The 55,434-nt window shown below is 73.5% G+C and carries 51 protein-coding genes (1 of these 51 only partly in view); 34 read left to right on the forward strand and 17 right to left on the reverse strand.

The genetic code is table 11. The annotated features are described in order from the left end of the window. Window positions 1–291: 291 nt before the first annotated feature. The 3 genes from ACZ6S8_RS35590 (at window position 292) to ACZ6S8_RS35600 (ending at window position 2,894) form a co-directional block, all read left to right on the forward strand. A complete protein-coding gene (locus tag ACZ6S8_RS35590) occupies window positions 292–1,569 on the forward strand; it encodes a VWA domain-containing protein (RefSeq protein ID WP_469462061.1) in 1,278 nt (425 codons plus the stop codon). Continuing rightward, a complete protein-coding gene (locus tag ACZ6S8_RS35595; RefSeq protein ID WP_469462063.1) occupies window positions 1,569–2,366 on the forward strand; it encodes a hypothetical protein in 798 nt (265 codons plus the stop codon). Before ACZ6S8_RS35590 ends, ACZ6S8_RS35595 begins: the two co-directional genes overlap by 1 nt. A 156-nt stretch (window positions 2,367–2,522) precedes the next feature. Then, window positions 2,523–2,894: a low affinity iron permease family protein gene (locus ACZ6S8_RS35600; RefSeq protein ID WP_469462065.1), complete on the forward strand. Its 372-nt coding sequence runs from the start codon at window positions 2,523–2,525 to the stop codon at window positions 2,892–2,894. Window positions 2,895–3,007: 113 nt separating this feature from the next. On the opposite strand, the gene ACZ6S8_RS35605 is transcribed toward ACZ6S8_RS35600, so the two are convergent. Together ACZ6S8_RS35605 and ACZ6S8_RS35610 are read right to left on the reverse strand one after the other, a co-directional pair. Continuing rightward, window positions 3,008–4,126 (reverse strand): fatty acid desaturase family protein, encoded by a 1,119-nt coding sequence (locus tag ACZ6S8_RS35605; RefSeq protein ID WP_469462067.1) that lies wholly within the window; start codon window positions 4,124–4,126, stop codon window positions 3,008–3,010. A 7-nt stretch (window positions 4,127–4,133) separates the two neighbouring features. Beyond that, window positions 4,134–5,189 carry a ferredoxin reductase gene (locus ACZ6S8_RS35610; RefSeq protein WP_469462069.1) on the reverse strand — a complete coding sequence of 352 codons (1,056 nt, stop codon included), beginning with the start codon at window positions 5,187–5,189 and terminating at the stop codon, window positions 4,134–4,136. A gap of 87 nt (window positions 5,190–5,276) precedes the next feature. Between ACZ6S8_RS35610 and ACZ6S8_RS35615 the strand changes: the two genes are divergently transcribed. After that, window positions 5,277–6,416 (forward strand): PucR family transcriptional regulator, encoded by a 1,140-nt coding sequence (locus tag ACZ6S8_RS35615; RefSeq protein WP_469462070.1) that lies wholly within the window; start codon window positions 5,277–5,279, stop codon window positions 6,414–6,416. A 19-nt stretch (window positions 6,417–6,435) separates the two neighbouring features. Here ACZ6S8_RS35615 and ACZ6S8_RS35620 read toward each other — a convergent pair whose 3' ends face one another. Further along, entirely contained in the window at window positions 6,436–7,098 is a 663-nt protein-coding gene (locus ACZ6S8_RS35620; RefSeq protein WP_469462071.1) for a GOLPH3/VPS74 family protein, read from the reverse strand. A 261-nt stretch (window positions 7,099–7,359) separates the two neighbouring features. Here ACZ6S8_RS35620 and ACZ6S8_RS35625 point away from each other — a divergent pair, with 261 nt between their 5' ends. After that, window positions 7,360–7,620 carry a hypothetical protein gene (locus ACZ6S8_RS35625; protein WP_469462073.1) on the forward strand — a complete coding sequence of 87 codons (261 nt, stop codon included), beginning with the start codon at window positions 7,360–7,362 and terminating at the stop codon, window positions 7,618–7,620. Between the two features lie 208 nt (window positions 7,621–7,828). Here ACZ6S8_RS35625 and ACZ6S8_RS35630 read toward each other — a convergent pair whose 3' ends face one another. Continuing rightward, window positions 7,829–9,790 (reverse strand): acyl-CoA dehydrogenase family protein, encoded by a 1,962-nt coding sequence (locus tag ACZ6S8_RS35630; protein WP_469462074.1) that lies wholly within the window; start codon window positions 9,788–9,790, stop codon window positions 7,829–7,831. Between the two features lie 224 nt (window positions 9,791–10,014). Between ACZ6S8_RS35630 and ACZ6S8_RS35635 the strand changes: the two genes are divergently transcribed. Beyond that, window positions 10,015–10,626 carry a dihydrofolate reductase family protein gene (locus ACZ6S8_RS35635; protein WP_469462076.1) on the forward strand — a complete coding sequence of 204 codons (612 nt, stop codon included), beginning with the start codon at window positions 10,015–10,017 and terminating at the stop codon, window positions 10,624–10,626. A 135-nt stretch (window positions 10,627–10,761) separates the two neighbouring features. Here ACZ6S8_RS35635 and ACZ6S8_RS35640 read toward each other — a convergent pair whose 3' ends face one another. Continuing rightward, entirely contained in the window at window positions 10,762–13,233 is a 2,472-nt protein-coding gene (locus ACZ6S8_RS35640) for a D-alanyl-D-alanine carboxypeptidase (protein ID WP_469462078.1), read from the reverse strand. 263 nt (window positions 13,234–13,496) lie between these two features. Next, the gene (locus ACZ6S8_RS35645; protein WP_469462080.1) at window positions 13,497–16,370 is read right to left on the reverse strand and encodes a discoidin domain-containing protein; all 2,874 of its coding nucleotides are present in this window, start codon (window positions 16,368–16,370) and stop codon (window positions 13,497–13,499) included. 313 nt (window positions 16,371–16,683) lie between these two features. Here ACZ6S8_RS35645 and ACZ6S8_RS35650 point away from each other — a divergent pair, with 313 nt between their 5' ends. After that, window positions 16,684–16,989 carry a cupin domain-containing protein gene (locus ACZ6S8_RS35650; protein ID WP_469462081.1) on the forward strand — a complete coding sequence of 102 codons (306 nt, stop codon included), beginning with the start codon at window positions 16,684–16,686 and terminating at the stop codon, window positions 16,987–16,989. A gap of 165 nt (window positions 16,990–17,154) precedes the next feature. After that, the gene (locus ACZ6S8_RS35655) at window positions 17,155–17,871 is read left to right on the forward strand and encodes a lysophospholipid acyltransferase family protein (RefSeq protein ID WP_469462082.1); all 717 of its coding nucleotides are present in this window, start codon (window positions 17,155–17,157) and stop codon (window positions 17,869–17,871) included. Here the strand turns inward: ACZ6S8_RS35655 and ACZ6S8_RS35660 are convergent. Further along, window positions 17,808–19,373, reverse strand: coding sequence for an oleate hydratase (locus tag ACZ6S8_RS35660; protein WP_469462084.1), 1,566 nt, complete (start codon window positions 19,371–19,373; stop codon window positions 17,808–17,810). The genes ACZ6S8_RS35655 and ACZ6S8_RS35660 overlap by 64 nt on opposite strands. 102 nt (window positions 19,374–19,475) lie before the next feature. After that, entirely contained in the window at window positions 19,476–20,234 is a 759-nt protein-coding gene (locus tag ACZ6S8_RS35665) for a hypothetical protein (protein ID WP_469462085.1), read from the reverse strand. A gap of 225 nt (window positions 20,235–20,459) precedes the next feature. On the opposite strand from ACZ6S8_RS35665, the gene ACZ6S8_RS35670 reads away from it, so the two are divergent. After that, window positions 20,460–20,747: a hypothetical protein gene (locus tag ACZ6S8_RS35670; protein WP_469462087.1), complete on the forward strand. Its 288-nt coding sequence runs from the start codon at window positions 20,460–20,462 to the stop codon at window positions 20,745–20,747. A gap of 48 nt (window positions 20,748–20,795) precedes the next feature. On the opposite strand, the gene ACZ6S8_RS35675 is transcribed toward ACZ6S8_RS35670, so the two are convergent. After that, complete coding sequence (locus ACZ6S8_RS35675) at window positions 20,796–21,227, reverse strand: GNAT family N-acetyltransferase (RefSeq protein ID WP_469462088.1); 432 nt, start codon at window positions 21,225–21,227, stop codon at window positions 20,796–20,798. 198 nt (window positions 21,228–21,425) lie between these two features. Here ACZ6S8_RS35675 and ACZ6S8_RS35680 point away from each other — a divergent pair, with 198 nt between their 5' ends. Continuing rightward, window positions 21,426–21,626, forward strand: a complete 201-nt coding sequence (locus tag ACZ6S8_RS35680; RefSeq protein WP_469462090.1) for a hypothetical protein — start codon at window positions 21,426–21,428, stop codon at window positions 21,624–21,626. Window positions 21,627–21,720: 94 nt separating this feature from the next. On the opposite strand, the gene ACZ6S8_RS35685 is transcribed toward ACZ6S8_RS35680, so the two are convergent. Together ACZ6S8_RS35685 and ACZ6S8_RS35690 are read right to left on the reverse strand one after the other, a co-directional pair. After that, window positions 21,721–22,878 (reverse strand): sensor histidine kinase, encoded by a 1,158-nt coding sequence (locus ACZ6S8_RS35685; RefSeq protein ID WP_469462091.1) that lies wholly within the window; start codon window positions 22,876–22,878, stop codon window positions 21,721–21,723. 68 nt (window positions 22,879–22,946) lie between these two features. Next, the gene (locus tag ACZ6S8_RS35690) at window positions 22,947–23,609 is read right to left on the reverse strand and encodes a response regulator transcription factor (protein ID WP_469462092.1); all 663 of its coding nucleotides are present in this window, start codon (window positions 23,607–23,609) and stop codon (window positions 22,947–22,949) included. Between the two features lie 194 nt (window positions 23,610–23,803). Between ACZ6S8_RS35690 and ACZ6S8_RS35695 the strand changes: the two genes are divergently transcribed. The 7 genes from ACZ6S8_RS35695 (at window position 23,804) to ACZ6S8_RS35725 (ending at window position 30,052) form a co-directional block, all read left to right on the forward strand. Continuing rightward, complete coding sequence (locus ACZ6S8_RS35695; RefSeq protein WP_469462093.1) at window positions 23,804–25,246, forward strand: ABC transporter permease; 1,443 nt, start codon at window positions 23,804–23,806, stop codon at window positions 25,244–25,246. Window position 25,247: 1 nt separating this feature from the next. Beyond that, window positions 25,248–25,919 (forward strand): ABC transporter ATP-binding protein, encoded by a 672-nt coding sequence (locus ACZ6S8_RS35700; protein WP_469462094.1) that lies wholly within the window; start codon window positions 25,248–25,250, stop codon window positions 25,917–25,919. 128 nt (window positions 25,920–26,047) lie between these two features. Next, entirely contained in the window at window positions 26,048–26,464 is a 417-nt protein-coding gene (locus ACZ6S8_RS35705; protein ID WP_469462095.1) for a YciI family protein, read from the forward strand. Beyond that, a complete protein-coding gene (locus ACZ6S8_RS35710; RefSeq protein ID WP_469462096.1) occupies window positions 26,461–27,744 on the forward strand; it encodes an RNA polymerase sigma factor in 1,284 nt (427 codons plus the stop codon). Before ACZ6S8_RS35705 ends, ACZ6S8_RS35710 begins: the two co-directional genes overlap by 4 nt. A 64-nt stretch (window positions 27,745–27,808) precedes the next feature. Continuing rightward, complete coding sequence (locus ACZ6S8_RS35715) at window positions 27,809–27,988, forward strand: hypothetical protein (protein ID WP_469462097.1); 180 nt, start codon at window positions 27,809–27,811, stop codon at window positions 27,986–27,988. Window positions 27,989–28,173: 185 nt separating this feature from the next. After that, a complete protein-coding gene (locus ACZ6S8_RS35720) occupies window positions 28,174–29,334 on the forward strand; it encodes a serine hydrolase domain-containing protein (protein ID WP_469462098.1) in 1,161 nt (386 codons plus the stop codon). Between the two features lie 37 nt (window positions 29,335–29,371). Next, window positions 29,372–30,052 carry a DUF4230 domain-containing protein gene (locus tag ACZ6S8_RS35725; protein ID WP_469462099.1) on the forward strand — a complete coding sequence of 227 codons (681 nt, stop codon included), beginning with the start codon at window positions 29,372–29,374 and terminating at the stop codon, window positions 30,050–30,052. A 130-nt stretch (window positions 30,053–30,182) separates the two neighbouring features. Here ACZ6S8_RS35725 and ACZ6S8_RS35730 read toward each other — a convergent pair whose 3' ends face one another. Then, window positions 30,183–31,676 (reverse strand): class I adenylate-forming enzyme family protein, encoded by a 1,494-nt coding sequence (locus ACZ6S8_RS35730; RefSeq protein ID WP_469462100.1) that lies wholly within the window; start codon window positions 31,674–31,676, stop codon window positions 30,183–30,185. Between the two features lie 189 nt (window positions 31,677–31,865). Here ACZ6S8_RS35730 and ACZ6S8_RS35735 point away from each other — a divergent pair, with 189 nt between their 5' ends. Then, on the forward strand, window positions 31,866–32,276 hold the full coding sequence (locus ACZ6S8_RS35735; RefSeq protein ID WP_469462136.1) for a rodlin: 411 nt from the start codon (window positions 31,866–31,868) through the stop codon (window positions 32,274–32,276). Window positions 32,277–32,520: 244 nt separating this feature from the next. Here ACZ6S8_RS35735 and cynS read toward each other — a convergent pair whose 3' ends face one another. Together cynS and ACZ6S8_RS35745 are read right to left on the reverse strand one after the other, a co-directional pair. Continuing rightward, window positions 32,521–32,991 (reverse strand): cyanase, encoded by a 471-nt coding sequence (cynS, locus tag ACZ6S8_RS35740; protein WP_469462101.1) that lies wholly within the window; start codon window positions 32,989–32,991, stop codon window positions 32,521–32,523. A 50-nt stretch (window positions 32,992–33,041) separates the two neighbouring features. Beyond that, window positions 33,042–33,635: a carbonic anhydrase gene (locus ACZ6S8_RS35745; protein ID WP_469462103.1), complete on the reverse strand. Its 594-nt coding sequence runs from the start codon at window positions 33,633–33,635 to the stop codon at window positions 33,042–33,044. Window positions 33,636–33,759: 124 nt separating this feature from the next. Between ACZ6S8_RS35745 and cynR the strand changes: the two genes are divergently transcribed. The 4 genes from cynR to ACZ6S8_RS35765 all read left to right on the forward strand — a co-directional run bounded on the left by cynR (window position 33,760) and on the right by ACZ6S8_RS35765 (window position 36,734). Next, on the forward strand, window positions 33,760–34,695 hold the full coding sequence (gene cynR, locus ACZ6S8_RS35750) for a transcriptional regulator CynR (protein ID WP_469462105.1): 936 nt from the start codon (window positions 33,760–33,762) through the stop codon (window positions 34,693–34,695). 67 nt (window positions 34,696–34,762) lie between these two features. Next, window positions 34,763–35,608: a CPBP family intramembrane glutamic endopeptidase gene (locus tag ACZ6S8_RS35755; RefSeq protein WP_469462106.1), complete on the forward strand. Its 846-nt coding sequence runs from the start codon at window positions 34,763–34,765 to the stop codon at window positions 35,606–35,608. 129 nt (window positions 35,609–35,737) lie between these two features. Next, complete coding sequence (locus tag ACZ6S8_RS35760) at window positions 35,738–36,007, forward strand: hypothetical protein (RefSeq protein WP_469462108.1); 270 nt, start codon at window positions 35,738–35,740, stop codon at window positions 36,005–36,007. A 70-nt stretch (window positions 36,008–36,077) separates the two neighbouring features. Continuing rightward, on the forward strand, window positions 36,078–36,734 hold the full coding sequence (locus tag ACZ6S8_RS35765) for an HD domain-containing protein (RefSeq protein ID WP_469462110.1): 657 nt from the start codon (window positions 36,078–36,080) through the stop codon (window positions 36,732–36,734). 199 nt (window positions 36,735–36,933) lie between these two features. On the opposite strand, the gene ACZ6S8_RS35770 is transcribed toward ACZ6S8_RS35765, so the two are convergent. Next, window positions 36,934–38,226, reverse strand: a complete 1,293-nt coding sequence (locus tag ACZ6S8_RS35770; protein WP_469462111.1) for an FUSC family protein — start codon at window positions 38,224–38,226, stop codon at window positions 36,934–36,936. 56 nt (window positions 38,227–38,282) lie between these two features. Between ACZ6S8_RS35770 and ACZ6S8_RS35775 the strand changes: the two genes are divergently transcribed. Continuing rightward, window positions 38,283–38,732 (forward strand): MarR family winged helix-turn-helix transcriptional regulator, encoded by a 450-nt coding sequence (locus tag ACZ6S8_RS35775; protein WP_469462113.1) that lies wholly within the window; start codon window positions 38,283–38,285, stop codon window positions 38,730–38,732. Between the two features lie 105 nt (window positions 38,733–38,837). Continuing rightward, window positions 38,838–39,407 (forward strand): hydrolase, encoded by a 570-nt coding sequence (locus ACZ6S8_RS35780; RefSeq protein WP_469462115.1) that lies wholly within the window; start codon window positions 38,838–38,840, stop codon window positions 39,405–39,407. 65 nt (window positions 39,408–39,472) lie between these two features. Here the strand turns inward: ACZ6S8_RS35780 and ACZ6S8_RS35785 are convergent, their stop codons facing one another. Further along, window positions 39,473–42,952 (reverse strand): M28 family peptidase, encoded by a 3,480-nt coding sequence (locus ACZ6S8_RS35785; RefSeq protein ID WP_469462138.1) that lies wholly within the window; start codon window positions 42,950–42,952, stop codon window positions 39,473–39,475. Window positions 42,953–43,146: 194 nt separating this feature from the next. Here ACZ6S8_RS35785 and ACZ6S8_RS35790 point away from each other — a divergent pair, with 194 nt between their 5' ends. Beyond that, window positions 43,147–44,106 (forward strand): LysR family transcriptional regulator, encoded by a 960-nt coding sequence (locus ACZ6S8_RS35790; protein ID WP_469462118.1) that lies wholly within the window; start codon window positions 43,147–43,149, stop codon window positions 44,104–44,106. A gap of 27 nt (window positions 44,107–44,133) precedes the next feature. Here the strand turns inward: ACZ6S8_RS35790 and ACZ6S8_RS35795 are convergent, their stop codons facing one another. Further along, window positions 44,134–44,961, reverse strand: a complete 828-nt coding sequence (locus ACZ6S8_RS35795) for a class I SAM-dependent methyltransferase (RefSeq protein WP_469462119.1) — start codon at window positions 44,959–44,961, stop codon at window positions 44,134–44,136. Window positions 44,962–45,157: 196 nt separating this feature from the next. Between ACZ6S8_RS35795 and ACZ6S8_RS35800 the strand changes: the two genes are divergently transcribed. From ACZ6S8_RS35800 to ACZ6S8_RS35840, 9 genes are all read left to right on the forward strand, one after another. Further along, window positions 45,158–46,441 (forward strand): ATP-grasp domain-containing protein, encoded by a 1,284-nt coding sequence (locus ACZ6S8_RS35800; RefSeq protein WP_469462120.1) that lies wholly within the window; start codon window positions 45,158–45,160, stop codon window positions 46,439–46,441. Beyond that, window positions 46,438–47,280, forward strand: a complete 843-nt coding sequence (locus ACZ6S8_RS35805; RefSeq protein ID WP_469462123.1) for a Rossmann-like domain-containing protein — start codon at window positions 46,438–46,440, stop codon at window positions 47,278–47,280. Before ACZ6S8_RS35800 ends, ACZ6S8_RS35805 begins: the two co-directional genes overlap by 4 nt. Beyond that, complete coding sequence (locus ACZ6S8_RS35810) at window positions 47,277–48,368, forward strand: PLP-dependent cysteine synthase family protein (RefSeq protein ID WP_469462124.1); 1,092 nt, start codon at window positions 47,277–47,279, stop codon at window positions 48,366–48,368. The genes ACZ6S8_RS35805 and ACZ6S8_RS35810 overlap by 4 nt, the downstream gene beginning before the upstream one ends. Then, on the forward strand, window positions 48,365–49,603 hold the full coding sequence (locus ACZ6S8_RS35815) for a mandelate racemase/muconate lactonizing enzyme family protein (protein ID WP_469462125.1): 1,239 nt from the start codon (window positions 48,365–48,367) through the stop codon (window positions 49,601–49,603). Before ACZ6S8_RS35810 ends, ACZ6S8_RS35815 begins: the two co-directional genes overlap by 4 nt. Further along, on the forward strand, window positions 49,600–50,973 hold the full coding sequence (locus ACZ6S8_RS35820; RefSeq protein WP_469462126.1) for an MFS transporter: 1,374 nt from the start codon (window positions 49,600–49,602) through the stop codon (window positions 50,971–50,973). Before ACZ6S8_RS35815 ends, ACZ6S8_RS35820 begins: the two co-directional genes overlap by 4 nt. Window positions 50,974–51,050: 77 nt before the next feature. After that, window positions 51,051–52,631: an ABC transporter substrate-binding protein gene (locus ACZ6S8_RS35825; protein WP_469462127.1), complete on the forward strand. Its 1,581-nt coding sequence runs from the start codon at window positions 51,051–51,053 to the stop codon at window positions 52,629–52,631. Next, entirely contained in the window at window positions 52,619–53,575 is a 957-nt protein-coding gene (locus ACZ6S8_RS35830) for an ABC transporter permease (protein ID WP_469462139.1), read from the forward strand. The genes ACZ6S8_RS35825 and ACZ6S8_RS35830 overlap by 13 nt, the downstream gene beginning before the upstream one ends. Window positions 53,576–53,598: 23 nt before the next feature. Next, the gene (locus tag ACZ6S8_RS35835) at window positions 53,599–54,429 is read left to right on the forward strand and encodes an ABC transporter permease subunit (RefSeq protein WP_469462141.1); all 831 of its coding nucleotides are present in this window, start codon (window positions 53,599–53,601) and stop codon (window positions 54,427–54,429) included. Beyond that, window positions 54,426–55,434, forward strand: the 5' portion of a protein-coding gene (locus ACZ6S8_RS35840) for an ABC transporter ATP-binding protein (protein WP_469462128.1). 500 nt of this gene lie beyond the right edge of the window; 1,009 of the gene's 1,509 nt are visible here — the first part of the coding sequence; its start codon is at window positions 54,426–54,428; the stop codon falls past the right edge of the window. Before ACZ6S8_RS35835 ends, ACZ6S8_RS35840 begins: the two co-directional genes overlap by 4 nt.

Raw genomic sequence — 55,434 nt, forward strand, 5'->3', positions numbered from 1 at the left:
CGGTACACGGGCGACCCTCCGCCTTGCGAGCGCACGCACCGGACACCGCACGGCCCGCCCTCCGGGCGTACGAAACGACTTCGACGACACCCCCTAGGACGCCAACCCGCCCGCCGCACCGCCATTTCCCCCGCACCGGCCCGCACGCTGCCCCGCACCGGGCCGGACCGAGCCGGCGCCCGGGCCTGCCGGCATCCCGCCGCGGCGCCGGACCGGTGCCGCGGCGGGGCCCGAAAGCCCGGGCCGGGGACCCGTTTTGGATTGCCGGACGATCCTCAATACGATCCGGCGATGATCACATCGAAACGGCTTGCGGCCGGGGCGTGCGGCCTGCTCGCCGCCCTGGTCGTCGGGCTCTTCCCGGCGAGCGCCACAGCCGCCGACGGACCCGCGGCCAAGGAACCCCCCAAGGTCGATCTCGTCCTGGACGTCAGCGGCTCCATGCGGGCCGCCGACATCGACGGCCAGTCCCGGATGGCCGCGGCGAAGCAGGCCTTCAACGAGGTCATCGACGCGGTGCCCGACGAGGTCCGCCTCGGCATACGGACCCTGGGCGCCACCTACCCCGGCGACGACAAGGCGCTGGGCTGCAAGGACACCAAGCAGCTCTACCCCGTCGGGCCGCTGAACCGCACCGAGGCCAAGACCGCGGTGGCCACTCTGGCCCCCACCGGCTGGACCCCGATCGGCCCGGCCCTCCTCGCCGCCGCGCAGGACCTCGACGGCGGGGACGCCACCAAGCGGATCGTCCTCATCACCGACGGCGAGGACACCTGCGCCCCGCTCGACCCGTGCGAGGTCGCCCGCGACATCGCCGCCAAGGGCATCCACCTGGTCATCGACACCCTCGGGCTGGTCCCGGACGCCAAGACCCGTGCCCAGCTGACCTGCATCGCCGAGGCCACCGGCGGCACCTACACCTCGGTGCAGCACACCGCGGAACTCTCCGGCCGCGTCAAACAGCTCGTCGACCGCGCCGCCGACCCGGTCGTCAACCCGGTCGCCACCGAGGGCGCGAAGCAGTGCGAGGGCGCCCCGCAGCTGAAGCCCGGCCTCTACAGCGACCGCGAGACCTTCGGCGAGCACCGCTGGTACCGCGTGGACGTCCTGCCCGGCCAGGAACTGCGCGCCTCCGTCAGCATCGCCGCCGACCGCGCCGTCAACCGGGACTACGGGGTGCTGCTGCGCGCCACCACCGTCCACGGGCGCGAGATCGTCCGCGGCTCCGAGGCGGGCGACGGGCGGACCGACGTCCTGTCCACCGGCCTGCGCTACCCGAAGGCCGAGGCCGACGGCGCGGACGACGACGCGAAGCCGGCCGCGGAGACCGTCTGCGTCCAGGTCAGCAACTCCTTCTCCGCCCCCGCGTCCGTCAAGACCGCCCCGGGCATGCCCGTGGAACTGACCATCGAGGTGGTGGACGGACCCGACTCCGCTTCCGACGCCGCGTCCTTCGGCCTCGGGCGCGGCTGGTGGCTGCTGGCCGTGCTGGTCGTGTTCGGTCTGCTGGCCGGTCTGGTGTGGGGATGGATCTCCCGCTGGCGCGTCTCCGTCTGGAGGACCAACTGATGCGTACCGTACGCACCCTGACCGCCGCCCTGCTGGCCGCGACCGCCGCCCTCGCGGTGGCGGGAACGGCCTCGGCGGACACCCCGTCGGCGAACCCGAGCTCCAGTCCGAGCGCCACCGGAGAGGGCGGGCCCGCCCCGACCGAGGCCGGTACGAGCTTCCGCACCGCGGCGGCGTTCCGCCCGGGCCAGCAGGCCACGGCGGCCGCCTCGACCGGCGACTACCTCTACTGGGTGCTCCCCATCGACGCCCTGCAGCGCGTCACCGTCAAGGCGAAGGTGACGCTCCCCGAGGCCCAGGCCCGGCACGGCGCCTCCACCTGGCGGCTCGACGTCTACGACGGCCTGCGCCGCCGCCAGGCCTGCACGTACGGCACGCAGACCGTCGCGGCGGCCGCGAACGCTGCCTCGGCGGACCTGTCCTGCACCCTGCGCGCCGTCCGCGCCGGGGCCGAGCCGTGGGCCAACGACCCGCTGCCCGGCAGCTACTACGTACGACTGACGGTCATCGGCGCCCCCGAGGAGGACCTCGGCCTGCCGGTGCGCGCGGCCGTCGAGGCCGAGGTGAAGGAGGCCGGCGGCGCCCACGCGGTCGACGGCGCCCTCGCCGCCCCCCTGGTGCCCGCCACCGTGACCTCCGCGCTGCGCGAACCGGAGGACGGCTGGGCCGGCGGCTGGTGGTCCGACCGCTGGATCTGGACCGCCGCAGGCGGTGTGCTCGGGGCGGCCGCGGGCCTCTTCGGCTACTCCCTGACGCGCGGCTCCGGCCGCCCGCACCGGGTTCCGCCGGGCGCCTGACCGGCCGGGCGGTCGCGGCCCCGGGCTCCCCGTGACCGCGACCGCCCGGAGCCGGGCCGTCCGTACGCCCCCGTACGGGACCGTTTGCCCCAGCCGTGCAGGTGGCGGGGGGTCGCCCGGAGTGTGCCGGGGTGCCCCCCGGGGCAGTCGCGCACCATGAGCATCGAACATCCTTCGGAGAAGAACCCCACCGGCAAGATCGGCCGATTCGAGAAATTCGCCGAACTCGCCTCGAACTTCACCAGCTCCGCGGGCTTCGCCGTGCTCTGCGTGCTGCTCGTGGCGGCCTTCCTCGTCGCCCACGTGCTGCACCTGTCCATGAGCTGGCAGCACCTGACGGGTGATGCCATGGGCGCGGTGGCCCTGCTGCTGCTGGCCCTGCTGAAGAACTCCGAGAGACGCGCCGAGCACGCCATCCAGCGCAAGCTCGACGCCATCGCGGCCGCCCTGCTGGAGCAGCAGGAGGGCAAGTGGGGCCAGGCCCAGCACGACCTGAAGAAGGCCATCCGGCTGGAGGAGCAGGAGTAGGCCCCGCCGTACGCGACGGTCGCCGGCCCCGGGCGGTGTCACGTTCTGCCCGGTCCGGCACGGCCGGGGCCGGGCCGCCGGTTCGGCCGCAGGACCCGACCCCGTACCGGGAGTCAGGCCGCGACGAGCTCCGGCTCCCGCTCCGGCGTGGTGACCTTGGGCTTCTTGTTGGGCAGCGAGAGCCGGAAGACCTTGTGCCACGCGGAGAACACCTGCTTGGGCAGCGGCCCGGTGACGTACTCCAGCTCGTACTTCTCGAACAGCGCGCGCACCTTCACCGCGACCTCGGCGTACCGGTTGCTCGGCAGGTCCGGGAACAGGTGGTGCTCGATCTGGTGCGACAGGTTGCCGGTCATGAAGTGCATGGCCCTGCTGCCGCTGATGTTCGCCGAGCCCATCATCTGGCGCAGGTACCACTGGCCGCGCGTCTCGTTCTTGATCGACCGGCGCTCGAAGACCTGCACGCCCTCGGGGAAGTGCCCGCACATGATCACCGAGTGGGTCCAGAGGTTGCGGACCAGGTTGGCGGTGAACGTGGCGGCGAGCGTGGTGAGGAACGACGGGCCGGACAGCAGCGGGTGGATCACGTAGTCCTTGAGCACCTGCTTGCGGATCTTGCGGCCCACGGCCTTGGCCCGCGCACGGAACTCCGGGTTCTTGCGGCGCCGCTTGTTCAGGTTCTTGGCGAGCTCGAGGTCGTACGCCGCGATGCCGTACTCGAAGAAGCAGGCGTTGATGAAGTTCCACAGCGGCTGACCGAGGTGGAACGGGTGCCACCTCTGGTCCTCGTCCACGCGCATGATGCCGTAGCCGAGGTCGTTGTCCTTGCCGATCACGTTGGTGTACGTGTGGTGCAGCTCGTTGTGCGAGTGCTTCCACTGGTCGGACGGCGAGGCGTGATCCCACTCCCAGGTGGTCGAGTGGATCTTCGGGTCCCGCATCCAGTCCCACTGGCCGTGCAGGACGTTGTGGCCGATCTCCATGTTGTCCATGATCTTCGCCACGGACAGACCGGCGGTGCCGATCAGCCACGCGGGCGGGAAGAACGAGAACAGCAGCACGCCCCTGCTGACCAGCTCCAGCTTGCGCTGCGCCGAGATGACCTTGCGGATGTACGCGGCGTCCTTCTCGCCTCGGTCGGCGATCACCTCGTCGCGGATCGCGTCCAGCTCGCGGCCGAGTTCCTCGATCTGCTCCGCGGTCAGGTGGGCGGTGGGGTCGGTGGCGGTCAAGGTGCTCCTACCGTTCGATGTCGCAGGGGCCCGCCGCGGCGGACACGCAGGTCTGGATGAGGACGCCCGGTTCGGCCTCGGTGATCTCGCCGGTGCGCAGGTCGCGGACGGCGCCCGCCTTGAGGGGCGTGACGCAGCCGAAGCAGATGCCCATGCGGCACCCGGACGGCATGAGCACGCCGGCCTCCTCGCCGACGTCCAGCAACGGTGTGGCGCCGTCCGCGTCGACGGTCTTGCCGGTCGTGCTGAACGTGACCTCGCCGCCGTCGCCGACGACGGCGATGCCGGGGCGGAAGCGCTCGGTGTGCAGGCGCTCTCGTACGCCGTGCCGGCTCCAGTGCTCTTCGGCGGCGTCGAGCAGGCCCGCGGGCCCACAGGCCCAGGTCTCGCGCTCGGCCCAGTCGGGCACGAGTTCGTCGAGACGGGCGATGTCGAGCATGCCGTCCGTATCGGTGTGCAGCTCGGTGAGACGCAGCTTCTCGTCCGCGACCAGGTCGTGCAGTTCGTTGCGGAAGATCACGTCGTGCGGCTGAGGCGCGGAGTGGACCATGACGACGTCGTCGAACCCGGTGTCGCGGAGCATGCCCATCACGGGTGTGATGCCGCTGCCGGCCGTCAGGTAGAGCACCTTGGCGGGCTTGGCCTCCGGCAGCACGAAGTCACCGGTCGCCTGGTCGAGCTGGACCAGCGTGCCCGGTTTCGCCCTGCGGACCAGGTGGTTGCTGACCTTGCCGTCCGGGATCGCCTTCACGGTGATCGTGACGCGGCCGTCCTGGCGGTTCGTCGGCGAGGTGATGGAGTAGGCACGCCACAGGCGCACCCCGTCGACCTCGACCCCGATCCGCACGTACTGGCCGGCTGTGTGGCCCCGCCAGCCGCGCCCCGGCCTGATCACGAGGGTCGCGGCGTCACCCGTCTCGGGGTGTACGGCCTCGATGCGCCCGCGCAGGTCCGCGCCCGCACGCAGCGGGCTGACCAGATCGAGGTAGTCCGACGGCAGCAGCGGCGTCGTGACCATCTCCAGCATTTTCCACGCCCTGCTGCGGAGGGCTGTACTCGTCATGAGTCCAGCTTGCTGCGCCGCCAGGCGTAAAGTCCTGACCGCAGGACGTAAATCTGATCGGCCAAATTGTTCGCAGGGAACAAAATTATGAGCCATGCCATCCGGAGGGCCAGCGAGCTGGCCCTGGACGAGACGACGGTCGCCGTACTTCGGGCCGCGCTGAAGACCACCGCCGACGAGGTCGTCCAGGCGATCATCGACGAGGTCCCTCCCTATGCCAACGCGCTTTCGGGCCGCATGGGCGCCACCATCCGCCGGTCCGTCCGTACCGCCCTGGGGCACTACCTGGACCTCGCGGGCGGCAAGGCCACCGGCGGCGACGCCGGTGACGCGGCCTACGAGCTGGGCCGCGGCGAGGTGCGCGACGGCCGTTCGATGGACGCGCTGCTCGGCGCCTACCGCGTCGGCGCCCGCGTGGCCTGGCGATGCCTGGCAGCGGGTGCCGTACCCGTAGGCCTGCCGGCCGCCGAGGTCGCCAAGTTCGCCGAGCTGACCTTCGCCTACATCGACGAGCTCTCCGCCGCGAGCGCCGCGGGCCACGCCGACGAACTGGCCGCCCGGGGCCGGGCCCAGGAGCGCCACCTGGAACACCTGGCCCGCGACCTCCTCGCCGGCGCGAGCCCGGACGTGCTGCTGGCCTCCGTCCAACGGGCCGGGTGGCAGCCCCCGGTTTCGCTGACCGCGGTCCTGCTGCCCGCCGCCCAGGCCCGGCCTGCCTACCGCGCGCTCGACCCGAGCACCCTCGTCCTCGACGATCTGCCGGACGCCACCGGTGTGCTGCTCGTCCCCGATGCCGACCGATCCCACCTCTTGCGGCAGCTGACCGACCGCACCGCCGTGGTCGGCCCGGCCCGGCCGTGGATTCGTGCGGCCGCCTCGTATGCACGAGCCGTACGCGCGCGCTCCCTCTCCTCCGACATCCGCGACACCGAGGACCACCTGCCCGAGCTGGTGCTGAGCGCCGACGCGGACGCGTTCGCGGACCTGCGCGCCCGAGCCCTCGCCCCGCTGCGGACCGTGCCCGCCGCGACGGCACGGCGGCTGGAGGAGACGCTGCGGGCGTGGCTGCTGCACCAGGGCAGGCGGGACGATGCGGCGGCGGCGCTGTTCGTCCACCCTCAGACCGTCCGGTACCGGATGGCGCAGCTGCGCGAGCTGTTCCCGGATCTCGCATCGCCCGACCGGGTCCTTGAACTGACGCTCGCGGTCGGTCTTCGGGTCGGCTGACGCGTACGTCAGACGGGCTTCAGCTGCCGGCCGCGGTGAAGGTGACCACAGTGACTGCGACCATCGCTGCCTGCATGTCGCGGATGGCGGAGCGGACGCTCTCGGCTGCCCACTGCCCTGTGGCGACCTCCTCCATCCGCGCGGCAATCTCCTTGCGATGGCCGTCGGGAAAGGCCAGACGGTGCAGCTTGGCCGAGTGGATCAGCGCGATGAGGCCGGCTGTCCGTGTGTCCGGCTCGGCGCCCTCCAGCACCACGACCCGGAGCCGGTCCCGCAGTTCTCGTTCGACCGCGGCGTCGGCCTCGGGGTAGCGGCGCATCGGGAACACGCCGAGTGCCTTGTGCTTCTCCTCCACGACCACCCCGCGCTCGCACAGGCAGTCGAGAGTGGCGGCGACGGCCTTGGACTGGTCCTTCGTCAGCCACTCCGTCACCCGGCGCTTGCGGCGACCCCGCATCCAGGTCCCGATCAGCGCCGTCCGACTGTCGAGCAGCGAATCTCCGGTCGGAGTCGTGTCCACCAGTTCGAGGTGCTTGCCCTCGACGGCGACCTTCCCGGCCAGCACCAGTTCGAGCAGGATCCCACCTGCCACCGCCCAGCCGGCGGCCTGCCGCTGCTTCGCCGATCCGGACTCGTCGTCCAGGGACAGCAGCATGATCTCCTCGGCCAGCGTGATTCCCATGCTCGCTACCCCCTACACCCAGTGATCACTGTCCTGCTGAACAGACGCCCGGATCCCCGGCGCAGTTCCCCTGTGCGCTCCGGTACCCGGATGTTCGCCTGAAATTCCCTGCCCTGGCTTGATCCGATGACGTGTCCCAGCGGACTGTCCGCGACAGCGATGGATTCAAGTAAGCGCGTTTTCAACGGACTTCGGGGTACACGCGGTGAGAACCGGTCCACCTCCGGACCGCTCGGCGGGATCGTTCCGAAGGAGTGGAAGATGACGACGCAGTACGACAACCAGCCCACCGGACAGCGGCACCACGGCGCGTCGACGGGCAACGGCCTGAGCATCGCCGCGATCGTGCTGGGCGTGATCGCCCTGCTCTTCCTGCCGATCGTGTTCGGTGTGGTGGGCCTGGTGCTGGCCATCGTCGCCAAGACCGTCCGGCACGAGCGGCTCTCCACGATCGCCATCGTGGTGAGCGCGGTCGGCCTGATCGGTGGCATGGTCCTCGGCGCGGTCCTGGCCGGCGCGTGACCTGAGCAGACCCGTACCGGAACCGCCTCGGGCCGGTGGCGGGGACCCCCTCACGGAGGGGGCCCCCCCCCCGCCCGCGGCGGGTCCGCGCCCCGCGGGGGGGGCCCGCCCGCCCCCCCGGGGGGGCCGGGGGGCCCCCCCCCCCCCCCCCCCCCCCCCCCCCCCCCCCCCCCCCCCCCCCCCCCCCGCGCCCGGCGGCGGGGACCGGTCAGCCCACGAGGTCCTGCGCCCGCAGCACCGCGGACGGGATGCCCCACGCGTCGACCAGGTCGACAGCGAGGGGACGCACCTTGCGGCACAGGTCGTTCACCTCGCGGCTGATCGCCTTGGAACGCTGGCCGGTCAGCCGCCCGTGCTCCATGAACCAGGCCCGGTCCGCCTCGATCGCCGACAGGGCGAACAGATCGCAGAGGAGCGCGAGAGCCTCCTTCTCGCCCCCTTCGGGCAGCGCACGCACCTGGTCGACGAAGGCTTCCGTCACCAGCCGTTCGACGTGGGCGCGCGCGAGCGCGATGACATGGTCCTGCACCTGGGAGAAGACCGCGCCGGGAGCGCGCTTCTGGTCGATCCCGCGCTTGATCCGCCGGGCCAGTCCGGCGAGCATGTGCTCCTCGCGGAAACGGACCATGGCCAGGTGGTACTCGGAATCGAGCAGACCGGCCTCGCGGTCCCACTCGTCACCGCCGGGCAGCAGGTCGCGCACCCGTTCCAGCAGCTTGTGGGCCGACGTCCGCTCGATGACCGTCTCGACGGCGAGACCGGTGACGTAGCGGACCGTGCCGAGCTGGTCGAGGTCCTCGAACTCGCTCGCGTGATCGGTGAGCAGCCCCTTGGCCACGAGCTGCAGCAGGACGTGGTTGTCGCCCTCGAAGGTCGTGAAGACGTCGCTGTCGCCCTTGAGGGCGGCGAACCGGTTGACGGCGAGGTACCCGGCGCCGCCGCACGCCTCGCGGCACTCCTGGACGACCCGGGTGGCGTGCCAGGTGCCGAGCGCCTTGATGCCCGCGGCGCGCGATTCGAGCCTGCGCCGTGCCTGCGCGTCGTCCTCCAAGCCGGAGAAGACCTCGTGCAGCTGGGTGCGCACCACGTCCTGCGCGGCGTGCAGGGCGTACGTCCGGGCGATGAGCGGCAGCAGGCGGCGCTGGTGCAGGCCGTAGTCGAGGAGCACCTGCTCCCCGTCGTCCGCAGCCGCCTCGAACTGACGGCGCCGCACGGCGTACTTCGTGGCGACCGTCAGGGCGACCTTGGCCACGCTGATGCCGGCGCCGGAGACGCTGACCCGGCCCTGCACCAGGGTGCCGAGCATGGTGAAGAAGCGGCGGTCGGGGTTCTCGATCGGGCTCTCGTAGACGCCTTCGGGAGTGACGTCGGCGAACCGGTTCAGCAGGGCCTCGCGCGGCACCCGCACGCCGTCGAACCAGATGCGGCCGTTGTCCACGCCGTTGAGCCCCATCTTGCGGCCGTCGTCCTCGATCCGGACGCCGGGCGCCGGCCGGCCGCCGACCCGTACGGGCACGACGAAGGCGTGCACGCCCCGTGACCGCCCGTCCACCTCCAGCTGGGCGAAGACTACGGCCAGTTCGGCATGGCGCGCCGCGTTGCCGATGTAGTCCTTGCGCGCCTGGTCGTCGGGGGTGGTGATGACGAACTCTCCGCTCGCGGTGTCGTACCGCGCCACGGTGCCGAGCGCCTGCACGTTGGAGCCGTGCCCGGTCTCCGTCATCGCGAAGCAGCCCATGAGCTCACCGGTGATCAGGTCCGGGAGGTACGCGTCGTGGTGCCGCGCGGTGCCCAGGTGCAGGATCGCGCCACCGAACAGCCCGAACTGCACGCCGACCTTCACCAGGACCGACAGGTCGCCGAAGGCCAGCGTCTCGAACGCGGCGATGGACGCCCCGACGTCGCCGCCACCGCCGTACCCGGCGGGAAAGCCCATGCCCGTCTGGCCCGTCGCGGCCATCTTGACGACGACCTCGCGCACCCGCTCGCGGAACGCGTCGATGCCGAGCTCGTCGGCATCCTCCAGGACGGAGGCGTACGTCGTCAGGTTGGTGCGGACGAGGTCGCGGATCGCGGCGTACTCGCCGTCGAGCACCCCGGTCAGTGTCGGGACGTCGATCTCGGGCTGTACGTAACCGGTCGCGGGCGCGGAAGCGTTCTCGGGAGGCATGCCGCTCCGCTACCCCCCAGCGGGACGATCAACCGGGGACGGGCGGGTGACGGCCCCTACACCGGGCCCCGGAGCCGTCCCCGCGGGAGTGGCGACACGGGGGCGGAGACACGGGGGCGGCGACACGGCGGGACCCGGGAGGCGACGCCCGGACCGATGAGTTCCCGCGCGGCACGATGTCCAAGAGGGAGCGAGCATCCCCGCCGAAGAGAGAGTGGTACGCGATGAGACTGGTACTGCAGGAGTTCCTGTCGCTCGACGGTGTCTACCAGGGCCCGGGATCCCCGGACGAGGACACCAGCGACGGATTCAGCCGGGGCGGCTGGTTCGTACCCCACCTGGACGAGGAGTTCGAGCGGCAGGCCGGCGTCTGGCTCGGAGGGGCGGACGCGTTCCTGTTCGGCCGCCGGACCTACGAGAACTTCGCTCGGGACTGGCCGAAGATGACCGGGCACCCGTTCGCCGGCATCCTGAACGGCCTGCCGAAGTACGTCGCCTCCCGAAGCCTGACCGAGGCCGCGTGGCACCCGGCCACGATCCTGTCCGGCGACGTCCCCGCCCAGGTCGCCGAACTGAAGCGGCAGCCCGGCCGCGAGCTGCAGATCCACGGCAGCGGCCGACTGGCCCGGTCCCTGCTGGCCGCGGGCCTGGTCGACGAACTGCGCCTGGCGATCGCCCCGGTGGTCGTGGGCGGCGGCCGCCGCCTGTTCCCGGACAGCGGCACGCCGGCCGGCCTGCGGCTGGTGAGCCACGGGACGACACCGGGCGGACTGGTCCTGCACGTGTACGCCTCGACGGGCCGCCCGGAGTACGGCACCTACGGCGCCGGCGCATAGCCGCTGCTCCCCACCCGGCTCCCACCCGGTCACCGGAGCGGACGAGGCCGGTTCCCCGAGCGGGGGAACCGGCCTCGTCGCTGCGCGGAGTCCGGCCGGGGCAGCGGCCGCGCAGCGTGTGTCAGGGGTACGGAATCAGCGCAGGCGGGTGAGCCGGGTGCCGAACGAAGGCTCCGCCAGGGCGCCCTCCACGGCCACCGGCACGCTCTTGGCGCCCGCTCCGTCGCCCACGGTCAGCACGCCGACCTCGGTGCCGGCCTTCGCCGCGTGCGGCACCGCCGCGGGCCCGGCCGCGGCAGCGAGTGAGATCCGCACGGCCTGGCCCGGTACGCCGACCACGTTCACGTCCTTGGTGGCGACGAGCGGGGTCCGGCCGCCGAGCCCGTCGTCCACGTACCCGACCTTCTGCCCCTTGCGGATCACCGGGGCCGAGGCCAGCGCCGACCGCACGGCCTCGATGATCTTCTTGCTGTTGGCCTTCACCAGGATCAGGCTGTTCGAGGCGTCCGGGTCCGGTCCGCTCGCCACGCGCTGGTCCATCAGGGTGCCGAGGACCAGCGGCGTCTCGTCCCCGACCGACTTGTACGCCGCCCACATGAGCGTGCCGCCGGCGGGCGTGCTCGAACCGGTCTTGATGCCGCGGATGCTCAGACCGGGTGCGGTGAGGAGATCGTTGTTGTTGTAGATCGGCTCCGGCAGTCCCTTGATCTGTGCGTCGGGCAGGGCGACCACCGCGCGGAACGCCTCGTCCTTCATGACGGCCTCGGCCAGCTTCAGCTGGTCCGCGGCGGTGCTGACGGTGCTCGCATCCAGGCCGCTGGGGTCGGTGTAGGTGGTGTCGTCCATGCCCAGCTCCTTGGCCGCGGCGTTCATCTTCGCGACGAACGTGGCCTCGGAGTCGGTTCCGGTGTCCCAGCGCGCCAGCAGCCGGGCGACGTTGTTGCCCGACGGGATCATGAGCATCTTGAGCATGTCCTGCTGGGTGTACTTCGTACCGGCGACGAGGCCCGCGATCCGGGACTCGCTCTCGGAGGTGCCGTCGGCCACGGCCTTGGCGTCGACCGTGATCTCGGGGCCGGCCTCGCCCTTGCGCAGGGGGTGGCCCTTCAGGACGACGTACGCCGTCATCACCTTGGCGACACTGGCGGTGGGGACGGGCTTCTGCTCGCCGAAGGTGCCGACGTCACCGGAGCCGGACACGCGGACGGCGCCCTGGCCCTTGGCGGGCCAGGGGATCGTGAACTGCCCGTCGATGGTGTGGAGGGACTCCGTACCGACGATCTTCGTGTCGGGCAGGGGGCGCAGCAGCTGCGCGCCCGCCACGGCTCCGGCCAGTACGAGCAGGATCGGCGTCCAGATCTTGACGCGGCGCAGGGCGGTGCGGCGGGGGGTTTCGGGCGGGGGAGCGGTGTTGGTGAGTTCGGCCAGCAGGTCGAGCGGTGCCCCGGCGGGCGGCCGGGTGATCACGGGCCACGGCGCGGGGGCGGGGCCGGACGCGGGAGCAGGAGCCGGTGGCGGTGCGAGGGGGAGCGCGACCGTGGGCTGCGGGGCGGGCGGAGGGACGTCGAGCGGCTTGAGCGCGACGAACTGACTCGTCCGCTCGGCATCGGCGTCGGGCTCGGGCTTGCGCTCGGGCTTCGGCTTGGACGTGAGTTCGGGCTTGGACGTGGGCTCGGGCTCTGGTCCGGGCTCGGCCTCCGGCTCGACACCGGATTCGGCGTCGGGCTTCGCCCTTGCCCCGGGCTCGGCGCCCTGCGCCCATGACGGCCGCCTGCGCGCGGCCTCTGCTGCCTCCGGCTTCGTCCTGCCGGTCCCGGTGGCCTCTGCGTCCGCGTCCGGCGAAGCGGCGTGCTCCGGGTCGTCCTCGGATGCGGCTGCGCCGGTCCCGGCGTCGGCGTCGCTGTCGGAAAGGAACTCGGCCTCGGCCTCGGCGTTGACCTCGGTCGCGGGGGCCACATCGGTCTCGGACGTGGAGTCCGCATCGGCGGCCTCGGCTGCTGCTTCCGCGTCGGCCTCGGTGCTCGCCCCGGCCGGGGCGGTCGTGTCCGGCGCGGTGGGGTCGTCGTCCGCGGTCTCGGTGTCCGGGGTCGCGGTGTCCGGCCCGTTCTGGCCCTCCGGGTCGGTGGCCGCGGACGCGGGGTTCGGCTCGGCCTCCGTGTCGTCGCGCGCTTCGGCCGGGGCTCCGCCCGTCCCGGCGTCCGCCCCGGACCCTGCGTCGGCCTCGGCCCCGTCGCTTTCCTCGGCCTCGGCCTCGGTCCCGGCGCTGCCCTCGTCCCCGGCGCTGTCCTCGTCGTCCGGGTCCGCCGGTCGGTCCGGGGCCGCCTCGGGCTCTGCGTCCGCCTCGGCGGGCTCGCCGTCCCCGCTTCCCCCGTCCCCGCTTCCCCCGGCCGGGCCCTCCGCGCGCGCGGAATCCGGGGCTCCGTTCGCGTCCTCCGGCACGTCACGGCCCGTGGCCCCCGCGTCGGCGTCCGCCGCCGCGGCCGTGTCCCCGTCCGGCAGGTCCGCCGTGGACGGGGTGCCCGCCTCCTCCGGGGGCTGCGGCCCTTCCTCCGGTACTTCGACCTTCGGATTCTCCGAGGAGCCGCCCGCCACCGTTACCGCTTTCATTTAGCCCCGCCTTGCCGTTCGCACCCGGCAGCCCGCCGGTCTCCGCTGATGTCATCACGCCGGCGCCGCCCGCGCGCGGGCCCCGCCTCCCCCCTAGATGACGACCGCGCCCGACCCGTTCCCGTTGCGGCAACCTGTGACCGTTCGGTCATACTTCACCCCGCCGACCAGCGGAAAGCGCCCCCGCTCCCGGCACGACGGCGGCAGATGCACGGGGGCCGGTGCGGGATCCGCACCGGCCGCCGTTCACTGCTCGCTCCGCATTACGGGGCGTACACCTCCAGCTCGGACAACTGGCCCGCCGGCCAGCCGGTGTTCGCGGTGAGGACGAGACGTACGTACCGCACGCCCGTCGCCGACACCGGGACGGTGACCGTGTTGGTCCCCTCGGTGAACGTGTGCCCCGCGGACGCCTTCAGCGTCGACCAGGCGGAGTTGTCTTCCGAACCCAGGACGGACAGCGTCTGCGTACGGGTGCCCCAGGCCGCGGGGAGCTTCAGCACCAGGCGGCCCACCGTCCGCTGGGTGCCCAGATCGACCGTCAGCGACTGCGGGAACGCGTTGTTGGCGCTCTCCCAGTACGTGCCGGCGTTGCCGTCGGTGACGTGGGCCGGGACGTACCCCTGGCTCTGCCCGGTCGCCGTGGCGGCCCGCCCCTGCGCCAGGTTCGTTCCGGCCGGGGGAGTGGTCGGGGGCGGGGTGGTCGGCGGGGTGGTCGGCGTCGGGCCGGTCCCGGCGGCGTACACCTCGAACTCCGCCACCTGCCCGGCCGGCCAGCCGGTGTTCCCGGTGACCTGGAGCCGGACGTGGCGCACCGAGGCCGAATCGAAGGTCAGCGTCGCGGTGTTGCCGGAGGCGGGGTCGAAGGTGACGCCCGCGGACCCCTTCAGCGTGGTCCAGGAGGAAAGGTCGGTGGAGCCGAGCACCGAGAGGGTCTCGGTCCGTGTCGCCCAGTCGGCGGAGGGCGGCAGCCGGAGCGTCACCTTCCCCACCGGCCGGGCCTCGCCGAGGTCCACGGTCAGGGTCTGCGGGAACGCGCCGCCGGCGCTCTCCCAGTACGTGGCCGCGTTGGCGTCGACCGCCTTCGCCGCGTCGTACGACTGGACCGCGGAGGAGGCGGTGGCGGGCCGGCCCTGGGCCAGGTTCCCGTTCGGGGGAGTCGTGGGCGGCGGAGTGGTCGGAGGCGTGGTGGGCGGGGTCGTCGGCGGGGTCGTGGGCGGTGTGGTGCCCCCGCCGCCCGGTACGCCGCCGTTCGTCCACACCGGGGCCGGCCACACTCCGGAGCAGGTCTGGCCGGTGTTCCAACCGGAGTTCCCGCCGCCGTCGGTGATCTGCAGGCCGGTGCCGATGCAGTTGTGGATCGGGGTCGCGGCCTGTGCGATGTTCTTCGCGGTGACCCGGGTGAACTTCATCGCGATGTTGGCCTGGGCCTGGACGGCGTAGGTGCCCGCGCCGTCGATGGTGATGTCGGTGAAGTTGACCCCGCTGATGGCGCCCTCGATCGAGTGGATCGCGGCGTACGAGGAGTCGAGGATGTCGGTGTCGGAGATGTTGATGGTCGCGCCCTGGACCGGCTCGTTCAGCCCGGAGAACCAGATCGCCCCCACGCCGAAGTTCCAGTTGAAGTCGCTGTTCCCGGCCCGGATCAGGGTGTTGCGGGCAGCGGTGATGGTGCCGGCCACCGCCGTGCCCTTGCCGGAGTTGACCCCGGGGTAGCGGTTGGCGATGTGCAGGCCGCCGCCGTTGCTGATGGTGTCGGACATGACGTTGTCCGAGATGGTGAAGTCCTTGCCGCCGTAGGTGACGATGTTGTTCGCCAGGATCGGCAGCACCACCGTGTTGTGGTCGAAGCTGATGTTCACGTTCGGCTTGTCCTGCGGCCAGGAGGCCAGACCGTCGTCACCCGCGTTGCGCACGAACGTGTTGGTCACGCGAGAATTCGTGACACCCGTGTGGAAATTGACGCCATCGGCGGTCATGTCGAGGAAGCGGCTGTTCTTGATGGTGAAGCGGTCCATCGGGCCGTCCATCCAGGCGGCGACCTTGACGTGCTGGATCCACAGGTTGTCGACGGTGGAGTCCGACATGGCCCCGCCGATGGCGTTGACCTGGTCGTCGTCGATCCGCTCCCGGATGTCGCCGATGACCGCGAAGTCCTTCAGCGTCACGTTCCGGCTCGGCCCGTTCGCCTCGTGCGGCCGTACCGGGCCGGTGTAGCCGCCGCCGGCCACGTACTTGCCGTAGAACCCGGCGGCGCGGTTGCGGTTCACCGGGTCGCGGCCGCCGAAGACCGTGTACCAGGGGCCGGCGCCCTGCACGGTGACCCCGTCCACGACGACGTGGTCGTACAGGGTGTAGTTGCCCTGCGGCACGTAGACCGGCTTGCCCTGGGCCTGCCCGGCGTTGACGGCGGCCTGCATCCGCGCGGTGGAGTCCGTGGCGCCCGTCGGGTCGGCGCCGAAGTCCGCCACCGCGTCGAGGGCGCCGGCCGGCTTCGCCGCGGCCGCGCCGACCAGCTCGAAGTCGGCGAGGTCGACCGTGAACGTGGGCGACTGCGCGGTCGACGTCACCTGTACCCGGACCTTGGTGCCGGCCGGGTAGGTGGAGCCCAGCAGGGTGCGGGACTCGTCGTAGAAGTGGTGCGGGTTGGTATCGCCGGGGTTGTTGTTGAAGGGGTAACCCCCGTAGTACCAGCTGTACTTGGAGGTGACCGGCAGGGTCCGCACCGACTGGCCGGCGACCTGGACGTCCAGCGAGGCGTCGCGTCCCTTCCCGTCGGCGGTGTCCGGAAGGCTGTAGCGCAGGGTCATCGCGTTGGCGGGCTTGGTCAGCGTGAACTCGACGTACTGCCCCGGGGCGTTCAGCGTCACGGCCTGGCGCCCGGAGGCCTCCGAGGGAAGGTGTCCGTAGTACCGGTCGGGGCCGATGAGCGTGCCGTTCGTACCGGCGTACTCGGCCTCCAGCTCGGTGAACGGGACCTGCGCCCCCCGCCCGGGTATGCCGATGGGCGACGGGGCGGGCACTCCCGCGGCGTGGGCGGCGGGGGCGCTGCCGAAGGTCAGGGCCGTCAGCGCGGCGGTCGCGGTCAGTGACAGGGCCAGGAAGACGGCGGCGCCCCGCCGTCTCGTCCGGCGCACGTGTTCAGGGCTTGGAGCTGGGCTTTGCGGCACTTGAGGCACGGGCACGCACGTCCTTGCGGCTCGATCGGCGGGAAAGGCGGGAAGGGTGAGTCGGCTCAACGCAGGAGGCTACGACTCCGCCAGCAGGAAGTCCATGAAGAGTTGCAAGAATTCGACTCTGTTACGCAATAAACCCGTAGAGCCGACCGGCCGGACCCGCTGCTCCGTCGTGGCGGGCGGTCGGTCCCCGACCCCGGCGGTCCCGCCGGGCATGATGGGCCGCCGGACCAGCGCGCGGACGGAGTGCGCACCGGAGGCGAGGAGCGGACCCATGACGACCGAGACGACGGCCCGGGCGACGGTGCAGTACGAGGACGACCGGGCCCGGGTCACCCGCTGGGACTTCGAGCCGGGCGCGAGCACGGGGCATCACCTGCACGCCCACGACTACGTGGTGGTTCCGGTCGCCGACGGCCGCATCACCGTGATCGGCCCCGACGGTTCGGCGAGCGAGTCGGAGCTGCGCACGGGGGAGACGTACGCCCGCCGGGCCGGAGGCGCGCACGAGGTGGTCAACGCCGGCACCGGCCCGCTCGCCTTCGTCGAGATCGAGTTCAAGCAGCCTCCGACCCCCTGACTGCCCCGCCCCTGACGGCCCCGCCCCGGGGGGTGGTACCTCCCCGCCTGTGCCGATGGCCCCCATGCCGGTTGAGTACGCCTACTCATGTGGCCCCCGCGCCGCCCGCCCGATCATGGGGAGGACCAGCTCAGCGAGCCACAGCACCACCGAACGGGGCCGTCCATGCTCAGCCGAATCGCCGCCGCCGTCGTCCCCGCCTTCGGTCGGCTGACCGTCACCGCCGACCCCGCCGGGGTGCCCGCGGGCGGCGGCATCGTCGTCGCGAACCACACCTCGCTCGCCGACCCCGCCGTGGTCGTCGCCGCCCTGCGTCGGCACGGCATCGAGCCCGTGGTCCTGGCCACCGCAGGCCTGTGGAGGGTGCCCGTACTCGGGCCCGCGCTCCGGCGCGAGGGCCACATCGCGGTCCACCGGGGTACCGCCCGCGCCGCCGAGTCCCTGGAGGCGGCGGCCGCCGCCCTCGCCGCCGGCCGCAGCGTGCTGCTCTACGGGGAGGGCCGGCTGCCGGGCCGGCGGGACGCGGGGGAGTCCGCGCCGGGCCCCTTCCGCAGCGGCCTGGCCCGCCTGGCCGCCGCGACCGGAGCCCCCGTCGTCCCCGTGGGCCAGGCGGGCGTGCGCCGGCTGTGCTCCGGCGGGCGCGCGAAGCAGCTCGCCGGTACCGTCACCGCCCCGCTCCGGCGCCCCGGCCTGCACGTCCACATCGGCGCCCCGATCCGGCTCCCCGCCGAGGTTCCGGAGGCGACCGACCGCGCCCGCGCAGCCGTCACCGCGGCCTGGCGGACCGCGGTGCTCGCCCTCGGCGAGCCGATCCCGGATCAGCGCCGGTGCAGCGTCTGCAGCGCCTCGACCAGCACCCTGGGGTCGTGCTGCCCCTTGTAGACGGGCGGCGGCTGCCGGTCGAGCCCGAGCAGGGTGGCCACCGCCGTCCAGGCGGTGCGCACGGAGTACTCGACGGTGAAGACCACGTCGTCCGGTACCTCCGCGTACTGCCCGATGAAGGCCAGGTTCGTCGATCCCTCGGGCACCACCTGTGGCCGGTCGCCCCCGGAGCGCACCAGGAACTGGCTGGTGATGTACGGCATCAACGCCGGGATGACGACAGCCCCGTCGAGGATCTGCTGCCGCTGCTCGAACCGCAGGTGCCGGAGCACCTCGTCGAGGATCTCCCGGCCCGTGCACTCGGTCATGGGCTTCTTGACGAAGTCCCCCTCGCGGTCGGGGAACAGGGCGTACCCCCACCACACGAAGGTGTCCTCGGGCTGGTCGCGGAAGTGCGGCTGGTGGTTGAGGACGATGGTCAGCAGCCAGCCGGAGTCCTTGAAGGTGATCAGGCCGCCCTTGCCGGCCTCGCTGCCGCTGAACTCCTGCATCAGCTTGAAGAACGTCGGATCCTTCGTGGTGACCGTGAACGACTCCCACGTCGATTCCGCGACGGAGGAGTGGAAGACCTCGGGCCGTCCCAGCGCGGGCCGCCCGGCGGCGAGGGTCTCCCACAGCGCCCACGACCCGGCCGCCCCGGAGGTGTCCGGGACGGGCGCGGAGCCGGTGGTGCCCAGCGTGGAGTCGGCGGTCATCGACCCGTTGGTGACCATGACGAGGTCGTCCGGCCCGACCGCGGTCTCACCGCGGCGCCCGCCGCTCTCCCACACCAGCGCCTCGACGGTCAGCGCGTCGCCCGCGGCCAGCCGCAGGTCCGTGACCCGGGTGCCGAGCCGTACGGTCACCCCCTGGTCCGTCAGCCACTTCATCAGCGGGCGCACGATGGAGTCGTACTGGTTGAAGCGGGTGCGGTAGATCCCCGACATCGTGTCGAAGGTCTTGAACAGGTGGATGAACCGGTTGAGGTAGCGCCGGAACTCGATGGCGCTGTGCCACGGCTCGAAGGCGAAGGTCGTGCACCACATCCACCAGAAGTTCGTGGTGAAGAACTCCTCGCCGAAGCAGTCCGTGATGCGCTTCCCGTCGAGCTGGTGCTCGGGGGTGGCGACGCACCGGATCAGTTCGAGGCGGTCCCGCTCGGAGAAGGTCATCGAGTGTGCGTCGACCACCCTGCCCTCCCCGTCGACGAGACGGGCGTGGTCGTCCCAGGCGAAGTCCTCGTGGAAGGCGAAGGTGTCCTCGGTGACCGATTTGGACGGGTCGTCGAGGGACGGGATCGACCCCAGCAGGTCGTACGTGCAGTCGAAGTGGATCTCGAACATGCGGCCGCCCCGCATGGTGTAACCCGCTTCCGGAGAACCGGCCGCGTCCAGGCTGCCGCCCTCGCGGTCCTGTTCCTCCAGGATGGTGATGTCCCGGCCCGCGAAGCCTCCGTCGCGGATCAGGAACGCCGCCGCGGAGAGTGAGGCGATCCCGCTTCCCACCAGATGGGCCTTGGCCATCCCGGTACCTTTCTCGACCGCCAGGAGAGTCCTGGACGGCCTCGACAGTACCGATTCAGGCCGTTCCGTCCCGATGTGGCGCGCGCTGCGGACCGACCTCCCTCATCGGGTCGTGTGGCCGAGGTTCACGTGAGCGGCGGCCTCCCGGTCCCCGTCCGTGTCGATGAAGGAGACGGTCACGGGGGTGCTGCCGGCGGGACCCGCGGCGGTCGCCCGCAGCCGGTAGCGCTCGACCCGGACTTCCCCGAGGGCGAGCGCGGAGCCGCCCGTGAACAGGGACGGCGGCCTGCGGTCGTTGGCGATGCGCAGCGCGGCAGGGCGCCAGGCGCCGGAGGCCGCGTCGCGCCGTTCCAGGGCGAACCCCGCTCCGGAGCCCGCCCCGCCGCCGGACCCGTCGACGAGGGCCTCCATCTGGAACGAGACCAGGAGGTGCCGGTATCCGGCCGTGTTCCCGTTGCGCAGCGTGACCGTGAACTCCTGCGCGGGGCCGCCGCGTACGAGGGAGAGCCGGCCGCCCCGGGTCTCCACCGCGACCGTCAGCCGGGTCGGTGCCGCGGGCGGCGGCGTGGTCCGCGGGGCGGGCGCGGCGGAAGGCGCGCCGGTGGCGGGCCGGGGCGGGGCCGGCGCGGCGGACGCGGTCGACGGGGCGGTGCCCGACGGGGACGCCCCCGGCGTCGCGGCCGACGCGCTCCCGGCCGCCGGTGCGGAAGCCGGTGCGGCCGGGGCGGCGGGAACGGGCGGTGCGGAGGCCGACCCCTTCCCCGTACGGCCCTCCTCCCCGCACCCGGAGGCGCCCGCCACCAGGACGGCGGCGACGGCCGCGGCGGACAGGGCCCGGCAGGACGTGGAACGTACGGGCATGGCAGCGGGTCCCCCCGGATCGGCTGAGGCAGGAGCAGGAACCTAACAAGCCGCTCGCCCGCCGACGAGCCCGCGCGGGCATCGGACCGGCGACGGTTGGGTCACGGCGCCCGCCCCGCGACGGATCACGCGGTGGCGCACCGCCGCGGGGCGCACGGGCCGCGGTTTCGGCAGGATGGGGAGTGCCGCCGGGCCGGTCCGGTTCCGGCCGGTCGAGGAGGCGCCATGTACAGCCTGCAGATCGAGCACCCCGTCACGGACTTCGCCGTGTGGAAGGGGGCCTTCGAGCGTTTCGCCCCCGCCCGGCAGGAGGCCGGCGTGCGCGGCCACCGCGTGCTGCGGCCCGTGGACGACCCGGCGTACGTGGTCGTCGAGCTGGACTTCGACACCCCGGAGCAGGCGGAGGGCTTCCTGGAGTTCCTCACGGCCCGGGTCTGGTCCTCGCCCGAGGCCGCCCCGGCGCTGGCCGGCGCGCCGCGGACCCGCATCCTGGCGTACGAGGACCGGCTCTGACCCGGCCGCCCGGCACGCCCCGTCAGACGCGCAGGACCGCTTCCGGCGTCAGGCGAGCCGCTTCTCGAAGTTGAAGGCGGTCACGGCCAGCCGCTCCCGGAAGTAGAACCGGTGGGCGTCGGTCCGCTGGGTGCCGGAGTCGAGGGTGAGTGCCGTGCACGCAGCCTCCCGGGCGTGCTGCTCCAGGTGGGCGAGGAGCGCGCGGCCCACGCCCGTGGAGCGGGCGCTCTCCCGGGTGACGAGGTCGTCGACGTAGAGCTTGCGGATCTGGAAGGTGTTCGCGACGACCCGCCAGCCGGCCGCGCCCACGCAGCGGCCCTCCGCGTCGTACGCCCCGGAGAAGCGCAGGCCCTGGCCGTGGCCCTCCGCCAGGATCGAGCGGAACAGGTCCTCGGTCAGGTGGGTGCGCAGCTCCCGCAGTACCGGGAGCAGGTCCTCGGTCAGCCGGGGATCCCCCGGCTCGAAGTCGATGATCTTCATGGGGTCAGGGTAGTGCGCCCGGTGTCCGCGCCCTCTGCGGCAGTGCCGGGGACGGGCCGCCGGCCCTGCCGGGCAGACGTTCGCCCAATCGGCTTGCTGTTGGCCGGTCCCGGCCGTGCGGCGGGACAGCGGGACGGGTTCTCTCTAGGTTCTGGGGTGCGATTCATCCCCTTCTGTCTCCCTGTGAAAGGTGGAATCATGCGTTCTGCGCGTACCCTGTTCTCCGTCCTCGCCGCCGGTGCCCTCGTGTTCGGCGGTGCGTCCGCGGCTGCCGCCGACGTCACGGTCAACGTCGCCCCGCAGAACTCCCACACGATCGTCTTCGGCGACTGGCTCCAGTTCGCCGCGGACGACGTGTTCAACGCCGGCCACGACAACACGGTCGGCTCCGACAACTGATCCCACCGCTGCCACGCCTCGCGGCCGCCCGCGCGCTGCCACAGCCGCGGTGGCGGCCGGGAGGCCGGCCGGTGGCCTCCGCGTCCCCGCGGGCTCAGCGGGCGGGGAACGAGACCCGTACCGTCAGACCGCCCTCGGGGTTCGCCGTCGCGCCGGCGGAGCCCCGGTGCGCCACCGCTATCGAGCGGACGAGTGCCAGCCCCAGTCCGTGCCCCGCCCCCACCCGCGGCCGGGCCCGGTAGAACGGCTCGAACAGCCGGTCGGCGGAGTCCGCTTCCACGAGCGGGCCGGTGTTCTCCACCTCCAGGACCAGGCCGTCGTCGTGGTACACGGCGAGCTGCGCCTCTCCGCCCGCCACGTTGTGGCCGATCGCGTTGTCGAGCAGGTTCGTCACCAACTGCCGCAGCAGCGCGGCGTTCCCCGCCAGCAGGCAGCCGGCCTCCGCGTGCGTCCGTACGGTGACGGCGCGCCGCGCGGCCGCAGGCTCCCGGTCCCGCGCCACCTGGCGGACCAGGGCGGCCAGGTCCACCGGATCGGCGTCGAAGTCGGCGTGTTCGGCGCCCGCGAGGTCCAACAGCGCCTTGACCACCGCGATGTTGCGCTCGTTCGTCTCCCGCAGCATCGGCGCCAGCTCGGCCAGCTCCTCGCCGCTGCTGCCCGGTCCGGCGACCTGGAGGATCACCCGGGTGGTGGCCAGCGGGGTCAGCAGCTCGTGCGAGGCGTTCGCCGCGAACCGCCGGTGCGCGCCGAAGGACTCCTCCAGCCGCTCCAGCATGTCGTCGAAGGTGTCGGCGAGCCGCCGCAGTTCGTCGTCCGGCCCCACCGCGTTGATCCGGTAGGCGAGATCGCCGTCCCGGGCCTTGGCGGCCGCCTCGGACACCTCGTGCAGCGGCGCGAGCAGCCGCCGCGAGACGATCCAGCCGGCGCCCAGCCCCACCGCCATGATCACCAGGACCCCGCCCGTCGAGATGCCGAGCACCGCCGCCCACACGTCCTGCTTCGTGCGGACGAGCTTGGTGGTGGCGGCGCCCTCGTACGGACTCCCCTTCACCGGCGCCTGCACGGAGTGCGGCGCCCCGGGCAGCCCGAACGCCGGCGCCGTCGCCTCCGCGGGGCCCCTGACCACGGGGATGTCGTACGTCGGCAGGTACCGGATGCCGAAGTAGATGAGGGTCACCATCAGCGCGGCGCACACGGTGAGGGCCCCCGCGAACCCTGCGAACAGCCGCCCGCGGATGCCCAGTCGACGCACCCGCAGACCGTGCGGCGCGCGCGCCGCACGCAGGGTGCGCACATGCCGTCGCGCCGCGCGCACCGTCCTCACGCGTCGTCGAGGCGGTAGCCGGCGCCGACCGCCGTCCGGACGAGCTGCGGTTCGCCCAGTTTCTTGCGCAGGGTGTGCACCACCAGGCGGACGGCGTTGGTGAACGGGTCGGCGTGCGCGTCCCAGGCCTTCTCCAGCAGGTACTCGGCGCTCACCACCCCGCCGTCGGCCCGCATCAGCAGCTCCAGGACGGCCAGTTCCTTCGGCGTGAGCCGGATGTCGGTGCCCGCCCGGACGACCCGCCGCCGGTGCGTGTCGAGGGTGAGGTCGGCGAAGGCCAGTACGGGGGCGTACGCGACCGGTCCGCGCCGGTACAACGCCCGCAAGCGGGCCACCAGTTCGGGAAGGTCGAAGGGCTTGGCCAGATAGTCGTCGGCGCCCAGCGACAGCCCGGCGACCTTGTCCCCGAGACGCCCTGCCGCGGACAGCATGAGGATGCGGCAGCCCGGGTCGAGGGTCTGCAGGCGCCGGCAGACCTCGTCCCCGTGCACCTCCGGCAGGTCCCGGTCCAGGACCACCGCGTCGTAGTCGTGGACGGCCAGGTGATCGAGGGCGGCCCGCCCGTCGTGCACGACGTCGACGGTCATGGCCTCGCGGCGCAGGCCGATCTCCAGGACCCGCGCCATGTAGGCGTCGTCCTCCACCACCAGTACCCGCACGCTTCCCGTCCCTCTTCCCGTTCCCGCGCCTCCCGCGCCCGGACTCCTGGATATCAGAGCACGGATGTGCACGGTGTTTGATTCCGCGCGGGCGGCCGCCGAACTCGGAACACGGCTCAAATCCCCGGGAACCTAGCGTGGTTCTCCGTTCCCGTGAAACACATTCGAGCGATGGCCGGAAGGATGAGAAACCGATGAATTTCTTGAAACGGGCGGGATGGCGGCTCGCCGCACAGTGGGGAAAGACGGTCATGCTGACCGGTCTCTTCTTCGTCGTCTGCACCCTCGTGCTGTCCGGATTCCTCATCCAGGCCGCGGCGGCCCGGGCCGCCGAGAACGCGAAGCAGAGCGTCGGAGCCGTCGCCACCATGCAACTCGACCTGAATGCCCTGATCAATTCGGGCAAGGCGTCGAAGAACAACGGCGCGGCTCCCGGCCTCATCGGAGCGGGCGGTGACCTGCACCGCAACCTGGTCGACCGGATATGCACCTCGTCCGTGGTGACCCAGTGCAACTATTCCACCGATTCGGGCGCCAAACCGACCGACCGGATGAAGCTCTACAAGCCGGTTCCGCTCCCGGCCGGGCAGAAGGACGACGGCCTCGACTTCTTCAAGGCCGAAGGAATCCGCGATCTCGACGCCGTGTCCTCCTTCCGGAACGGCGACGACAAGCTGACCTCCGGCAAGGGCATCAAGCCGGACAGCGCCGCCGACGAGGTCGTCATCGAGGAACGGCTGGCCAAGGCCAACGGGCTGGCGGTCGGCGACAGGATCACCCTCCGGATCGGCGAGATGCCGGCCGCCGGACAGGAGCCCGACACCCGACAGTTCGAGTTCGTCGTCGGCGGCGTCTACAAGAGCGGCACCCCCGACTCCGGCAGCTACGTCCCCGCGATGATGGACCCCGCCAACCAGATCTACGTGACCCCGGAGGGCGGCAGCAAGCTGCTCGGCAAGGACACCGCCGCCGACGGCGGCGTCGTCAAATCGGCGACCTTCACCCTGCGCGGTCCGGACGACCTCACCCGGCTCCAGGCGGACGCCGAGGCCGCCGGCGCGGACCTGGCGATCTTCCCGCTGACCGTCAACGACAAGGCGTACCGGACACTGGTCGGCCCGATCGGGAAGACCGCCGCCTTCGCCACCGTCACCGTGTGGCTGGTGGCCGTCGCCGGCACCGCGATCCTCGCGCTCGTCGTCGCCTCGAACCTGCGCGAACGCCGCAAGGAACTGGGCATCCTCATGTCGCTCGGCGAGCGCAAACCCAGGCTCCTCGGCCAGCACCTCGTCGAGGTCGCCGCCTGCGCGCTGGTGGCCGTCGCCTTCGCCGCGGCCGGCAGCCAGTTCCTCTCCCAGGCCATCGGCGACCGGCTGCTGTCCGGCGAGGTCTCCTCCGCCCGGGCACAGGCCGCCTCCGAGGACCGGGCCCCGGACCCCGCCTCCCTCAACGGGATGAAGACCGGGGACGACGCCGAGAAGGTCGAGCCCATCGACCGCATCGACATCCGCACCGGCCCCGCCGACATCGCCAGGATCGGCGCGACCGGCCTGGGCATCGCCGCGCTCGCCACCCTCGTCCCCGGCATCCGCGTGCTGCGCCTCACCCCCCGCGACATCCTCTCGAAGGGAAACTGACGTGGCCGCGATCCTCGAACTGGCCGCCGTGAGCCACACCTACCGCTCCGGCTCCGGCAAGCGCACGGTCCTCAAGGGCATCGACTACGGCTTCGAAGCGGGCCGGATGTACGCGGTCGTCGGCCCCTCCGGCAGCGGCAAGACCACCCTGCTCTCCCTCGCCAGCGGCCTGGACTCGCCCACCGCCGGCACGGTCCGCTTCGACGGCCGCGACGTGCGCGAGCTCGGCCTCGCCGCCTACCGCAACCGGCACGCCGCGACCGTCTTCCAGTCCCTGAACCTGCTCACCTACATGACGGCCGTGCAGAACGTCACCTCCGCCATGGAGATCACCGGGGTGAAGGGCCGCCGCCACCGGCAGCGAGCCGTGGAACTCCTCGACCTGCTCGGCATCGACCGGGGCGACCAGAACCGCCGTACCCTCCAGCTGTCCGGAGGCCAGCAGCAGCGGGTCGCCATCGCCCGCGCCCTCGCCTGCGAGGTCGACCTCCTCTTCGCCGACGAACCCACGGGCGCCCTCGACCACGAGACCGCCGCGGACATCATCGAGGTGTTCCGGGGGCTCGCCCACGACGAGGGCAAGTGCGTCGTCGTCGTCACGCACTCCCAGCAGGTCGCCTCGGCCTCCGACGAGGTCCTGCGGCTCAAGCGGGGCAAGCTGTCCCCCCGATAGGCGGCATTCCGCGACACCGTCGCGCGCGGCCGCGGCCGACGTGTCGAAATGGGAGGAACGGCTCCGACGTCCCGTGCGAAAGGCCCCCGCCCGCGTCGGGGCCCGCGAACAGCAAGGAGTGGCACCCCATGAAGTACATGCTGATGGTCCTCGGGAAGCAGTCCGACTACGAGGCCATGGCCGGCCGGGCGAGCGAGGGCAGCCCCGCCTGGTCCGAAGCCGACCTGAAGGCGATGTTCGACCACATGGGCGCCCTGAACGACGACCTCGCCGAAGCGGGCGAGTGGGTCGACGGCCAGGGACTCGCCGAACCCCGGCAGGCCCGCCTGGTCACCGCCGGGGCCGACGGCGCCCCGGTGGTGAGCGACGGACCGTACGGGGAGACCAAGGAGGTCCTGGCCGGCTACTGGATCGTCGACGTCCCGGACTTCGCCCGGGCCGCCGAGATCGCGGCCCGGGCCCACGCCTGCCCCGTGCCCGAGGGCGCACCGAATCCCCCCGTCGTCGTCCACCCCGTCGGCGGTGCCTCGGGGACCGAGATGTGACCGATGCCCCCGGCCCCGGACGCGGTACCCCCGCGTCCGGGGCGGCCGCCCCGGACGAGGACCTGCTGCGCCGCCTGGTGCCGCAGGTCCTCGGCGCGCTCGTCCGCCGCTACGGGCACTTCGACGCCGCCGAGGACGCCGTGCAGGAGGCCCTGCTCGCCGCCGCGCGGCAGTGGCCCGCCGAAGGCCGCCCCCGCAACCCGCGCGGCTGGCTGATCCGGGTCGCCTCGCGCCGGCTCGTCGACCGGCTGCGCGCCGACGACGCCCGCCGGCGCCGCGAGGAGACCGCCGCGGCGCTGACCCCGCGCGACGCGTTCACCGCCCCGCCGCCGGGCGAGGACCGGGCCCCCGCCGAGGAGGACACGCTGGCCCTGCTCTTCCTGTGCTGCGGCGCCGAGCTGTCCGCCGAGGCCCGCACCGCGCTCACCCTGCGCGCCGTGGGAGGTCTCACCACCGCCGAGATCGCCCGGGCCCACCTCGTCCCGGAGGCCACGACGGCCCAGCGGATCAGCCGCGCCAAGCGGCGGATCAAGGCCTCGGGGGCGCCGTTCGGCCTCCCGGACGCCCCGGAGCACGCCGACCGGCTCGCGGACGTCCTGCACGTCCTCTACCTGATCTTCAACGAGGGCTACACCGCCACCTCCGGCCGCGACCTCCTGCGCCCCGACCTCGCCGCGGAGGCGATCCGCCTCACCCGGCGCGTCCACCGCCTGCTGCCCGCGGACGCCGAGGTCGCCGGCCTGCTCGCGCTCATGCTGCTCACCGACGCCCGCCGCGCGGCCCGTACCACCGCGGACGGCAGCCTCGTTCCGCTCGCCGAACAGGACCGCACCCGCTGGGACCGCGCGGCCGTCGCCGAGGGGGTCGCGCTGCTCACCGACGCGCTCACCCGCGGCCGGCCCGGTCCCTACCAGCTGCGCGCCGCGATCGCCGCCGTCCACGACGAGGCCGCCCGCGACGAGGACACCGACTGGCCGCAGATCCTCGCCCTGTACGAGGTCCTGGTCCGGATCGTGCCCGGCCCCGCGGAACAGCTCGGCCACGCCGTCGCCGTGGCCATGGTGCACGGGCCGCACCGGGCCCTCGCCCTGCTGTCCGACCTGGACCGCGACGGCCGGCTGGCCGGGCACCACCGCCTGGAGGCCGTACGGGCCCACCTGCTGGAGCGGGCCGGTGACCTGCCGGAGGCCCGCGCGGCCTATGCCAGGGCGGCCGGGCTCACGCTGAGCATCCCGGAGCGCCGCTACCTCCAGGCCCGGGCGGCCCGTATCGGTGAGTGACCGGCGGCGTCCGCATGACGGACACGGCACACGACTGTCAGACCCGCCGCCTACTCTTGATCACGTGAGCCCGACCCCTGACACCACCGCCCCCGAGCGTCCCCTCGCCGAGATCAACGCCGACATCCGCTGCCTCTTCGCCCGCGCCGAGGGCCGCCTCTCCGAGGCCGAGCGCGTGCGTCACGCGACGCTGCTCCAGGAATGGGCCGCGGCGATAAGGGCCTCGGTCGTACCTGCGGCCTGACGGCTCTTGGAGCCCCGCGCACCCACCCCGCGCGTTCGTCCTCCGCGGGCCCGGCCCTTCACGGGCCCGCGCGAGTAACCCGTACCCGCCGCCCTCGCGCCGGACCGATGAATCCACGGCCCGGCGGCAGTCTTCTCCTACGAGTCCTACGCGTCCCACGAGCACCCGTACGCGAGAGAAGCGAGATGGTGGACATGACCGACCTGCACGGCCTCCTCCAGGCACACGTCGAGGACGGATCCCTCCCCGGCGCGGTGGCCCTGGTGGCCCGCGGCGACGACGTCGAAGCGGCGGCCGCTGGCTCCGTCGACACCGCCGGCTCGGCGCCCATGACCCGCGACTCCCTCTTCAGGATCGCCTCGATCACCAAGCCCGTCACCGCCGCGGCCACGATGATGCTGGTCGAGGACGGCCTGCTCGCCCTCGACGCGCCCGTCACGCGCTGGCTCCCGGAGCTCGCCGCGCCCATGGTGGTCCGCACGCCGTCCTCGCCCGTCGACGACGTGGTCCCCGCCGAGCGCCCGATCACCGTCGAGGACCTCCTCACCTTCCGCGCCGGATACGGATTCCCCTCCGACTTCTCGCTGCCCGCCGTCCAACTGCTCTTCAGCGAGCTGAAGCAGGGCCCGCCGCAGCCCCAGCACGTCGCCGACCCCGACGCGTGGACGGCGGCCCTCGCCCGCATCCCGCTCCTCCACCAGCCCGGCCGGGCCTGGCTGTACAACACCTGTTCCGACATCCTCGGGGTCCTCCTCGCCCGCGCCGGCGGACAGCCGCTCCCGGACCTCCTGGCGGAGCGCGTCTTCGAGCCCCTCGGCATGGCCGACACCGGTTTCGCCGTACCGCCGGCCCAGCTCCACCGACTCGCCCCGTACTACCGGACCGTCCCCGGCGGCGCCCTCGAACTCGTCGACGCCCCCGACGGCCAGTGGGCCCGTCAGCCCGCCTTCCCCTCCGGGGCGGGCGGCCTCGTCTCCACCGCCGACGACTGGCTCGCCTTCGGCCGGATGCTCCTCGCCGAAGGCGCGCACGCGGGCGGCCGGCTGCTCGCCCCGGAGTCCGTGCGCCGGATGACCACCGACCACCTCACGGCCGGGCAGCGCGCGGCGGGCGCCCTCTTCCTGGAGGGCCAGGGCTGGGGATACGGCGGCTCGGTCGACGTGGAGCGCACCGACCCGTGGAACGTCCCGGGCCGCTACGGCTGGATCGGCGGGACCGGCACCGCCGCCCACGTGGTCCCCGCCACCGGAACGGTCACCGTCCTCCTCACCCAACGGGAACTGAGCGGCCCGTCCTCGCCCGACCTGATGCGCGACTTCTGGCGGTACGCCGCGGCAGGCCGCTGAGGGGGGTAGCGCCGCGCGGACGGGGCATCCGGAGGGCATGGAGACTTCCACTCAACTCCGCGAAGAACCGGGGAAGTCGGCGAGATCCGGCTCCCGGTGGCTGGTGCGGACGGCCGCCGTGCTCGTCGCCCTCGCCGCGCTGCTCGTCATCGCGGGCCGTTTCAGCCTGGTCCCCGGCTTCGGCTCGCTCTTCGGTGACGAGACCCGTGACCGGACCGGCCCCGCCGTGCTCAAGTCCATCCAGGACATGAGCCGGTACGAGGGGGCGGCCGGCAACTACCAGGTCGTGGTGGACCTGGAGAAGGACGCCAAGCTGCTCCCCGACGCCATCCGCGGCACCCGCACCCTGTACGTGGGCGCCGGCACGGTCAGCGCGTACGTCGACCTCGGCCGGCTCGGGCAGCAGAGCGTCACCGTCAAGGAGGACCGCACCGAAGCCGTCCTGAAGCTTCCGCACGCCGCGCTCGGCGACCCCGCCCTCGATCCCGCCCGGTCCTACGCGGTGTCGAAGGAGCGCGGGCTCCTGGACCGGCTCGGCGACTTCTTCTCCGGCAACCCGTCCGGCGAGCAGGCCGTGCAGAAGCTCGCCGTCCGGCACATCGCCGACGCCGCCCGCGACAGCGGCCTCACCCAGCGGGCGGAGAAGAACACCGCCGCGATGCTGGAGGGACTGCTCCGCTCGCTCGGCTTCAGCCGGGTCACCGTCACCTACGTCTGACCGGGTGCCGGTCACCGGCCTCTGACCGCGTGACCGTCACCCACCTCTGACCAGGGCGCCGTCACCCACCCCTGGCCGGTCACCGTCACCCACGCCCGAGGGGTACCGCGGCCGGCCCCCGGGAGTCCGGCTACGGCAGCGCGCCGCCGGCCAGGCGCTCCCGGAGCAGCCGCTTGTCCGGCTTGCCGCGTGCCGTCAGCGGGATCTCCCGTTCCCAGAACACCGCCGTGGGCCGGTGCGCCGGAGCCAGCGCCTCCTCCACCAGGTCACAGGCTTCCTCGGCCGTCTCGGCGCTCCCGGTCCGGCCTGCGGACGGCACGAGGAACGCGCACACCTCCTCGCCCGTCACGTCGCTGTGCCGGCCCACCACCACTGCCCGCGCCACCCCCGGATGCCGGGTCAGCGCCGCCTCGACCGGGACGCAGTACACGTTGTCCCCGTCGACCATCACCACGTCCTTGACCCGGTCGTCGAGGTACAGGTACCCGTCCGGCCCGAGGTGCCCGAGGTCGCCCGTCCGCAGCCACCCCCCGCTCAGCGCCTCCTCCGTCAGGTCGGGCCGGCCCCAGTACCCGGCCATCATCGCCGCCGAGCGCATCCACACCTCGCCCGTACGCCCGTCGGGCACCTCGGCGCCCCGCTCGTCGCGGACCCGGACCTCGACGCCCGCGACGGGCCGCCCCACCGAGCCCGCCAGCTCCGGCCGCCCGGCCACCGCCGCCTCGTGGTCGGCGGGGGTGAGCCGGCAGATCACCGCCGCCTCGTTCATGCCGTAACCCTGCTGCCACCGCCCGCCCCAGCGGGACACCGCCTCCCGCAGCCGCTCGGGGTGGACGGGCGAGTCGCCGTACGAGACCGCCTCCAGGCCGGGCACTCCGGCGGCGGTCTCCGGGTCGTCCAGCAGGCGGTAGACCATCGAGGTGGTCAGGTACGTCGAGACCCGCCCCAGACGCCGGCAGGCCGCGGCGAACTCCCGCGGTTCGAACGGGTCGAGGACCTCCACCCTGCCCCCGGCCCGCAGCTGCTCCATGCACCGCCCGCCGGACCGCTGCGCCAGGGAGGTGACCGACAGGTACACCGGGTCCGCCCACCCCGCGCCGCGCACCGAGTTCCGCGCGGCCATCGCGCCGAACGTGGAGGCCACCCCCTTGGGCAGCCCGGTGGTGCCGCCGGTGTAGGTCACCCGCGCCACGTCGTCCTCGCGGGCCCGTACGGGAACCACCGCGGCCTTCCGCCCGGCGGCCCGCCCGAGCAGCTCGTCCAGGCCGAGCCGGAGCGCCCCGGTGGCCGGCACCGGCACGTCGTGCACCACCAGGTCGGGCCGGCAGTCCCGCAGGATGAAGTCCAGCCCGGACAGGGCCGGTCCGGCGAGGACCTGCGTCAGCCGGGCGCCCAGTACGTGCGCGGCGAGGCGCACCTCCAGCACCTCGGGGCGGTTGCGGCCCGTCACGCAGGCGAGCCCCGAGCCGCGCCCGACCCCCGCCTCCGCGAGCGCCCCCGCCAGCCGGTACGCCGAGTCCAGCACCTCCGCGTACGAGGCGACCCGGGGCCCGACGCCGATCGCCGGCCGCTCCGCGTACCGCTCGAACGAGCCCACCAGTTCCGTGACATACCGTGCGGCCACCACCTGCCCCACCCGCCCTTCCGTGCGTTCCGGCCGACCGTACAGGCCGCGCCCGGCGCTCCGCCCCCGCGGCCGGGGGGCGCCGCCGCACGGCTGATCGGGTGAAGCTGCGGAACCTGTCGGAGGTCCGTGCGTTGATCAAGGCGCTCACCACCGTGCACTCGTGCAACAGAAAGACCTTGAACCATGATGATCAAGAAGATGATGGCCACCGCCGCCGCCACCGCGTCGATCCTGGGAGCCGGCGCCGCCGTCGCCGCCCCGGCCATGGCCATCGGCAACGACAACGGCGTCAACACCGTCAACGGCAACGGTGCCCAGCAGATCTACGGCAACCAGAAGACCGCCGGTGACCTGAGCCCGCAGCTCGGCCTGGTCCAGGGCACGCTGAACAAGCCCTGCATCGGCCTGCCGGCCAAGCTGAACGCCCAGTCGCTGGTGGCGCTGGTCAACGTCGGTGTCCAGGACATCAACGTCCTGTCCAACCCGCAGAACCAGCAGTGCACCGAGAACTCCACCCAGGCCAAGGGCGACGAGCCGCTCTCGCACATCCTGGACAACATCCCGGTCCTCTCGGGCAACCTCTCCGCCGGCAGCTGACGCAGTCCCCTCTGCGAGCCGGGGCCTCCGACGCCTGCGCGAGTGCCCACGGGGCCCCGGCTTGTCCCACCCGGATCCACGCGTCCGAATCTCCGCAGGCGTGCGCCGGCCGCAAGGCCGTCCAGGCGGGCACCGCACCGCACACCCCAGAGCCTCCCGTCCCTCGTCAGGGGCAGGAGGCTCTTCGGTGTGCGGTGTGCGGTGTGCGGTGTGCGGTGTGCGGTGCGCTCGGCGCGTAGGCGGGTCAGAAGGGCTTCGTCGGAAGGTACTTGCCGTCGAGGGTGATGACGGCGCGCTCGCCGCCCTCGGGGTCGGCCACCTTGCGGACGTCCAGCGTGAAGTTGATCGCGCTGATGATGCCGTCGCCGAACTGCTCGTGGACCAGGGCCTTCAGGGTGGTTCCGTAGACCTGGAGCATCTCGTGGAACCGGTAGATCGTCGGGTCGGTCGGGATGCCGCCGGGGATCGAGCCCCGCGTCGGGACCGTCTGCAGGAGCCGTACGGCGTCCTCGTCCAGGTCCAGCAGGGCGGCGACCGCCCGCGCCGAGGACTCGGGCAGGGCGTGCTGGCCCAGCAGCGCGGCGGTCACGTAGGCCACGGACAGTCCGGCGGCGTCGGCGAGCCGCTGCCAGGAGAGGTCCCGGCGGGTCTTGGCGTCGACGACGGTGACGGCGAGGGCCTGGCGGGCGGTGGGGTCGAACTGGGCGTGCAGCACGAGGGGTGTCCTTCCGTGGACGGGTGGGGGTGGGGGAGGGGTGGTGCGGATCAGGCGGGCAGAGCGGCCGCGGGCGTCGCGACGTCCGCGACGCCGCCGGTGGGAATGTCGTAGACCCAGCCGTGCAGGGTGAGGTGTCCGGCCGCAAGGGCGCGGGCGACGGAGGGGTGGGTGGCGAGGTTCGCCAGCTGGGCGCGCACGTTCTCGCGGACGAGCGCCTCGACCCGGCCCGGACCGGCGTCCGCGGTGCGGGCCACCGAGGCGTCCGCGTGCCGCAGCCAGCCCGCCACCGACGCGGCGCCGCTCAGGTCAGTGCCCTCGGCCAGGGCGGTCATCGCCCCGCAGGCGGAGTGCCCGCAGACCACGATGCCGGTGACGCCGAGCACGGCGACGGCGTACTCGATGCTGGCCACCACCCCGTCCGGGCCCGGTGCGTAGGCGGGGACGAGGTTGCCGGCGGTCCGGACGACGAACAGCTCGCCGGGCTCGCTCTGGGTGATCAGTTCCGGCACCACGCGGGCGTCGGAACAGCCGATGAACAGGGTGGCCGGCCGGTGCGTCGCGGCGAGGCGGGCGAAGAGGTCCGCCTTGGCCGGGAAGACCTCCTGCTGGAAGCGTGCGACGCCGTCCGAGAGATCGTGCATGGTCACTCCCTCTGGTGGGGTGCGCCCCGTCGGGGCCTGACGGGTTCCACCATGCATGAGCTGCATCTATTGTGTCTAAGACGCACTATCCATGTCTGCCATCGATGCCATCTATAGTTGCGGCATGGCTCTGGAACTGCGTCACCTCCGCTACCTGATCGCCGTCGCCGAGCACGGCAGCTTCACCCGTGCCGCCGAGGAGTTGCGGATCTCCCAGCCCACCCTCTCCCAGCAGGTCAAGCAGCTCGAACGAACCGTCGGCGCCCAGCTGTTGGACCGCAGCGGCCGCGCCGTCCGCCTCACCGACGCCGGCGCGACGTACGTCCACTACGCGCGCGGCGCCCTGCGCGACCTCGCCGCCGCCGAACGGGCCGTCCTCGACCTCGCCGACCTGTCGCGCGGCCGCCTGCGCCTCGCCCTGACCCCCACCTTCTCCGCGTACCTCCTGGGACCCCTCGTCGCCGCGTTGTACGACGCCCACCCCGGCATCACCCTCGACGTCCGAGAGATGCCCCAGGACCGCATCGAGGCCGGACTCCTCGCCGACGACCACGACCTCGGCATCGCCTTCCACGGTCCCCACGCGGCCGGGATCGCCGCCGCGCCGTTGTTCACGGAGACCCTCGGGCTCGTCACGGCGGCCGGTGCCGGGGCCCCGGAGCCGAGCGGACCGCTGCCCGTGCGTGAGCTGGCGGGCCATCGACTGGCCCTGCTCAGTGGCGACTTCGCCACCCGCGGACACGTCGACGCCTACCTCGCCGCCCACGGCGTGCGGCCGCACACCGCCGTCGAGGCCAACTCGGTGCAGGCGCTCACCGAGATCGTCCGGCGGACCTCGCTGGTCACCGTGCTCCCGGACGCCGTCACCGACGACCACCCGCACCTGCGCCCCGTGCCCCTGGAGCCCGCGCTCCCGCCGCGCACGGTGGTGCTGCTGCGCCGGGAGGGCGCGTACCGGAGCGCGGCGGCCCGCGCCTTCACGGACCTCACCCGCGAACTCGTCCGGGCCCGCGGCTACCCGCCCGCCGTCCCGCCGGCCGCCGGGGTCCCCGGGGCGTGAACGGCCGGGGGGTTCTGGTGGCCTATTGTTCGATAGTTCGAAAAGGGTAGGAATCGTGAGGAGTGTCATGGTGCAGCGAGTCGACGGCGGGCCGGTCGTCGTCCCCGGGCGAGGCTTCTTCGAGAGGCCGACCCTGGGGAAGGCCGTCCTGGTGATCGCCGGGTATCTGGCGTACTACCTGCTGGTCGGACTCGCCGTCGGCGCCGTCTTCGGCGACGAGGTGGACAAGGACAACGTGCTGGCGACCGGCGCCGGCATCTTCTTCGGCCTCGTGCTGCCGATCGGGATCGGCGCCGTGACCCTGGTCGGCTTCACCGCCTTCATCGGCCGGCTGCGCTCCGTCTTCGGCAGGCAGCCGGCCGCGGGCCGTCCCTGGATGTGGATCGGTCCCGGACTCGTGCTCATCGCCGTGGTCAGCCACGCCGCGGCGACCGACTGGAGCACCTGGCGGCCCGAGCAGATCCTTCTCCTGGCCCTCCTCGGCGTCTGCGTCGGCCTCGCCGAGGAGCTCGCGACCCGGGGCCTCGCGGTCCAGATGCTGCGCGGTGCCGGCCACTCCGAGCGGTTCGTGATGGTGGTGTCCTCGCTCCTGTTCGCCCTCATGCACGTGATCAACCTGCTGTCCGGGATGAAGGCGAGCACGGTGCTCCTGACGGTCGTGTACACCTTCGGATTCGGCGTGTGCATGTACCTCGTCATGCGTCTCACCGGCACCATCTGGTCCGCGATCGTCCTCCACGCCCTCACCGACCCGACGACCTTCCTCGCCAGCGGTGGCGTCGACGAAGCCGTCACGGATCACACCGGTGGCTGGTCCCTCCTCGCCTCGGCGGCGACGATCCTCATGATCGCGTTCTCGCTGGTGGCCGTCTTCCTGGTCCGTGAGGACCGCCGCGCCCCCGCCCCCGTGTGACCGCCGGGCGGGTGTCGCGGGCCGGGTCCTGCCGCGCGCGGGAGTGCGTGTGCTCCCGTACGGCGTGCGACGCGGCCGAGGGCGCGGCGGTCCTTGCCTGCCCGCCCGGAGCATGTCTAGCTTCGGGGCATGACCACTGATCCGCAGCGCTTCGAGATCCTGCTGGTACCCGGACACATCGAGAACCTGCGAGGCGCCGAACCGGCGGCCAAGGCCTTGCGGTCCGCCGTGGTCGAGGCCACGGGCGAGACGGGCGCCTCGGGGTACCCCCGCTACCGCGGCCAGGGCATGGAGGCCGACATCGATCCGGGCACGCGCACGGTGGAGGCCCTGCTCGTCGACGGCTCGGAGCTGGACTACGGCCTGACCGCGCTCGTCGCCCCCGAACGCCGCACCTGAGGGCCACCGACCGGAGGCTCCGGCGGAGCCGGCGCCGCACGGGCCGCGGCGTGCGTGCCACCATCGGGGGATGGACGAAGAACGCCGGAGCCCGCTCGCCGAGAAGACGCCGTTCCCCGACGGCCTCGACGCGAGGCTGCGATCCCAGCTCACCTTCCTGGTGGAGGTCGATCAGCTCAAGACGGTCCTGCGACAGTCCCCGCTCGTCGCGGCGGACCGTCGCGAGAACGACGCGGAGCATTCGTGGCACCTGGCGATGATGGTCGTGGTCCTCGCCGAGCACTCGGACGAGCCGATCGACGTCGGGCACACGATCCAGCTCGTCCTGCTGCACGATCTCGTGGAGATCTACGCGGGTGACACCCCTCTGTACGACACCGCCGCGGGCATCGACCAGCAGGAGCGGGAGGTTACCGCGGCCGGTGAGCTCTTCGCCCTGCTCCCGGCCGACCAGGCCCGGCGGCTGCGGGCCCTGTGGGACGAGTTCGAGGAACGCCGCACACCGGAAGCGCGGTTCGCCAAGGCCATGGACCGGCTGCAGCCCCTGCTCCTCAACTGGATGGCGCGCGGCGGCACATGGCGCACCCCCGGCGTCACCGCCGACGACGTCCGCGCGCGGAAGGCGGTGATCGGGGACGCCTCCTCCGTGCTGTGGGAGGCCGGACGGCGCCTGATCGACGAGGGCGAGGCCCGCGGGTGGTCGAGGAGCGCCCCGCCCCGCGCGTGAGCGGCGAGTGCAGTGGCGGCCGGACCCGCGCGGGCGTCATCTCCCCGGAGCGCGGTCGGCCGGTCAGCCGCTGACCCCGTTCCCCCTGCGGCCGTGCGTGCCGGCCCCGGCGCCGTCGCGGCGGGTGATGCGGACGGCGGTGCCCGCCGTCGCCAGTGCCGCGCCGACCAGCGCGTACGTGGCCCGCGTCAGCGGGGGCTCAGGGCGGCCCCGCGACCCGCGAGCCGGCGGGCCGGGCGGCTGCCCCGCACAGGGCGTCGAGGCCGTCGAGCAGTTCGGGGGCCGCCCCGCGCCGGGTGGCGAGCCGGGCACGGGCGTCCCGCAGGGAGGCCTCCGCCTCCTCGGCCCGGTTGACGCGGTACTCCCGTTCCAGCGGCGGGCCGAACTCCACGATGGTGGCCACCCGTTCCGCGAACCGGGCATGGGTGTCGAGCAGGGTGGACACCCGCTGCGGGATCCGCCCCTCCTCCCGGGCCGGCCACAGGAACAGGGTGGCCGCGGTGGCGAGCAGGGCGCCCAGCATGTTGTTGGCCATCCGCTCGGCGAGGTCCACCCAGCCCAGGGAGCGGTCGAAGTCCGTGATCAGGAGCAGCAGCGGGGTCCCGAAGACGGGCCAGAAGCCGTAGTTGACGTCGCGCAGGGGCCGCGCGACCGCGGCGAGGGCCGTCACGACGAGCCCCTGCGCGAAGGGCGAGGCCGGGGTGAGGGCGAGCAGCAGGGCGGTCAGGGCGCAGCCCGCCGCGGTACCGGTGAGGCGTTTGACGACCCGGCTGCGCGTCGCGCCCCAGGTCGGGCGCAGGGTGGTGAGGATGCCGATCAGCGCCCAGCTGGAGTGCGGTACCGCCAGCAGGCCGAGCACGACGTACGCGGTGGTGAAGCACAGGCACAGCCGGACGGCGTACCGGACCTGGGGGTCGCCGGCCACGACGGCCGCCCGCAGCGAGCGGCGCCGGCCGGGCGTGCGCACCGGGGCCGGGCCGTAGCGGCCGCCCACGAACGGCGTCAGCAGGATCAGCGCCGCCCAGAGGCTGCCGGCGGCGAACACCAGCAGGTGGGCCACCGGACCGAGGCCGGGCTCCGGCGTGGCTCCCGTGACCAGCACGATCATCGGCGTGATCGCCACCCCGGGCAGCGGTACGAGCAGCGCGGCCACGGCGGACACCGCGGCGGTGGCCCAGAGGTTTCCCGCCGTCAGCATGCCGACCGCGTGCGCGGCGGTGAGCATCGCCACCCGCAGGGCGAACTGCCGGACGCGCCCGGCGGGGTCCGGCGCGGGGGCGGCCAGTGAGGTCAGGAAGGCGGCGAGGGTGAAGACGACGGCGGCGCCCGTCCTCCCGGTGGCCGCGCCCGTCATGACGGGAACGCCGACCATGACGGCGGTGCCCAGCGCGAGGTGCACGTCGAAACGGGCGGAGGCCTCGCGGGAGAGGTAGACCTCCCAGAGCCCCCGTAGGGAGTGCCCGGTCCGTCGTGCCACCCCTGATGCGTCCACGCGGGAATGCTAAGGCAAGCTTGGTAGTCAGGCTGTATGTCCCTTATCGTCGTGTCATGGCAGGGGAACAGCAGTCCGGCGAACAGCGGCTCCGGGACACGGCCGAGGAGCTCCAACTGGCCGTGGGTGTGCTCGTACGGCACCTGCGGGCGGCCGCCGCGGACACCGGGACGACCCTGTCGCAGACCTCCCTGCTCAAGCGCCTGGACCGGGACGGCCCCGGCACGCTGACCGACCTGGCCCGGGCGGAGCGGATCCGGCCCCAGTCGCTCAACGCCACGGTTGCCGGCCTGCAGGCCGCCGGGCTCGTCGAGCGTGCCCCGCACCCCACCGACGGCCGCCGACGCGTGATCACGCTGACCGACCGGGGCCGCCGTCTCCTGCACGAGCGCCGGGAGGCCGGCCACGGCCGCCTCGCCGTGCTGATGGCCGACCGGCTCACCCCGGCGGAACGGCGGACCCTCGCGTCCGCCGTGCCGCTGCTCCGGCGGCTGGCCGAGACCTGACCGGTGACCCGCGCCGGACCCGATGCCGCCCCTTGGCTCCGCCCCGGGCCGGAATCCGACCGCAGGACCCGCCCCGGGCGGGCCCCGAACCGAAGGAAGCGCCCCATGACCGACCTGAGCCTCGACGCGCAGACCGCCCTGGTCCTCATCGACCTGCAGAGGGGCATCCTGGCCCTCCCGACGGCCAAGCCCGCCGACGAGGTCCTGAAGCAGGGCATCCGGCTCGCGGAGGCCTTCCGGGCACGGAAGCTGCCCGTCGTCCTGGTGAAGGTCGCCTGGTCCGCGGACGGGGGCGACCTGCCCACCACCGACGTCGACCGCCCCGGCCCGGCCGCCGCGCCTCCGGCCGCGTTCTCCGAGATCCCTCCGGAGCTCGCGGCCCTCGGCGACGTGGTCGTCACCAAGCGGCACTGGGGCGCCTTCACCGGCACCGAGCTCGACCTCCAGCTGCGCCGCCGCGGCATCCACCGCATCGTGCTGGCGGGCATCTCCACCAGCGTCGGCGTGGAGTCGACGGCCCGTACCGCCTGGGAGAACAGTTACGAGCTGGTCTTCGCGGAGGACGCCACCGCCGACACCGACGCGGAGTCCCACGCGCACAGCTTCGGCAAGATCTTCCCGCGCATCGGCCGGGTGGCCAGCACCGCCGAGGTCATCGCCGCTCTCGACGCCTGAACGCACGCGCCGGCCCGGCCCCCTCGGCGAGGGGACCGGGCCGGCGTCCTGTGGTCGGGCGGGCCTCAGCTCACCTGGAGCGCGACGTCGTCCACGACGTAGGAGGTCTGGAGGGACTGGTCCTCCGCACCTGTGAACTTGAGCACGACGCTCTGGCCGGCGAACCGGGAGAGGTCGTACGTCTTCTGCGTGTAGCCGGTGTTCGCGTCCAGGTTGGACAGGGTGTCCAGGGTCTGGCCGCCGACCGAGACCGTGAACCGGTCGTAGACCACGTTCTCCGTCTCGTCCGTGTCGATGTGCAGGAAGAACGACAGCTGGTACGCGGAGCAGCCGGACGGGATGGTCAGCGTCTGCGAGGCGCTGTCCGTACGGGCCGAACCCCAGCCGTTCAGCCAGGCCTTGTAACTGCCGCCGTGCGGAGCCTGGCCGGCCTGGTTGGTGATGACGCCCGAGGTCGCGGTCCACGGGGTGGAGCCGCTCTCGAAGCCGCCGTTGACCACCAGCTGGCGCGGGGTGCAGGTGCCGCCCCCGCCGCTGACGGTCAGCGTGTAGGTGGTGGTGTGGCTGACGGTGCCGGAGCCGGTGACCGTCAGGGTGTAGGTGCCCGGCGCGGTGCTCGCGCCGACCTGAACGGACAGGGTGGAGGAGTTGCCGGACTGTACGGAGGCCGGGCTGAGCGTGGCGTTCACGCCCGCCGGAGCACCCGATACCGACAGGGCGACCGTCTGCGCGGCGCCGCTGACGGTCGCGGTGTTGACCGTGGCGGAGGTCGAGCCTCCGGGCGCGGCCGTGCCCGCGGACGGGCTGGTGCTCAGCGAGAAGTCCTGCGCGGGGGTCTCGCCGCCGACGGCCTGCTTCCAGACGGTGTACGCGACGCCGTCGGCGCTGCGGTCCAGCACCGTGGCGTTGATGTTGTTCGTGGTGTCGCAGGAGCTGTGGTAGCAGGGGTCGTAGGCGGCGTTCGCGGTGCCGCCCCACTTGGTGGCCTGCGCCGAGGTCTTGCGGGCGCTGGCCCCGGCCGCGTAGCCGGAGGTGGGAATGCCGGCCTGCTGGAAGGAGTAGTCGTCACTGCGGCCCTGGCCCTCGGTGTTCTCCTCGGGCGCGAGGTTCAGCGAGGTCCAGTACGCCTTCAGCGGGGCGGCGGTGGCGGAGTTGACGTTGTTGATGAAGTAGCCGCCGTTGGTGGAGCCCACCATGTCGAAGTTGTAGTACCCCTTGATGGCGCTGCGCTGGGCGCTGCTGAGCTGGTTGACGTAGAACTTCGAGCCGTTGAGGCCCTGCTCCTCGTCCGTCCACCAGGCGAAGCGCACGTGCTTCGTCATCGTGGGGTTCTTCTGGGCCAGGACGAGGGCGTTCTCCAGCAGCGTCGCGGAGCCCGAAGCGTTGTCGTTGATGCCGGGGCCGGCCGAGACGCCGTCGAGGTGGGAGCCGAACATGATCGTCTGGTCGGCGGGTCCGCCCGGCCAGTCGGCGATCAGGTTGTTGGAGGGGTAGGTGCAGGAGCTGCAGTTCTGCTCGGTGACGGTGAACCCGGCCGCCTGCAGCTTGCCCTTCACGTACGCCAGGGACTGGGTGTAACCGGCGCTGCCCGCACGGCGGTTGCCGCCGTTCTGCGAGGCGATGGTACCGAACTGCGCGAGGTGGGCCTGTACGTTGGCCACGCTGATGTTCGGGGGGTCGTTGGGAGGCTGGGTCCCGCCGACGTTCAGCGCGAAGTCGACCGTGTGGGAGAGCGTGCTGCCCTGCCCCTTGACGACGACGGTGGACGAACCGGGAGCCGCGTTGGCGGTGGCGGTCAGCGTCAGTACGGAGGACTGGCCGGACTGCACGGTGGCGGGGTTGAAGGAGGCGCTCACCCCGGCGGGCAGCCCGCTCGCGGTGAGGGTCACGGACTGGGCGGTGCCGGTCGTGGTGTTGGTGGCGACGGTCGTGGTGACCGAGGCGCCCTGCTGGACGGTGCCCGAGGAGGGGTTCAGCGCCAGCGAGAAGTCGTTGTTCTGGCCGCTCGGCGTACAGGTCGGGTCGCCGGCCTGGGCGGGCACGCTGATGGCGTCCCAGGCGGCCTTGGTCTTGACGAACAGGTCACAGGTGGCGGGGTCCAGGGACTTCGCCGAACTCAGGGTGGCCGTCCGGTACTTCTTGTAGGACATGCTGCTGGTCTTGAGCAGCATGCCGCCGTAGAAGACCTTGCCGGCGTTCTGGATGCCCACGCCGGTCAGCGTGGTCTGGTTGCAGGTGGAGCTGCTGGGCTTGCCGCCGCCCGGGTTGGTGCCCTCGGCCAGCAGGTAGAACCAGTGGTTCAGCGGGCCGGCCGCCGCGTGGACCTCGGTGCCGGGTATCGCGGAGCTGTAACACGCCGGGTCGTTGTTGACGGCGGGCGGGTTGTACATGTTCCGGATCGGCCCGCGGCCCTGCAGGTTGATCACCTCGCCGACGGTGTAGTCGGGGGTGTCGTACGGGGAGGGCTGGTTGATGTACGCCTCGGTCAGCGCGCCGAAGATGTCCCCGGTGGCCTCGCCGAGCCCGGACTCCTGCCCGCTGGTGCCGCCGGGGGTGTTGGTGTCGATGGCGTGCCCGTACTCGTGGGCCACCACGTCCACGCCGGCGATCCACTCGTTGGCGCTGTTGCGCCCGATGGTGACCTGGCTGCCGTCCCAGTAGGCGTTCAGCTCGTTCAGGCCGACCTTGGCGGGGAAGCTGCGGCCGTTGCCGTTGACCCCGTTGCGGCCGAGCCACTGGCCGAGCATGTCCCACTGCTTCTGCGCGGCGAACATCAGGTCGACGCAGCCGGTTTCCTTGGACGTGGGGTTGCCGGTGCCCCAGGAGTCCGAGGACTTGGAGAAGACCGTGCCCGTGCTGTAGTCCGCACAGCTCAGACCGGTCCGGTTCGGGTCGCGCAGCGAGTAGGTGGAGCCCGAGGCCGTGGTGTCGATGGTCAGCGGGTTCGGACCGTTCCACTTGCTGTTGCCGCTGCCCGCCACGACGTCGTCGTAGCTGTCGACGAAGCCGCCGCCGCGGGCGTCCGTGAAGACGTGCAGCTTGCTGGGCGCCGTCTTCGTGCGGCCGGAGAGGACGGTCTCCCAGGCCAGCACCGGCTTGTCGTCCTTGAGGCGGACGACGAGGCGGCTCGACTCGACCTTGTCCACGGAGGCCAGCTTCGTCCGGGCGGTGGACTCGGCGGACTTGGCGGAGACGGAGGGCCGGGTCGCCACGTCGATCCGCACGGAGGAGGCGGACTGCAGGGCGCGCACCTTGCCGGCGCCGTCGGCCAGGACGACCGCGTCGCCGCCGACGACCGGCAGGCCGCGGTAGCTGCGCTCGTAGGCGACCGAGAAGAGGTCCTGCACCCAGGGGGTGACGAGGCGTCGTTCGTACTGCTCCTGCGAGGAGTTGACGAGTGAGTCGAGGCCGCTGTTGACGGCCTGGTCGGCGGCGGCGACCGCGCGGGCGGCCGGGGAGTCCTTCTGTGACGGTGCGGGCTGCGCCTGTTGCGCTGCCGACGCCGTCCCGGCCAGGGCGCCGGCGAGGCTCGCGGTCAGCGCCATGGCTGCCACGGCTGCCGTCCATCTGGTGGGCTGCAACGTCCACTCCGATCGTGGGGGGTGGGGGCGGGGATGGGGATGGGGAACGTGCACGTTCGCCGCCGAGTATGGGCGTGGACATGGCGGGATCGGGACATCCCGGCAGGCATAAGGTCCGGGTTATGGTGCGGCGGCGGCCCGCTGCGTACGCTGCCCGGATGCAGCTGGAGTTGAGGCACCTGCAAGCGGTCTGCCGCATAGCGGAAGCGGGCAGCCTGGGGGGTGCGGCACGACGTCTCGGGGTGTCCCAGCCCGCGCTCTCGGCCCAGCTGCGCCGCATCGAGAAGGTCACCGGCGGCGAGCTGTTCGTCCGCGGCCGCAACGGCGTGGAGCCGACGGCGCTGGGCCAGTTCGTGCTGGCCAAGGCCCGCCGGGTGCTGAGCGAGATGGACGCGCTGGGAGCCGAGGCGCGCGAGATCGCCACCGGCACCCCGCTGCGGCTCGGCTGCATCCTGCTGGTCCTGCTCGACGGACTGCTCGCCCGCACCGACCAGTCCATGGCCGGTCAGGAGATCACCGTCGACCTGGAGGACTCGGTGACCGCGCTGGCGCGGATGCTGGGCGCGGGGCAGTACGACGCCATCGTGTACGGGGAGGTCAACGACCACGAGGTGCCGCTCCCCGGCGGCAGCGCGGCCAGGACGCTGGTCCCGAAGGAACCGTTCTGCGTCCGGCTATCCGAGCGGCACCCGCTCGCTCACCTGGAGGTGATCGACCTGGCCGACCTCGCGGGGGAGTCCTGGATGACGCTGGTGGTGGACGACGACGGCGGCCCCGAGGCCCTCCTCGCCGCGTGCGCGAAGGCCGGGTTCACGCCGTCACTGCGCTACCGGATCACCGACCGCAAGATGCACTACGACCTGATCGCCGCCGGCCGCGCCGTCTCCCTCACCCAGCCGACGGCCCCGACGGCCGCGGGCACCGTGATGCGCCCGCTCCTCGGGGCGCCGGTCACCGGACGGATCCGGCTGGCCTGGAACCGGGCCACGGTCTCGGCCCGGCAGGCGGAACTGCTGTTCCGGGCCGCGGCCGGCGCCTACGTGGCCGACGTGGCGAACAACGCCTTCCACAAGGCCTGGTGGGACGCGCACCCCGAGGCCCACCCTTCCCTGGGGTGAGGCGGGGGCCGCCCGGAGCCGGCGCGGTCAGCGCCGGTGGGCCGTCAGCAGCAGGTACTCCCAGTCCATCGCGCCGTCCGTCAGGTGGTCGCGGGCGAGTGTGTCGAGGGCGTCGTCCAGGGCGGCCGTCCGGTCGGGATCGCCTTCGAGGCTCCGGTACACGGCGATCGTCGGGCCGTAGCAGGCCTTGAAGAACTCGCGGAACTCCGCGGGCTGCGCGAAGTGGTCCACGCGCACCGTCCGGCGCCGGGCGACGACGTCGCCGACGCGGTCACCGAGCAGCTCGTGGACGTGCTCCTCGTCGCCCCAGAGCGGCGGCGGCTGGGCCCCGGGCGGGGGCGGGGGAGCGTAGGGCTTCATCGTGGCGAACATCCGGCCGACGAACCCCTCCGGGGTCCAGCTGACCAGCCCCACGGTTCCGCCGGTGCGGCAGACGCGGAGCAGCTCGTCGGCGGCGGCCTGGTGGTGCGGGGCGAACATGACGCCCACGCAGGACATCACGGTGTCGAACTCGCCGTCCGCGAACGGCAGGGCCTCGGCGTCGGCCTCCCGCCACTCCAGCTCCGCGCCGCGTTCGGCGGCGAGCGCGCGGCCGATATCCAGCAGCTCGGGGGTGAGGTCGGACGCCACCACGTCGGCCCCGGCCAGGGCGGCCGGAACGGCGGCGTTGCCGGTGCCCGCGGCGACGTCCAGCACCCGGTCGCCGGTCCGCACGCCGCACTCGTCGACGAGCACGGCGCCGAGCTGCGGGATGACGTGCGTGGCCACGGACGGGTAGTCGCCGAGGGCCCACATGGCGCGGTGCTTGGCCTTGAGTGCCAGATCGGCCCGGTCCGCTTCGCTCGCCTCGGTCATGACAGCCGCCCTCCACGGGTCGCAGCAGCCCCTTCTCCGAGCATAGGCCAGCCCCGGCGACCGCACAGCCCACCCGCTATTGGAAATGAAAACGATTTCGGATAACGTCCGTCTGGGTTCGGTCCGGACGGCTGCCGCCAGACGTCCGGCTTCACACGCATGCCCGAGACGGTCATGCCCTCCGAAAGGAAATCCCTTGGGACACCTGCTGGTTGTCGAAAGCTGGGTGGGGTCGATGAGCAGGCTCCTGCCCCGCGCGATCCGCGAAGGCGGACACGACTTCACCTTCCTCACCCGGGACCTGCACCACTACCTGCGCCCCACCGCGCCCGCGGACGGACCGCACCCGCTGCTCGCCGCCCGCCACATCGTGACCGCCGACACCAACGACACGCAGACGCTGCTGCCCTTCGTCGAGCGGCTGCACGGCCTGCTCGGCTTCGACGGGGTCCTCTCCTCCTGCGACTACTACCTGCCCGCCGTGGCGCGCACGGCCGAGCGCCTCGGGCTGCCCGGCCCGGCCCCCCGCGCCGTGGAGAACGCCTGCCGCAAGGACCGGACCCGCCGGGTCCTCGCGGACGCGGAGGTCCCCGGCCCGCGGTTCGCCGTCTGCGCCGATGCGACGCAGGCCCTGGCCGCGGCCCGCGAGATCGGCTACCCGCTCGTCGTCAAGCCCGTCGACCTGTGCGCCGGCATGCTCGTCCGCCAGGTCGGCGACGAGGCCGAGCTGGAACGCGCCTGCCGGGCCGTGGCCGAGTTCCCCGTCAACGCCCGGGGGCAGGAACGCGCGCCCGTCCTCCTCCTCGAAGAACTCCTCACCGGCCCCGAGGTCAGCGTCGAGACCGTCTCCCACGCCGGAGCCGTCCACGTCGTCGGCATCACCGACAAGAGCCTCGGCGGAGCACCCGCCTTCATCGAGACCGGCCACATGTTCCCCGCCGACATCGGCGCGGCACGGGCCCGGGAAGCCGCCGAGACCGCCGTGCGGGCCGTGCGGATCCTCGGCCTCGACGACGTCGTCTGCCACACCGAGATCAGACTGACCCCCGCCGGCCCCCGCCTGGTCGAGGTCAACCCCCGGCCCGCCGGCAACCGCATCACCGAGCTCGTCCGCCACGTCACCGGCGTCGACCTCGCCGCCGCCTGCGTCGACGTCGCGCTCGGCCGCGCCCCCGACCTCGCCCCCCGCCCCACCGGAGTGCGCAGCGCCGCCGTCGCGTTCCTGCTGCCCGGCGGCACCGGCACCCTCGCCGCCGTCGACGGGGCGGACGAGGTGCGCCGCGAGCCCGGCGTGCTGGAGCTGGACCTCGCCCGGCCCGGCCGCACCGTCCGGCCCGCCACCAGCAACAACGAGTACCTCGGGCACATCATGACCGCCGACACCGAAGGCCCCGGCGCCCGCGGCACGGCCGAACGGCTCCTCGCCCGGCTGCGCCCCGCCTACGACGGCCAGGACCTCCCCGCGGCGGTGCCCGCGTGAACGCCACCACCCTGCGTGAACAGCCCGTGCGGACCGTCGCCGGCCTCCTCGACGGCGTCCGCGCCGGCCTCCACGGACCCGACCCCGCAGAGCAGCGCGTCGCCCTCGCCTTCACCACCGCCCAGGCCGTACGCCACGAGGGCCGCCGCGGCGGTTACCGCAACGAGGTCCTCAGCCTGCGGCTCGGCGCCGCCGTCGGCTCCTGCGCCGTGGAGCCCGGCGCCCCGACCGCGGCCGTGCTCGACGACTGCGCGGGCGCTTCCATCGCCGACCTGCTCGACCACCCGCTGCTCCCCGTACGGATCGCCGCGCTCGACGCGTACCTCATGCACGTACGCCCGCACACGCCGGAACACGGGGCCCGCCCCCACCCGCTCCCGGCCGGCGGTTCGCTGCACCGCTCCCGGGCGCGGGCCCGCGCCGTCGTCGACCTGCTGCCCCCGCCGGCCCGCGGCGGTCCGGGCCGGGTCCTCGTCGTCGGCGTGGTGAACTCCCTGCTGGAGCGGCTGCGCGAGCGCGGAACCCCTTACGTGCCCTGCGACCTCAAGGGCGGCGCCACCGAGTGGGGCGAGCCGATCCGCACCGACGCCCTCGCCGAACTGGAGCACTGCGACGCCGTCCTCGCCTCCGGCATGACCCTGGGGAACGGCACCTTCCAGCCGCTGCTCGACCACGCCGCCGCCACCGGGAAGCCCCTCGTCATGTTCGCGCAGACCGGCAGCGCCGTCCTGCCCCGCTTCCTCGGCGCCGGAGTGACGGCCGTGTCCGCCGAGCCGTACCCGTTCTTCTGGCTCGACGGCGGACCGGGCACCGTGCACCACTACGGAGGCACCCGATGACCGTCACCCCGATCCTGCCCCGCCCCGCGGCCGACACCACCGCCCGCCCCGAACTCCTGCCCCTGCTCGGCCGCACCCCCCTCGCCCGGATCCGCACCGAACTCCCGTACGCCCAACCGGGCTTCTGGGCCAAACTGGAATGCCTCGGCGCGGGCGGGATGAAGGCCCGCTCGGCCGTCTCCATGCTGAACGGCGCCCGCGCCCGCGGCGAACTCCTCCCCGGAGCACCCGTGGTGGAGTCCACCTCCGGCACCCTGGGCATCGGCCTCGCCTTCGCGGGCCAGGCCCTCGGCCACCCCGTCATCCTCGTCGGCGACAGCGAACTCGAACCGTCCATGCGGCAGTTGCTCCGCTCGTACGGGGCCCGGCTGGAACTCGTCGACCGCCCGGCCCCCGAAGGCGGCTGGCAGGCCGCCCGCATCGCCCGACTGCGCGAGATCCTGCGCCTCACCCCCCGCGCCTACTGGCCCGACCAGTACAACAACCCGGACAACGCCGCCGGCTACCGCTCGCTCGCCGCCGAACTGACCGCCCAGCTCGACCACCTGGACGTCCTGGTGTGCAGCGTCGGCACCGGCGGACACAGCCGGGGCCTGGCCGGTCCGCTGCGCCGCCGCTGGCCCCGGCTGAAGGTCATCGGCGTCGACTCGGTCGGCTCCGCCATCTTCGGGCAGCCCGCCCGCCCCCGGCTCATGCGCGGCCTCGGCAGCAGCATCCACCCGGCCAACGTCGCGCACGAGGCCTTCGACGAGGTGCACTGGGTGGGACCCGCCGAGGCCGTCGACGCCTGCCGCCGCCTCGCCCGGTCCGGCTTCGTCAGCGGCGGCTGGAGCACCGGCGCCGTCGCCCTGGTCTCCGCCTGGGCCGCCCGGACCGAACCCGGCGCGGTCGTCGCGACCGTCTTCCCCGACGGACCGCACCGCTACCTCGGCACCGTCTACGACGACGACTTCTGTCACGCCCACGGCCTGGACACCGCCGAACGGGCCGTGCGCCCCGTCGAGATCCCGCACCCCCGCTCCGTCGAGGCCACCGGCTGGACCCGCTGCGCGTCCGTGCCGCGGCCGATCCGCGGGGGCGCCGCGTGAAGCTCACCTGGCACGTCGCCGACCTGCGCCTGGCCCGGCCGCTGCGGATCTCGCGCTCCGTCATGACCCGCCGCGACGCCGTCTGGGCCGTGGTCGAGCACGGCGGCCTGCGGGGCTGGGGCGAGGTCGTCAGCAGCGACCACCTCGGGCTGCCCACCGCCCGGATCCTGCACCACCTCGCCGCCGCGCGCGCCGCCACCGAGCGCTTCCCGGACCCGGAGACCGCCTGGGCCGAGACCGACGGGGCCGAGAGCGACCGCCTGCGGAGGGGAGGCGCCTGGCACGGGCTGCCGCCCGGGGTGTTCGCCGCGCTGGAGGCCGCCGTACTGGACCTGGCCGGCAAACGGGCGGGCAGCCCGGCGCACCGGCTGCTGGATCCGGACGCCGACGACGGCCGCGCCCCCGCCGCCGGCGCGAACCGCGCCGCACCCCCGGACCCCGCCGACCGGCTCGCCGTGCCCGCCGGCGCCGGCGCCGTCGCCTCCGGTGCCGGACCCGCGACCGGACCCGCGACCGGACCCGCCGCCGCGACCGCCCGGACGATCGGCATCACCGCGCCCGCCGCGGCCGCCGTCCAGGCGGCCCGCCTCGCCGCCGACGGGTTCACCGTGCTCAAGGTCAAGGCGGGACACCCCGACCCGGCCGAGGACCTGGCCCGAGTCGAGGCCGTACGCGCCGCCGCCCCCGGGGCGAGCCTGCTGCTCGACCCCAACGGCGCCTGGTCCGAGCGCCGGGCCCGCGACCTGCTCCCGCGGTTCGCCGCCCTCGGCGTCACCGCCGTGGAGCAGCCCGTCGCACCCGGCAGCCCCGACTCCCTGGCCCGCGTCGCCGCGGACTCCCCGGTGCCCGTCATCGCCGACGAGGACGCCGTCTCCTACGAGGACGCGGTCGCGCTCGCCGGCCGCGTCCACGGCGTCAACGTCAAACTCGCCAAGTGCGGCGGCGTCCGGGCCGCCCTGCGCATCCACGCGGCCCTGCGCGGCACCGGCACCGACCTGATGCTCGGGTGCCTCACCGCCAGCTCGCTCGGCATCGCCCCCGCCGTGCACCTCGCGGGCCGCGCCCGCTGGGTGGACCTCGACGGGCACCTGCTGCTCGCCGACGACCCCTGGACCGGCATCGGCGGAGCGGACGGCACCGTACGCACCTCCGGCCGCCCGGGGCTCGGCGTACGACGGGCGGCCGGTGGAGAGGCGCCCGGCCACCGGGCCGACGGCGCCGGGGGGCCGCGGTGAAGACACTGACGGCCGTCCGCGGCTTCCCCCTCCCCGTACGCCTGCTGCTGGTCAACCAGCTCGGCGTCAACACCGGCTTCTACCTGCTCATCCCGTACCTGGCCACGCACCTCTCCGACGACCTCGGGCTGTCGGCCGCGGTCGTCGGCGTGGTGCTGGGCCTGCGCAACCTCAGCCAGCAGGGCCTGTTCCTGCTGGGCGGCTCGGCCGCCGACCGGCTCGGCGCCCGCGGTGTCATCATCGCGGGCTGCGCCCTGCGGACCGCCGGGTTCGCCCTGTTCGCCCTCGGCGACGCGCTTCCGCTGCTGCTCGCCGCGTCGATACTCAGCGGGCTCGCGGGGGCCCTGTTCAACCCCGCCGTACGGACCTACGTCGCCCTGGAGGCCGGCGACCGCAAGGCCGAGGCCTTCGCCCTGTTCAACGTCTTCGCCACCACCGGCGCCCTGCTCGGCCCCCTGCTCGGCTCCCTCCTGCTCCTCGTGGACTTCCGGGCCGCCGCCGTGTCCGCGGCCGCCGTGTTCGCCCTGCTGACCCTGGCCCAGCTGCTGGTGCTGCCCGCCCGGAAGAACCCCGCCCCGGACACCGGGGTGTTCGCGGACTGGCGCGAGGCGGCCCGCAGCCGGGGCTTCCTGCCCTTCGCCCTCGCCATGATCGGCATGTACGGGCTGGAGAACCAGCTGTACCTGCTGCTGCCGCACGCCGCCGTGCGGGCCTCCGGCTGGGAGGGCTCCATAGGGCTGCTGTTCCTCATCGGGACCGTCGCCAACGTGCTCCTCCAGCTCCGCATCACCCGCCGCCTCGGCGCCACCGGCGGGCGTGCCCGCTGGATCGCCGCCGGGCTGGCGGTCATGGGGCTGGGCTTCGTGCCCCCGATGTTCGTCGCGGGGGCCTCCGGGCCCCACCCGCTGCACCTGCTGGTGGTGCTGTCCGGCGTCCTGCTCCTGCACCTCGGGGTGATGATCGCCCAGCCGTTCGTGATGGAGCTGATCCCGGCGTTCGGCCGCCCCGGTCTCACGGGCACCTACTACGGCCTCTTCTACGCGGTCTCCGGCATCGCGGCCGCCGCGGGCAGCGCGGGCATCGGCTGGGCCATGGACAGCGCCGGCAGCACCGGGCCCTCCTGGCTGCCGTTCGGCTGCTGCCTCGCCCTCGGCCTGACCTCGGCCGCGGCCGTCGCGCGGCTGCACCGGCGCCGGGCCCTGCCCGCCGCCGAACCGCAGGCCGCCGCCGCGGGACCCCCGGCGGCCACCGTCGTGCCACCAGCTGCCGTGCCACCCGCTGCTGACACGCCCGCGTCACCCGCTGCCGCCCAGGCCCTGCCCGCCACCGTCCCGCCCGCAGGGACCCGTACCGAGGGAGGGCCCCGGTGACCTCCGCCGGCCTCCCCACAGCTCCCCACCGTCCCGCACCGTACGAAGCCCCCTCACCGCAACGGAGACCGCCCGCCATGCACGCTGCGCACGACCGCACCGCCCCCTCCGGGCCCGCCCGCCGGAGCCTCCTCCTCGCCGGCGGCGCCGGAGCCCTCGCCCTCGCCGCCGGCTGCCGGACGGGCTCCGGCCAGGCGGCCGACCGGGCCCCGGACGGCGGGACGCCCCGCCGCGGCGGCAGGCTGCGCGCCGCCTTCGCCGGAGGCGGCGCGGGAGAGACCCTGGACCCGCACGCGGCCAACCTGTTCGTCGACGCGGCCCGCGCCAAGGCCCTCTTCGACAAGCTCGCCGACTTCGGCGCCGACCTCGCCCCGGTACCCCGCCTCGCCGCCGGCTGGGAGCCCAACGCCGCGCTGGACACCTGGCGGATCACCCTGCGCCCCGCCGCGTTCCACGACGGGCGGCCCGTCACGGCCGAGGACGTCCTCTTCAGCTACCGCAGGATCGCCGACCCGAAGGGCACCTTCCGGGCCAAGGCCTCCCTGGAGCCCATCGACCTCGCCGCGAGCCGGGCCGTGGACGCCACGACCGTCGAGTTCCGCCTCAAGCGGCCGTACGCCGAATTCCCCAACGTCCTGGCCGCGTTCGGCGCGTACGTCGTCCCCCGGGGCGCCACCGCCTTCGACCGGCCCGTCGGATCGGGCCCCTTCCGGTTCGTCTCCTTCACGCCCGGCAGCAGTCTCCTCGTCCGGCGCAACCCCGACCACTGGGACGGCGCACCGCACCTGGACGAGCTCGAATTCCTCATCGCGGGCGAGGAGTCCGCCCGGGTCAACGCCCTCCTCGGCGGCCAGGTCGAGTACGCCCACGAACTGAACCCGGCCACCGCCCGCACCCACCAGGGCAAGGGCCGCATCGACGTCGTACGGCTCCCCGGCAGCTCCATGCAGGGCTTCGTCATGAAGACCGACCGGCCGCCCTTCGACGACAAGCGGGTCCGGCAGGCGTTCCTGCTCATCGCCGACCGCCGCGAGCTCGTCGACGGAGCCCTCTCCGGGGCCGGGGAGATCGGCAACGACCTCTTCGGCAAGGGGTGCCGCTACTACGCCTCGGGGCTGCCGCAGCGCACCCAGGACCTCGACCGGGCCCGCGCCCTGCTCAAGGAGGCCGGAGCCGAGGGCCTGAAGGTGACCCTGGACACCGCGCCCGCCGCCACCGGGTTCGTCGAGGCCGCGGGGATCTTCAAGGAGCAGGCGGCCCGGGCCGGCGTCACCGTCGAGGTCAAGGTCGGCAACAAGGAGACGTACTGGAAGGACATCCAGTCCTCCGGCACCTTCGCCTCCTACCGCTCCGGAGCCATGCCCATCGAGTCCCACGTCTCCCAGCGCCTCCTCACCGGGTCCACCACCAACGCCACCCACTGGCGCCACCAGGACTTCGACGACCTCTACCAGCAGGCGCAGTCCACCCCGGACGAGCAGCAGCGCACCGCCCTGTACGAGCGGATGCAGCGCCGGCTGCACGACGAGGGCGGCTTCCTGATCTGGGGGTTCGCCGACTGGATCGTCGCCACCGCCCCCACCGTGCGCGGGGTGTCCCGGACGGCCCCCGCCAACACCCTCGACTGGGCGCGGTTCGACCGGACCTGGCTCGCGTGACCGGCGGCCTCGCCTGGACCGGCCGCCGTCTGCTCCTCGGCGCGGGGCAGACGGCGGCCGTCGTCCTGCTGGTCTTCGTCCTCGCGGAGGCGCTGCCCGGTGACGCGGCGGTCGCCCTCGCGGGGGACCAGCCCGACCCCGAGCGCATCGCCCGCATCCGCGAGGCCATGCGCCTGGACCGGCCCGCCGCCGAACGGTTCCTCGAGTGGGTCGCCGGCATGCCGCGCGGGGACCTCGGCACCTCCCTGGCCACCGGCCGGCCCGTCACCGGGCACCTGGCCTCCGGCCTCGGCCCCACCCTGCTCCTCGCCGGCGCCACCCTCGCCCTGCTCGTCCCCCTCTCCCTCGGCCTCGGCATGCTCGCCGCCCGCCGTGAGGGCGGCCCCGTGGACCGGGCCGTCAGCGCCGTCACCGTGGCCGTGCACTCGGTACCGGAGTTCGCCCTCGGAGTGCTGCTGGCCGCGGTCTTCGCCCTGCACCTCGGGTGGCTGCCCGCCACTGCCGTCGGGACCGCGGTCACCGGGAACCCCGCCGTGCTGGTCCTGCCGGTCCTCGTCCTCACGGCCCGGCCCGTGTGCACCCTCAGCCGTCTGGTGCGCGCCGGGATGATCGAGGCCATGGCCTCGCCGTACGTCGCCCAGGCCCGCCGCTACGGGCTCTCCGGCTCCCGCGTCCGCTGGGCCCACGCCCTGCCGGGAGCGCTGGCGCCGGCCGGGCAGCAGCTGGCACGCACCTGTGACTGGCTGCTGGGCGGGGTGATCGTCGTCGAGGCCCTCTTCGTCGTCCCCGGCCTCGGCACCGTCCTCATCGACGCGCTCGCCGCCCGGGACGTACCGGTCGTCCAGGGCCTCGCGGTCGTCTACGGCCTCGTCACCGTCCTGGCCAACCTGGGCGCCGACCTGCTCGCGCGCCGCTTCGCCCCCCGCTCGGAGGTCGCCGCGTGAACCGCACCGGAGCGGGCCGGACGATCCGCCCCCGAGGACGACGCGCGATCCGCCGCGCGGCGCGGTACGCACCCGGCGCCGCACTGGTCGCCGTACCGCTGCTGCTCGCCGTCCTCGGACCGCTGCTCGCCGGCCCGGCCGGCCCGCGGGCCGTTTCCTTCTCCGGCGGACCGGACCACTGGCTCGGCACCGACTTCACCGGGCGCGACGTCTGGCGGCAGGTGCTGCTCGGCGGCCGGTCCGTGGTGCTCGTGGCCCTCGGGGCGACCCTGCTCGCCTACCTCGTCGCCCTGCCGGTCGGCCTCGCCGCCGCGCTGACCCGCCGGACCTGGCTGGAGGAGGCACTGATGCGGCCGCTGGACGTGCTGATCGCCGTCCCCTCGCTGCTCCTGGTCCTGCTGGTCGCGGCGGCCTTCGCCCCCGGGCCGGCCGGGCTGACCGTGCTGGTCGGCCTGGCCGCCGTACCGGAGGCGGCGCGGGTGGTGCACGCGGCCGCAGTCGAGGCCGCCTCCCGGCCCGCCGTCGAAGCACTGCGCATGCAGGGGGAGTCCTGGTGGGGCACCGCCGTCGGATACGTGGCCCGTTCCCTGCGCCGCACGCTGGCCGCCGACGCCGGGATCCGGCTGACCGGCGCCCTGTACCTGGTGGCCACCGCCGCGTTCCTCGGGGTCGGCGTGCAGCCCGACGCCTCCGACTGGGCCGTGATGGTCGACCGCAACCGCACCGGACTGTTCCTCCAGCCCTGGGCCGTGATCGTGCCCGCCCTGCTCGTCGCCGCTCTGTCGACGGGCGTCAACCTGCTGTTCGACACGGCCCTGCAGCGCGGCGGCCGCCGGAAGGGAGCACGGCCGTGACCGTCCTCGTGGACGTACGGGACCTGCGGATCGAGACCGGTGGCCGCGCCGTCGTCGACGGCGTCAGCCTGACGGTGCGCGCCGGCCGGGTGACGGCCCTCGTCGGCCCCTCCGGCAGCGGCAAGACCACCACCGGGCTCGCCCTCCTCGGCGAGTACCCGCCGGGCGCCCGCGTCACGGGCACCGTACGCACCCTGCCGGGCGGCGTCGGCTACGTACCGCAGCACCCGGCCGCCGTCCTGCACCCCGCCCGGCGCGTCGGCGCGCTGCTGCGGGACGTCGCCGCCCGCGGCGGCGGCGGTCGCCGGGCCGTCCGCGAGCGCGTCCACGCGGCCCTGCTGCGCGCGCAGCTCGCGGATCCGGCGCAGGTGGTGCGGCGCTTTCCCCACCAGCTCTCCGGCGGGCAGCAGCAACGCGTGGTGCTCGCGCAGGCGCTGCTCTTCGGGGCCCGGGTCATCGTTGCGGACGAGCCCACGACCGGACTGGACCCGCTCACCAAGCGGGGCGTCGTACGGGAGCTGGCGGCCCTCGCGCAGCAGGGGGTCGCCCTCGTCCTGTTGAGCCACGACCACGACGTCGTGCGGGAGTTGGCGGACGAGGTGGTGGTGTTGCGGGCCGGCCGCGTCGTGGACCGGGGCCCCGCGGACAGGGTGCTCGGCGCGCCGCCCGCCGAGGTGCCGCCGCGCCTTCCGCCGCAGCCGTCGCCCCCTCCGCCGCGGCCGTCGCCGCCCGCGGCCCCGCCGCACCCGTACCGTCGGCCGCCGGAGCGCGCGGCGGGGCCTCCCCGCCTGGAGGTCCGGGACCTGACGGCGGTGCACCGGACCGGCCGGGGCGCCGTGGAGGTCCTGCACGGCGTCGGCCTCTCGGCGGCGACGGGGGAGTGCCTCGCGCTGGTCGGCCGGTCGGGCAGCGGCAAGACCACCCTCGGGAGGTGCGTCGCGGGGCTGCACGCGGGCTACCGGGGCGCGGTCCTGCTCGACGGCGTACCGCTGCCGGCCGGCCTGC

It is taken from the genome of Streptomyces sp. NPDC048461, from assembly GCF_055587105.1.

What these genes read in the sequence shown, in the direction of transcription:
- ACZ6S8_RS35590 (WP_469462061.1), top strand. Translation starts at nt 292, where the DNA reads ATGATCACATCGAAACGGCTTGCGGCCGGGGCGTGCGGCCTGCTCGCC.
- ACZ6S8_RS35595 (WP_469462063.1), top strand. Translation starts at nt 1,569, where the DNA reads ATGCGTACCGTACGCACCCTGACCGCCGCCCTGCTGGCCGCGACCGCC.
- ACZ6S8_RS35600 (WP_469462065.1), top strand. Translation starts at nt 2,523, where the DNA reads ATGAGCATCGAACATCCTTCGGAGAAGAACCCCACCGGCAAGATCGGC.
- ACZ6S8_RS35610 (WP_469462069.1), bottom strand. Translation starts at nt 5,189, where the DNA reads ATGACGAGTACAGCCCTCCGCAGCAGGGCGTGGAAAATGCTGGAGATG.
- ACZ6S8_RS35615 (WP_469462070.1), top strand. Translation starts at nt 5,277, where the DNA reads ATGAGCCATGCCATCCGGAGGGCCAGCGAGCTGGCCCTGGACGAGACG.
- ACZ6S8_RS35620 (WP_469462071.1), bottom strand. Translation starts at nt 7,098, where the DNA reads ATGGGAATCACGCTGGCCGAGGAGATCATGCTGCTGTCCCTGGACGAC.
- ACZ6S8_RS35625 (WP_469462073.1), top strand. Translation starts at nt 7,360, where the DNA reads ATGACGACGCAGTACGACAACCAGCCCACCGGACAGCGGCACCACGGC.
- ACZ6S8_RS35630 (WP_469462074.1), bottom strand. Translation starts at nt 9,790, where the DNA reads ATGCCTCCCGAGAACGCTTCCGCGCCCGCGACCGGTTACGTACAGCCC.
- ACZ6S8_RS35635 (WP_469462076.1), top strand. Translation starts at nt 10,015, where the DNA reads ATGAGACTGGTACTGCAGGAGTTCCTGTCGCTCGACGGTGTCTACCAG.
- ACZ6S8_RS35640 (WP_469462078.1), bottom strand. Translation starts at nt 13,233, where the DNA reads ATGAAAGCGGTAACGGTGGCGGGCGGCTCCTCGGAGAATCCGAAGGTC.
- ACZ6S8_RS35650 (WP_469462081.1), top strand. Translation starts at nt 16,684, where the DNA reads ATGACGACCGAGACGACGGCCCGGGCGACGGTGCAGTACGAGGACGAC.
- ACZ6S8_RS35655 (WP_469462082.1), top strand. Translation starts at nt 17,155, where the DNA reads ATGCTCAGCCGAATCGCCGCCGCCGTCGTCCCCGCCTTCGGTCGGCTG.
- ACZ6S8_RS35660 (WP_469462084.1), bottom strand. Translation starts at nt 19,373, where the DNA reads ATGGCCAAGGCCCATCTGGTGGGAAGCGGGATCGCCTCACTCTCCGCG.
- ACZ6S8_RS35665 (WP_469462085.1), bottom strand. Translation starts at nt 20,234, where the DNA reads ATGCCCGTACGTTCCACGTCCTGCCGGGCCCTGTCCGCCGCGGCCGTC.
- ACZ6S8_RS35670 (WP_469462087.1), top strand. Translation starts at nt 20,460, where the DNA reads ATGTACAGCCTGCAGATCGAGCACCCCGTCACGGACTTCGCCGTGTGG.
- ACZ6S8_RS35675 (WP_469462088.1), bottom strand. Translation starts at nt 21,227, where the DNA reads ATGAAGATCATCGACTTCGAGCCGGGGGATCCCCGGCTGACCGAGGAC.
- ACZ6S8_RS35680 (WP_469462090.1), top strand. Translation starts at nt 21,426, where the DNA reads ATGCGTTCTGCGCGTACCCTGTTCTCCGTCCTCGCCGCCGGTGCCCTC.
- ACZ6S8_RS35695 (WP_469462093.1), top strand. Translation starts at nt 23,804, where the DNA reads ATGAATTTCTTGAAACGGGCGGGATGGCGGCTCGCCGCACAGTGGGGA.
- ACZ6S8_RS35705 (WP_469462095.1), top strand. Translation starts at nt 26,048, where the DNA reads ATGAAGTACATGCTGATGGTCCTCGGGAAGCAGTCCGACTACGAGGCC.
- ACZ6S8_RS35720 (WP_469462098.1), top strand. Translation starts at nt 28,174, where the DNA reads ATGGTGGACATGACCGACCTGCACGGCCTCCTCCAGGCACACGTCGAG.
- ACZ6S8_RS35725 (WP_469462099.1), top strand. Translation starts at nt 29,372, where the DNA reads ATGGAGACTTCCACTCAACTCCGCGAAGAACCGGGGAAGTCGGCGAGA.
- ACZ6S8_RS35735 (WP_469462136.1), top strand. Translation starts at nt 31,866, where the DNA reads ATGATCAAGAAGATGATGGCCACCGCCGCCGCCACCGCGTCGATCCTG.
- ACZ6S8_RS35745 (WP_469462103.1), bottom strand. Translation starts at nt 33,635, where the DNA reads ATGCACGATCTCTCGGACGGCGTCGCACGCTTCCAGCAGGAGGTCTTC.
- cynR (WP_469462105.1), top strand. Translation starts at nt 33,760, where the DNA reads ATGGCTCTGGAACTGCGTCACCTCCGCTACCTGATCGCCGTCGCCGAG.
- ACZ6S8_RS35755 (WP_469462106.1), top strand. Translation starts at nt 34,763, where the DNA reads ATGGTGCAGCGAGTCGACGGCGGGCCGGTCGTCGTCCCCGGGCGAGGC.
- ACZ6S8_RS35760 (WP_469462108.1), top strand. Translation starts at nt 35,738, where the DNA reads ATGACCACTGATCCGCAGCGCTTCGAGATCCTGCTGGTACCCGGACAC.
- ACZ6S8_RS35765 (WP_469462110.1), top strand. Translation starts at nt 36,078, where the DNA reads ATGGACGAAGAACGCCGGAGCCCGCTCGCCGAGAAGACGCCGTTCCCC.
- ACZ6S8_RS35775 (WP_469462113.1), top strand. Translation starts at nt 38,283, where the DNA reads ATGGCAGGGGAACAGCAGTCCGGCGAACAGCGGCTCCGGGACACGGCC.
- ACZ6S8_RS35780 (WP_469462115.1), top strand. Translation starts at nt 38,838, where the DNA reads ATGACCGACCTGAGCCTCGACGCGCAGACCGCCCTGGTCCTCATCGAC.
- ACZ6S8_RS35785 (WP_469462138.1), bottom strand. Translation starts at nt 42,952, where the DNA reads ATGGCGCTGACCGCGAGCCTCGCCGGCGCCCTGGCCGGGACGGCGTCG.
- ACZ6S8_RS35790 (WP_469462118.1), top strand. Translation starts at nt 43,147, where the DNA reads ATGCAGCTGGAGTTGAGGCACCTGCAAGCGGTCTGCCGCATAGCGGAA.
- ACZ6S8_RS35795 (WP_469462119.1), bottom strand. Translation starts at nt 44,961, where the DNA reads ATGACCGAGGCGAGCGAAGCGGACCGGGCCGATCTGGCACTCAAGGCC.
- ACZ6S8_RS35810 (WP_469462124.1), top strand. Translation starts at nt 47,277, where the DNA reads ATGACCGTCACCCCGATCCTGCCCCGCCCCGCGGCCGACACCACCGCC.
- ACZ6S8_RS35825 (WP_469462127.1), top strand. Translation starts at nt 51,051, where the DNA reads ATGCACGCTGCGCACGACCGCACCGCCCCCTCCGGGCCCGCCCGCCGG.